The organism is Prevotella sp. CAG:255 (assembly GCF_000431195.1).
GTDB classification, from domain to species: Bacteria; Bacteroidota; Bacteroidia; order Bacteroidales; family Bacteroidaceae; genus Prevotella; species Prevotella rara.
Genome location: NZ_HF986861.1, coordinates 35,964 through 93,634, shown reverse-complemented (window position 1 = coordinate 93,634; position 57,671 = coordinate 35,964). Strand labels below are relative to the sequence as shown.

Below are 57,671 nucleotides of genomic sequence, written 5' to 3'. Positions count from 1 at the left end.
GTCTTAGTGTTTTGAATATCCTGCACGCCGTCTTCAGTCCTAACGTGTTGAGCATTAGCGATTTTATCATGCCGCTCATGCCTCCGTGTATATCGGCTGCAACCTTCTGGCTGTGCAGCATCAGTCTGCCCGTGGCGCGGTAGGCATACAGCTGCGCCGTGAACATGTCCATGTAGAGCTTGTGCCATTTCTTCTCTCTCGTGTCAATGCCGAGCATCTTCACCACTTCGAGCTGTGCCTCGAGCATGGTTACGAGTCCGCCGCAGGCAGCCTTGGCGGTCAGTCCGTCGCCGTTCCAGTGGTAGAGATACATGCCTTCGCCGGTGGTTGCCATTACAGGATGCCGGCTGATGATCTTGCCGAGGACGATGCCGTCCTCAAACATCCTTCTGTCTTCAGGAAACCTTACGCCGTCGAACATCTGCCTGCGGAACACCTTGTTCCACATCCAGCAGTGGCCGAAGCCGTGGTCGGAGAGCCATCCGATGGCGTCGGCATACACCCTGCTGCCCGGGTTCATCACGTGCATGTCCTTGCGTCCGGGCCGTTCCGTAGCCGGATATTCAAGTATGTCGTATTCAGGATGCTGCTCCATTATGGCCATTATCCTGCCGAGCGTGCCCGGTGTGAGCTCGTCGTCGCTGTCGGCAAAGGTTACATACTCTCCTCTGATGCGGTCGAGCGCACAGTTGCGTGCCGCCGAGGGGCCTCCGTTGGTCTTATGTATGACGGTAAGGCGGCTGTCGCCCTGCGCTATCTTGTCGGCCGTCAGACCGCTGCCGTCGGTAGAGCCGTCGTCAACGAGCAGCACCTCGAAGTCTTCATACGTCTGCGACAGTATGCTGTCCAGGCATCTGCCGAGCGTCTTTTCGGCGTTGTAAACGGGGATGATGATGCTGAGTTTCATACTTGCAAATTTAAAAAAATAAATAGCATTATTTGCAAATTATGCTGTTTATTGTGTTTTTTAAGGTACGTATATCGTACGCGCTTGGCGGCGCGGTCTAAAAACTGCGCCTTTTATTTTGTTTTGCCGCCGGCTTTCATTATATTTGCATAATATACGCTGGCCTGCAATTGCGTAACGGCACGGCAGCACCTTAAATATTCATATCTGTGCAAAACAAAATGATAAACGAATTGTCAATACTTATACCCGTCTATAACGACAGTGCCGTGGCGCTTGTCAGCGTGCTCCACTCGCAGGCTGAAGCCATAGACGGCCTTGAATATGAGATTCTCGCAATAGACGACGGAAGCACCAACGAGGCCGTGATAGCCGAAAACAGGGCGATAGACGGCCTTTCTCACTGCCGCTACGTTATTGACCGCCACCACGACTGCCGTGCAGCCATGCGCAACAATATGACGTCTAAGGGCAAATATGAGTGGCATCTGATGGTCGACGCGCGCCTCAGTCTGGTCTACGACGACTTTCTGCTGCGCTATCTCAGCAGCGGAGCGCAGCGCGGCGAGGCCGTGTGCGGCGGCGTGTGTGTTGACGGAGGGGCAGATTCGGCAAGACTATATAAGGAGAACCTGCGCTTCAGATATGAGAAATTTGAAGAGAAAAACCATTCGGTTGAGGTGAGAAACTGGCTGCCATACAATTCGTTCCGCACGACAAACTTCTTTTATCACCGCTCTGTTCTTGAGCGTGTGCCTTACGACGAAAGGATAAAGGGCTACGGATATGAGGACGTGATGCTTGGCCGTGCGTTCCGCAACAGCGGCATCGTGGTAAGACATATAGACAATCCTGTGGCTTATACGTGCTTTGAAGGCAATGCGGCTTATCTGAAGAAGATAGAGGAGGCCATGCTCACTCTGCATCAGTTTGCCGGCGAACTAAAAGACTATTCGCCGCTGCTCGGCATGGTAGGCAGGCTGAGGTCGATGCACATGCTGTGGCTTGTCAGGCTGTTCCACAGAATGTTCAGCGGCGCCGAACTGCGCAATCTGCGTGGCAATAAGCCGTCGTTGGCAGTATTCAAGCTCTACAAGCTGGGCTTCTTTGCCTGCATCTGACATGCTCCGAAGGCTGCCATGAGCGTGATGCAGAACGGCAGCGAGGCGTCGAGATAGGTTATGTCGTAGGCCGAATTGAATATGTCGGTCCAGTTGCCGTACACATACATATTGTGTCCGTATGCCAGCACGGGCACGAGGATAAGCATTATAGCCGAGAATAGCATAAGCATCTTGTTGTTTCCCTTCCATTTTAAAGCCATTATCACTGCAGCAGCGAGCAGCAGAAGCGAGTCGGCCGGGCGTCCCTGTCTCGACTGAAGCGAGAACGGATTGTTCTCGGCATAGAACAGTTCGTGCCAGTCCCACAATGCAAACGGCAGGAATGTAAGGCACAGCACGGCTGCGGCAATGAGCAGCGTGGACACCTTGCGGCCCGCAGAAAGCTTGAGCCAGAAGGGAAAGAACATGATGAAGAGAGGAAATGCCGTGCTTATTCTCGTTGACAGCCACAGGCCGGCTATAGCAGCGAGCATCAAAGGATATTTACTGAAGGTTATCTTCTTGCATATAAGAAGGTTTATAAATGATGCAAGAAGAAGAAAATTGGATATAAGATCGCTCCTCACTGCCGTTTCATACCATAGGTTAAGGCTTAGCGCAAGCAGCACGGTGGCCTTTATGCCTGCCTGAGAGCCGTAGGCGGCCTTGACGCTGATGACGAACAGCAGGGCGGTGAAAATCTCTGAAAGGCCTACGTTGCCGAGTGCCCAGAAAGGTATGTGGAACACCATCCACACCGGGAACGGCGAGGCATAGCCGCCTAAATGGGTCTGTGCCGAATAAGGAAACTGGCCGCTGAACATGGCAGTGAGCGGATTGGCTATGGCCGACCAGCGGTCAACCTGGTTCTGCATGGGGTCGAAATGATACTGCACGGCTGCCATTGCAACTGCCATTATCACTGCCATTGACCAGAATATTGCCTCAGAATGTCTGCTTATAATTGTCTTTCGGCGATTAAACAGCAGCGTGACGAGCGCCAGGATGACGGCATAGCTCATGCTGACGTATCCGAAATGTTCGGTGGCCCTCATGCTGTATTTGCATGCCATGATGTAGCATACGGCGATGTAGAGTATTGAGGTGAACACCGTGGTGAAGTTGTTCTTCAGCTCGTTGTTTATCCTGTTGAACACGGCGGCAATGACGGTAGACGCCGCCATGTATTTAATTATGGATAAAAAGTCGGTTACAAACGGCAAGACGAAGAAGTGAACTATGTATATCTCATAGCTTATCTTGCCGAACCATGATATAGGTCTGAGCCTCTTCAGCTGCGGTAATATGTATGGAGATGTGATTATGGCTACTGCCAGCGGCAGCTTGATGTTGAGCAGTATGATGTTGAAGGGCACGGTGCCGATGTATCCCCTTACGAACGGAATCTCCTTGATGAGCATGAACGCCGTGCCGTAGGCAAAGGCTGCCGCCGTGAATTTTATTATCCTGCCGCGGCTTGTCTGTCTTACCTTGTCATAATGCTGCGACACGATGTATCCGCAGAAGAACGAGAAGGCCTGCTCGCACATGAGCTGTTGGGCGAAGATGAAGGCCACTGAGAAGCCTGCAAGTATCTTGGTGGTGTGGCGCGGTGATAGTCTGCGCGCCAGCCAGTAGATGATATACCATCTTACGATATAGTCGACAAACCACAGTTCCGAGTCGGTGAAGAGCAGGTTGTGGACAAGCCTTGACAGGCTGAACTGCTCTTCAAACGGCAGCTTGAACAGAAAGACGAGCCAGCACGGTATTATTACGCGCACAATGCGTTTGTGCCAGTAGCCGGTCAGACCGCTTTTCTTGTAGCTTTCGTTTAGTCCGAAGCCTGATATGAACAGAAACGCAGCCACGCCTATGCTGCCTAATATGTTGACGATGCGGGGGTAACCTTCAATCTGCATTATGAAGTGCATCAGCATAACCATTATAGCCGATATGCCCTGCGTCCATAATGTGTTTTCGTGAGATAGGATGTCTGTATTTCGTGTCACGTGTTCCTGCTGAGATTTTTATGTCTGTTGTGATGTCAGTTTACTATGGCAATCTTGCACACGGTGCCCTTGTCGCCCGACGATGTTGCCGTCTCAACCATATACACGCCCGATGCCACACGCTTGCCGTTGAGGTCGCAGCCGTCCCATGTGTATGATCCGCCCGTGCTTCGGCCCTGGTTTACGAGTGCTCCGCTCGACGTTACTATCTTCACGTCGGCGTCATAGCTAAGGCCTGTGATGGTTATCAGGCCCGTGTAGTCGGGTCTTACGGGATTGGGATATGCGTATACGTTGTCCTTGGTCATCTCGTCTGTCGGCTCGGTTGCGTCGCTCTGATAAGAACATAAGCCCTTGTCTGTGGCGAAATACACACGTCCCGACGCACCGTCGATGGCTATGTCCTGCACAAGGTTTGACGGCAGAGGCGAGTTGTCTGTGGTGAAGTGGCTTATCTGCGTGTTGTTGTCGTCGCTGATGAGGAACACTCCGTTAGAGTTGGTGCCTATCCATTTGCGGTTGCCGCCGTCGATGGCTATGGCGCGCACGTCAATGCCCGATAGCAGATAGTCGGCATAGTTGGTGCCGTCGTTGCGCGGCACTTTGTGCTGCGTGAAGTAAGTTGAGCCGTTCTGTATGGCGCTTGCCGAGAGATAAACAGGTCCGGCGTTGGTGCCTACCCATACGTTTCCTTCCCTGTCTTCAACCGGACTGAATATGTAGTTTGCGCCGAGGCTTGTTCCGTCTTGGTTTATTATGCTCGGTCCGTATTTTGTCAGCACGTCGTTGGCATAGTCGTATGAGTAAAGTATGGTGTTGTTGTAGTTGTTGTTTACAAACCACATCTTGCCGTTGGTCTTGCTGATAAAGGCTTTCTCAAGGTCGTAGCTGTTGGTGCCCGACAGTTCTGAATGTTGATATGTAGTCCATTTTCCGTCGCTTTTCGAGAGGCACTTTATGCTGTTGCTTATCAGCGAGTTGAGCGCCCAGAGGTTTCCGGCAGCGTCGTATTTTACAGATGTAACGATGGTATAGTCTTTCGACGGCGGATTGAACGGCGACTCGAGCGCGCTGTTGTCCGTTGTGTAGTGCTTCACGAACTTGCCGTCCTGAAACTCATACATGCCGCTCTTGGCGCCCACCATGACGTGTCCGCTTATTGTTGGGTCGAAGTCGAGGCACAGCACGTCAACATAGCTGTGGCCTATCTTGTCTGTTGTAACCTTTTCAAACTCCGACCAGCTGTCGCCGTTCCACACGTGAACTTCGCCCGGGCGGTTGCCGTCGGTCTCCTGCGACCACAGGCCGCCCACGCCGTAGAGGCTTCCGTTGTTGATGTATATGCGGTAGAAGTTGTTGGATGCGGGTCCGTCGGGTGCAACGCCTTCGGTTACATACACGGGCACGTTGTCGCTGTTTATCTTATATCCTGTTAGCTTTCCGTCTTCGGTCTTGGTCCACCATGTGCCGTCGGTCTGGTCGTACACCTTTGTGCGGTCTATGTTCTGCGCCACATAGTCGCCCGTGCGGCTCCAGTTGCCTTTGTCGAGCAGGTTGTCCTGCATGTTGCCGCGGTAGATGCCCTGCGTGCTCGATGCAGCATAGATGTAGTTGCCCTCGATGTAGCAGTAGTCAACCTGAAATCCGAGCTGATACGAGTCGGCAATGCTTCCGTTGCTGACGTTCATCTTCACTATGCCGAAGGCTGTCGACAGATAGGCATATTGGTTATATATATAAATGTTGTTTATGGTCTTGTCGTAGGTAGCTTCCTTCATGTAGAGGTCGGGCACGTTGATCACGCTGCCGTTTCTTGAAAGCAGGTCGATGTTAGAGTTTGTGTAGGTAACGATAAGTCTGCCGGCCGATTTTGACCATGCTATGTGCGATATCTCGATGTCCGACAGCATATTTGTCTTGTCGTAGGTGGCAACAAGTCCGTCTGCGGGGTTATACGAAAACAGACTGTTGGATGCCAGCACGTACACCTCCTTGCCCGTGGGCTCTATTTCTGTTATGTTGCCGTAGCTTGGATAGAGGGTCCAGCCGTCTGTGCTGCCGTCGCTTATTGCATTGGCCGGCACTGATAATAGCAGAAAAAGGCACGGCAGACAGCATGACATGATATGTCTGAGGATATGGGTGTTTATTTTTCGCATAATTGTTTTGTTTACAGCTTGTGGCTTGTTGCTCAATGATATAACGCCGGCAGGTAAGATTTGTTTTATAAAATGCCAAAATTCTTCGTTCAGCGGCATTGCCGTTGCGTCGCCAGAGCGCTTTGCGCAGCGCTTGCCGGCGGCGGTGATGATAATATAAAGGCAGGCGGCTATCTGTTGCCGCTTGCCTGTTTAAGATATTCTACAAGTTTCTGCACGGCCCTGGCGCGGTGAGATATCTTGTTCTTTATCTCGTGGCCCAGTTCGGCAAATGTCTTGTCGTAGCCTTCGGGGCGGAATATTGGGTCGTAGCCGAAGCCCTCTCCTCCCCTCTTCTCGCGTATTATGTCGCCTTCTGCCACGCCTTCAAACAGCTTCACGCCGTCGTCGCCGCTGCCCGTTATCAGGGCTATCACCGTGCGGAAGCGCGCCTTGCGGTTGTCGTTGTCGCCGAGCTTCTGCATCAGCTTTGCCATGTTGGCCTCGCTGTCGTGACCTTCGCCGCCGGCATATCGTGCCGAGTAGACTCCCGGCTCTCCGCCCAGTGCGTCCACCTCGAGTCCGGTGTCGTCTGCAAAGCAGCTCATGCCGTATTTGTCAAACACGTAGCGGGCTTTCTGCAGGGCGTTTCCCTCCAGCGTGTCTGCCGTCTCGGGTATGTCCTCGTGGCAGTTGATGTCGGCCAGCGACATCACTTCTATCTTGTCGCCGAGCATGTCTCTTATCTCGGCCAGCTTGTTCTTGTTGTTTGTTGCGAAAACTATTTTCATCTTTTCTTTATTGTTTCTCTGTGCGCCCGTGGCAGCGGCCTTTTGCCGTCACTTGCCGTTTAGCGTATTGTCTTTCATCTTCTTGGGCACTTTCACCTTTATCTGGTCGAAGCCCTCGCCGTATACGCCTATCACGGAGCTCTGGCTCACAAAGGCGTTGGGGTCGATTACTTTTATCAGTCGGAATATCGTCACGCTCTCGTTCTTCTTTGCCAGCAGACAGAGCACCTTGGTCTCCTTGCCCGTATACCATCCGTGACCGTCGAGTATGGTTATCGTGTGGTCGGTGGTGGTGGCTATGGCGTTGGCTATCTCCTGATATTTCTTTGAGAATATCATGAACTGCACCGACTGGCGCTGCCAGTTCATCACGTAGTCGAGCATGGTGCACTCGATGAACATGGTGCAGAAGCCGAACACCACCTTCTGGCAGCGTAACTGCACGGGACCGAACGTGTCGATAAACAGACAGCTGCCTATGATGCATACGTCGATTAGCAGGATTACGCGGCCGAGCGATATGTTGCGGTACTTGTTGACCGAGGCCGCTATGATGTCGGTGCCGCCCGTAGAGCCGTTGTTGAGGAACACTATGGCCAGGGCCGTGCCGGTCATCATACATCCGATGACGAGCGACATGAAGTCGTTGCCGTCGCCCAGCAGCTTGTAGAACGTGCCGTCTGGCTGTATGACAACTCTCTGGGCCACGTCGAGCAGGAACGTCAGCATGAACGTGGCGTAGATGGTCTTCATCAGGAAGCGCCAGCCCAGTATCTTCAGCGCGGCCACGATGAGCACGGCGTTGATTATGAAGAATGTGTACTGAACGGGGAACTTCGTGGCGTAGAACACCACGGCGCCGATTCCCGCTATACCTCCCGTTACTATCTCGTAAGGCAAGAGGAACACCGTGAAGGCGAACGTGTAGAGCATCAGCCCGAGGGTGATGTTGAAGTAGTCTTTGGCTTCACGAATTAATATTTGCTTCTGCATGGCTTGTGATTTTTTAAGGTGAAAGTGTGTTTCTTTTTAATTCTGTTGACATAACGGTTTTATCATGAGCGCGTCGGCTCCTGTGAGTGAGTCAGGCCGGCTCAGTGGCCGGGCTCTGCTGTGTTGCCCGGCCTTTGCCGCCTGTGTGTGTCCTGTTATTTTGCTGTTTGCCTTAGTGATATGGGCGCGGCTGTTATTTAACAACCACGTTGACCATTCTCTTCGGCACGATGATAACCTTTACTATCTGCTTGCCGTCGATGTATTTTGCCGTTCTCTGGTCGGCCATCACAGCCTGCTCTATGGCTGCGTTGTCGGCGTCGGCTGCAAACTGCATCTCGAAGCGGCGCTTGCCGTTGAAGGCTATACCCATCTGAACGGTGCTCTCAACGAGGTATTTCTCGTTGTATTCGGGCCAGCATGCGTCGAATATGCTGCCGCTGTTGCCCAGTGCGTGCCACAGCTCTTCGGCTATGTGCGGAGCAAACGGAGCTATCAGGCCTACCACGTCGGTCAGCAATGCCTGGTTGTGGCATTTGAGCTGATGCAGCTCGTTGACGCAAATCATGAAGGCAGATATGCTGGTGTTGTAGCTGAACTGCTCGATGTCTTGCGTAACCTTCTTGATGAGCTTGTGGACAGACTTATACTGCTCCGGCGTAGGCTCGCTCTGGTCGGGCAGGAACTCGCCCGTGCGCTGATCGTAGAACAGTGCCCAGAACTTCTTCAGGAAGCGGTGGCAGCCGTCTATTCCGTTGGTGTCCCAAGGCTTGCTCTGCTCTACCGGACCGAGGAACATCTCGTAGAGACGCAGCGTGTCGGCTCCGTATTTGTCGACAATCATGTCGGGGTTGACAACGTTGAACATCGACTTTGACATCTTCTCTATAGCCCATCCGCACACATACTTGCCGTCTTCGAGGATGAATTCGGCGTCGTTGTATTCGGGGCGCCATGCCTTGAATGCCTCTGTGTCGAGTACGTCGCCGTGAACGATGTTTACGTCAACGTGTATAGGCGTTACGTCATACTGGTCTTTCAGTCCGAGACTAACGAAGAGCGGCTTCTTAGAGTGGTCGTCGCTGTTTACGCGGTAAACGAAGTTAGAGCGTCCCTGAATCATACCCTGGTTGACGAGCTTCTTGTAAGGCTCCTCCTGGCACGACACACCGAGGTCGAACAGGAACTTGTTCCAGAAGCGTGAGTATATCAGGTGGCCCGTGGCGTGCTCTGTTCCGCCCACATACAGGTCAACGTTCTGCCAGTAGTGGTCGGCCTCCTCGCCCACGAGGGCGTTGTCGTTGTGCGGATCCATGTAGCGCAGATAGTAGGCTGATGAGCCTGCAAAGCCCGGCATGGTGTTGAGCTCGAGCGGGAATATTGTCTTGTTGTCAATCAGACTCTTGTCCACAACCTCGTTCTTCTCTGTGTCCCAAGCCCATTTCTTAGCGTGTCCGAGCGGCGGCTCGCCTGTCTCTGTAGGCTTATACTGGTCTATCTCGGGCAGCTCGAGCGGCAGCTTGTCTTCTGAAATCATGTAAGGCATGCCGTCCTTATAGTAAACCGGGAACGGCTCGCCCCAGTAGCGCTGGCGTGAGAAGATGGCGTCGCGCAGACGGTAGTTCACCTTCACGCGGCCCATGTTGTGAGAAGTTACAAACTCCTTGGTCTTCTTTATTGCCTCTTTTACGCTCAGGCCGTTGAGCGAGAATCCGTCGAGAGTCTCCACTCCGCTCTTAGGCGAGTTGCACACGGTGCCCTCTTTGGCGTCGAAGCTCTCCTCGCTCACGTCGCATCCCTCTATGAGCGGACGTATCTCCAGTCCGAAATGCTTGGCAAAGGCATAGTCGCGCGAGTCGTGCGCAGGCACAGCCATGATGGCTCCTGTGCCGTATCCAGCCAGCACATAGTCAGAAATCCAGATAGGAATGTTCTCGCCCGTGAACGGATTGATGGCGTAAGAGCCTGAGAACACGCCCGTAACAGAGCGGTCGCTGATGCGCTCGCGCTCGGTGCGCTTCTTTGTGCGCTCTATATATGCGTCCACCTCAGCCTTCTGCTCAGGTGTGGTAAGTTTCTCTACGAGTTCGCTTTCAGGTGCCAGCACCATGAACGTTACGCCGAATATTGTGTCGGCACGTGTGGTGAAGATGGTGAAAGCCCAGTCTTGTCCTGCCACCTTAAACTGCATCTCTGTTCCTTCAGAACGGCCGATCCAGTTGCGCTGAGTCTCCTTCAGCGACTCAGTCCAGTCTACAGTGTCGAGTCCGTCGAGCAGGCGCTGTGCATAGGCACTTACGCGCAGACACCACTGCATCATCTTCTTCTGCACCACGGGATAACCGCCGCGCACGCTCACGCCGTCTACCACCTCATCGTTGGCAAGCACGGTGCCCAGTCCGGCACACCAGTTAACCATCGTCTCGCCCAGATAGGCTATGCGGTAGTTCATCAGCACTTGCTGCTGCTCCTTCTCGCTCATGGCGTTCCATTCGGCTGCCGTGAAGCTCATCTCCTCGCTCTGTGCCACGTCGAGTCCCTCGGTGCCCTTCTGGCTGAAGTGCTCTATGAGCTTCTCTATAGGCTGTGCCTTCTGGCAAGTGTTGCAGTAGAACGAGTTGAACATCTTCTGGAATGCCCACTGTGTCCATTTGTAATATTTAGGCTCGCAGGTGCGCACCTCGCGGTTCCAGTCGAACGAGAATCCTATCTTATCCAGCTGGCTGCGGTATCTGCTTATGTTTTCGGCCGTAGTTATGGCCGGATGCTGTCCTGTCTGTATGGCATACTGCTCGGCGGGCAGTCCGTAGGCGTCGTATCCCATGGGGTTGAGCACGTTATATCCCATCAGCCTCTTGTAGCGGGCGTAGATGTCGCTGGCTATGTATCCCAGCGGATGTCCCACGTGCAGTCCTGCTCCCGATGGATAAGGAAACATGTTGAGCACATAGAATTTCTCTCTGCTCTTGTCTTCAGTAACCTGGTAGGTCTTCATCTCGGCCCACTGTTTCTGCCATTTCTTCTCAATCTCTCTGAAATTGTATTCCATTGTTCCGTATCGTTGTTTTTTTATTCTTTGTGTTATTTATGCCGCTCTGTTGCAGCCCCGTCCCGTCCAGCCCTGTTCAAAACTCAAGGCCGTCATTGTCAGGCCGGAGGTTTGCTTTTTCGTAAGGCATGACACATAATTATAATATGCAAAGATAATGCAAAAATTCGATTGTACGAAATAAAATTGTTTTTATTATATTTTGTAAACTATGTTGCAAATTGAACATCATCCGCCCCATATCCTTCTCGTAAAGGGATATATGGGACGGATGATGTGTGTTCAGCCGCCGTTGCGTCCTGTAGTGTCTGCGGTGTGAGTGTTGCCTGCGGCGTCATTGTGCCGGCTGCGTGCCGTATAGAGTGTCTCCTGCGTCGCCTGCCGTAATCACCACTTTGAAGGTTCTTTCCTTTCCTGTATTGTTTGGTTGTGCCGTTACATACAGATTTTCGCCGTCGCGCTTCACGGTCAGCCATTCGTAAGTTTTTTCAAATTTGCCCGTGTCTGCGCAGTTTTCTTTTTCATCCAATGTGGCATAATAGATATTATCGTTAATGTAAGTGCAGTGTATTATCCATGCAATGTCTTTGTCTGTCGTGCATGTCTGTGTGCCGCCTTCTGCCGGTATCGTAACTTGTTTTGGCTTTAGGTTTATGGGGGTGCCTCCTCCCGTCATCAGCTCTTCCTGCGTGCCGTCTATGCAGTCGTGGTAGTCGCCTGCCTGAAGATAAATCTTGAAGGTCCTGCCAGCTCCGTAGTTCATGTCTGCCGATATGTTCAGCGTCCAGTCGTCCACGCTTACGTTGAGCCAGTCGCACTTTTTGTTGAACTTGCCCGTCTGATACATGTTTCTGTTCTCTGTGTTGTCGTAGTAGGAATTATACAGCGTCTCTCCGTCAACCTCTATTGATGTTATCCACCAGTGTTTTCCTTCGGTAGTTACAGTAGCAGGGTCTCCTGCCCCGTTGAGCGTTACGGTCTTGGTCGACAGGCCTATGATGTCGTCCCACCAGCCTGTAATCATTTCTTCCTGCACGCCCGTGATGGTGGCCGTGCTGTCGGCTGTGGCAAGGATAATCTTGAATGTGCGTTCTTTATATACGTTATCGTCTACAGCCACTTCGATGCTGCTGCCGTTGCGTTTCACGCTGACCCACTGGCATCGTGCTTCATACGCTCCGCCTCCTGCCATCAGCTGCTTCTCCTCGGCAGTAGGTTTCAGAGTGTCTTCCTCTGTCGTAATCTCTTCTATCCACCAGCCTTCGCTGCTGCCTATGTTTACAGTTGCAGTGTCTGCATTCAGTTCAAATGTCAGGGTGGTATCGTTCAGCTCCACGGCTTTTGGCTGTTCCGGATTAATAGGCTTTTGGGGGTCGTTGTCGTCGTTTGAGCATGCCGTGAAACAGATTACTGCCATGAGCATAAATATCAGTTTCTTCATAAGCGATAAGTTTAACAGGTTAATTTTGTGTAATGATTTTGGTCTCTTAGATTTTGGCGTCCATCATTTTCCCATAGGCATCAAGGTTTATGTGTAATATGTTTGAGCTTAATTTGCCAAATATAGCGATTTATTTTTACATTATGTGGCTTTTATGATAAAAAGTACACATATTTTATGTATATATATTGAATAAACATAAAAATCCGGCAGACTGAAATGCCTGCCGGACCGGTTGGTTGATTTTGATTAACTGCATCATTTTCAGATTGCCGCGTTCACTCCGAACACGCCCAGGATGGCTGTTGCCACTGCCACTATCACCTTCAGAATTATCGAAATGTTGTTCTTGTCTTTTGTTCCCATTGTCTGTTTTGTTTTTGTAAGTTTTTTAATCAAAATCGGTCATCAGACCGCATATTACTTTATCAATTTTGTGCATTGATGCTTTCAGTCTGTCTTTTTGTTTCTATTGGCGTCTTTTTGTCAGATTTTTCTTGACATAGCCCGCTATGCCTGCTAAAAATCTAACGAAAATCTGCTCAATATAAAGCTAAATCCCGACTGAATCCTAATGACCGTTTTGGGGTTAATTTATGTGTGTTACGTTCATCGTCTGCATTCATTCATGCCCTGCTGCTACACGGCTTCCACGTCGTCGAGGGTGTCGCTGACAGCGTTCTTGGGCAGCTCCTGCACCTTGCAGCCCGTAAGCAGTGCGCGGGTGCGGGTCTTGTTCTTGTCAATCTTGGTCTCGGGCTGAAATAGCACGTGCACCGACTTGACGTTGCCGCTTGCCGTAAAGTCCTTCACGGTGTCGGCCGGACTGGTGTGCATGCCTATCTTGAATGTGCCGAGGCGGTCGAGCTTCACGCGGTGCGACATCTGCAGATGCTTCTGCATCGTCTCCACCAGCTCGCTCAGTACGGCCACGATGTCGGCCCTCTTCACCGTACAGTTGGCCTGCATCTCGTCTGCCAGGTCGTCTATTGTAACTGTGCCCGTGTGCACGGCGCGTGCATACCACTTGCCCTTGTTTGCCGAACCTTCTCTGTTTTCCTGATACAACTTATAAAAAACTGCCATAATCTTTTTTCCTTTCTTTTTTAATGGTTAATAATCTGTGTGTGTTTCTCTCTGCATTCAGAAGCTTCTTTGTGTCAGTTGTGTCTTTCATGCTGCCCGGCGCCGTTTCGGCGGCTGATGGTTGCCGGCTGTCCATGCTGTCTTTTGAGGTGCCTGCGGCTTCATGTCGTTCACGTTTGCAAAGATACACTTTCTGATCAGCGATGTCAAGTTTTACCACGATAGACTGTATGCTCAACTGCTGTTAGTATGTTTTCATGATCAGTTCTGATGTTTCGTTTCGTGCTGACTGTCAGGCGCTTACGCCCGCATGGCTCTTTTCCGTGCTTATGATGCTTTCGGCGCGCCGGGCTGTTTGTGCCTTGGCTGACTGCCGTCGTAGGCCGTGCTTTGTGCTACAGCTTGTGTTGATGCTTGCTGTTTGGTTAAAATAAGTTTTCGGGATATGCGTATATTGAAAAATACATTAAAAAAACAGTTTCCCGATAGGTGGTTTTCAGCATTTCCGTGTGATATCTTTGCCGGTTTATGCCATCGGCCATGACATTGCTTGACACACCGGAAAAATTAACGAAATGATGAAAAGTAAAGAAACGTTCAACTTCAGGATCATCCTCATTATGCTGCTGCTCTGTGCTGCTTCAGGCGTCAGTGCTGCCGACAGCCTTAGCTGCGATGTGCAGCGGCGTTGCGCCTTCGACGACGGCCACAGGCTCAGGGCTGTCGACATAGTGGTGCCTGCCGCCCTCGTAGGCGTGTCGGCGCTGTATATCGAGAACGGATGGATGGTCAGGCAGAAGCGCGCCGTGAGATACGCCCTCGTGCCGAAGGACAGGCGCAAGATGCATGCTGACGACTATGTGCAGTATTCGCCCGTGGTGGCTGTCTACGGACTCAACCTTGCAGGCGTGCGCGGCCGCCACTCGTTCAAGGACCGCACCATCATGCTTGCCATGTCGTATGCCACGATGGGCATCATCGTCAACACCATGAAGCTGGCCATAAGCGAGCGACGCCCCGACGTAAGCACGCGCAACTCTTTTCCGTCGGGACACACAGCCACGGCCTTCATGGGCGCGCAGTTTCTTTATGAAGAATACAAGTCGGTGTCGCCCCTTATAGCCTGGTCGGGCTTTGTGGTGGCTCCGCTCACGGCCTATCTGCGCGTCTACAACGACCGCCACTGGATAAACGACGTTGTGGCTGGTGCGTGCATAGGCATCGTCAGCACCAAACTGGCCTACAGGCTCTATCCCCTGCTGTTCCGCAAGTCGTCCTGCCGCCGCTCCACGGCTCTTGCCGCCCTGCCCTACTACGACGGCCGCAGCGTTGGCGTGAGCATGAACATGACGTTTTAGTTTCATACCTATCCGGCCGCATTACGTTCATGGCATTTGCGGTGTTTTTCCTTTCTGTTTCCCGTGTTTGCCATGTTCGTTTTGCGGCATATATTTGCCTCGTATGCGTATGTTGATTATAATAACATGGTCATGTATACAGGCAGATAGTTGATGCCGTTTTCCCGGCGGTAATCCTTGGTGTATTTCACACATAGATGCCCGCAATTCCGCCTTCCACCAAATTTTTTCAGTGCGAAATGTCGGTATCCACCAAATCTTTTCTATGCGAAGTGTCGGTATCCACCAAATCTTTTCAGTGCAAAGTGTCGGTATCCACCAAATCTTTTATAAATATACGCTATGCCGTGCATAACAGGAAGGCCGCCTTTCGGAGCGTGAAAGACGGCCTTTTGCAGGGTGAAAGATAACTTTTTGCAGCACGAAAGGCTGCCTTTTGCAATATACTGGGTGTCAGCGCGTTGCGTGGCCTTATGCCGCCTTGTAGAAAGGTATGGCCTGGCGGCGGTTTTGGCCCTTGCCGGCCTTGTAGGATACGTGCAGCCAGCATGCCCCGTTGCTCATCGAGTGTTCAAAGAGCAGCTGGTCGAAGTCGAGGTTGGCGGTTATGTAGGCATACATCTTGCGCCCCGTCTCCATGCTTGATATGTGTATGTCGGCAGCCTCGCCCCTCATGTGCTGCGAGGTGTTAGCCCCGCCCACTATGGCGTTGAGCCGCTCGGAGCGGAATCCGCTCGTTATGCGTATCACGCCGAAGCGCCTGCGCAGCGGTTCCAGCACGTTCAGGCAGAGCTGCCTGAGGCGTTCGGTCTGTTCTCTGTCGGGCGTGTTGTCTATGCGGTGTCTTACTGCCGCGCCCGAGCGGCACATCTCCTCCAGCGTGAAGTGTTCCGACAGTCTTGTCTGTGTGTTCTTGTCCATTGTCTTGTGTTTTATGGTCTGTTAATGTTTTTCATGGTTACCTTGCCGTTGCGTTGTCTGTTCAGCGCATGCATCTTATCATGGCGTAGAGCGGGTTGCGCGAGTGCCTGCAGTACATCAGCCAGCAGTAGCGGCTGAAGAACGACTTCTGCTTCACGCCCTTCCTCTCCCTTGCGTTATACACCATGGCGTAGGGATTCTTCGGCATGGGCACGTGCAGCACGGTGCATGCCCTGCGCGCCATCTCGCTGAAGCTGTAGGGGCGGCCCAGCCTGTCAACGGGGCTTTCGGCCATGTAGACGTCGTAGACCAGCTCCATCAGGTCGGTCTTGCTCTCCGTCCAGTACAGGTTTTCGGCCGGGTTGCGTGTCAGCAGCTGGCCCAGCTGCTGCGCCATTATGCGCCTTGCGCTTTCGCGCTGTTCCTTGCTCAGCATGTCGGCAAAGTCTTTCTGTCTCTCTTCGTTCAGGTTAATACTTACAATCATTTCTAAAATCAGTTTTAAAGGTCTGTTGTATTTGTGCCCTCTGCCCTGCCCCGCGGTAGCTTGCGTGGCGGCGCCGGGCCGTGTTATCTCATGAAACAATCTCTCCTTGTCGGGCTAAGGTCCTGTTCCGGGGGCAAAATTATGCCGCTTTTGTGCAATATATGTTCGCAATGCGATATAAAAACATTAAAAAAAGTTTTATTTCCTGCCCCCTCTGCCCTGCCCTTCAGCCACGGCAGTCATGCCCGTCTGTGTTGTGTGCGGGGGCAAATCCCGCTGAATTGTAGGGAAAATCCGATGCTGTTGTAGGGTAAACTGCTTGCACTTTAGCCCAAATTTCACTATCTTTGCTCTCAGAACATTTGTTTGATACTGCTGATTGTCTAACATTTTAAAAATTGACGGTTATGAAACGATTACTTACATCCTTCATCATAATGATGATAACCACGGTTACGTTGCAGGCAATGACATATACGCAGGCCCGTGAGGAGGCCCTGTTCCTGACAGACAAGATGGCATACGAACTGGGACTTTATGAGAGCCAGTATGACGCCGTGTATGAAATAAACCTCGACTATCTCATGGCGCTCAACTATCAGGACGACCTTTACTCTACGTGCTGGACGCGCCGCAACCTCGACCTGAGCTATGTGCTCACCGCGGCACAGTATAACCTGTATATGTCAAGGACATATTTCTACCGTCCGGTCTACTGGAGCTCGGGCTTCAGATACAGCATCTACACGCGCTACACCGACCGCTCTTACTATTATTACAGCCGCCCCAGCGTCTACACCACCTACCGCGGAGGCCACAGCTGGCGCAGCAACGGCGGCAAGAGCTGGTATAAGGGCCGCACATACAGCAGCGCTCACAAGCTGACGCCGGTAAGGACGGGCACTACAAACCACTCGGGCCACAGCGTGACGACAACCCCGAAGCCCTCTAAACCGACAAATCAGGGCCACACGGTTACGGCCCCCAAGCCTTCTACGGGCACCGCGTCGCACGGCCGTCCCACCACTAACAAGAAGCCTACAACCTCAGCCGGCAAGCCCGCTACGAGCCGTCCGTCGAGAGGTACGGGCACATCGGGCAGCACAACTGTAAGGCCTTCAGGCTCGTTCAGCGGTACAAAGCCCGTAAGAAGCACAGGAAGCAAGCCATCGACAACTACGCAGAAAACCACTCCGACAAAGGGCTTCAGCGGAAAAAGATGACAACAAACTTATAAGAAATAGAAAATTGGGATTTGAAAACTGGGAATTGGAAGAGATTAAGAACAGCCGCTTAATTGTCTTTCAATTCTCAGTTTTCAGCTGTTTTTCCTTTTCTGTCAGTCAGAAATTGGAAAAAAATTAGTAAGTTTGCAGCTTGAAAATAACCCATAGTGCCTGACTTACAGACCAGAACAGGCAGGCTATCCACAACAGATCATGGCAAAGAAAGACAACGAACTAACCCCGATGATGAAGCAGTTTATGTCGCTGAAGGCAAAGCACCCCGACGCGCTGCTGCTGTTTCGTTGCGGAGACTTTTATGAGACATACCTTCAGGACGCCGTAGACGCCAGCAAGATACTGGGCATAACGCTCACCAGGCGCAACAACGGAGGCTCGAAAGACCCTACGGAGATGGCCGGATTTCCGCATCATGCGCTCGACACATATCTGCCAAAGCTCGTAAGGGCGGGCAGGAGAGTGGCCATCTGCGACCAGCTGGAGGACCCCAAGCTCACCAAGAAGCTCGTTAAGCGAGGCATAACCGAACTGGTTACGCCCGGAGTGGCCATGACCGACAATGTGCTTAACTACAAGGAAAACAACTTCCTGGCCGCCGTCAACTTCGGCAAGACGGCCTGCGGAGTGGCGTTTCTCGACATATCTACCGGCGAATTCCTCACGGGCGAAGGCTCCTACGACTATGTAGAGAAGCTGCTCGTCAACTTCTCGCCTAAGGAAGTGCTCTTTGAGCGCGGCCGCAGGGCAGAGTTTGAGCGCTGGTTCGGCAACAAGTTCTTCACCTTCGAGCTCGACGACTGGGTTTTCACCGAGCAGTCGGCCAACCAGAAGCTGCTGAGCCACTTCGACGTAAAGTCGCTCAAGGGCTTCGGCGTGGAGCATCTAAGGAGTGGAGTGGTGGCGAGCGGAGCCATACTTCAGTATCTCGAGATGACGCAGCACACGCACATTGGCCACATAACGTCGCTCTCGCGCATTGAAGAAGAGCGCTACGTAAGACTCGACAAGTTCACCATACGCTCTCTGGAGCTGCTGCACCCCATGCAGGACGACGGCTCGTCGCTGCTCGACGTCATTGACCGCACCGTGTCGCCGATGGGCGCCCGCATGCTGAAGCGCTGGGTGGTGTTCCCCCTGAGAGATGCCCGCGTGATAGAAGACAGGCTCGACGTGGTTGAATATTTCTTCCGCCATCCCGAATTTAAAGACCTTCTCGACAGTCAGCTCCACCGCATAGGCGACCTGGAGCGCATCATATCAAAGGTTGCCGTGGGCCGTGTGTCGCCGCGTGAGGTGGTGCAGCTCAAGACAGCCCTGCAGGCCCTGGTGCCCGTAAGGCGTGCATGTCTCGAGGCAGACAACGCCGTGCTGCGTCGCATTGGCGACCAGATGGCGCTGTGCGAGGGCCTGCGCGACCGCATTGAGCGCGAGGTGAACGAAGATTCGCCGCAGCTTGTGAGCAAGGGCGGCGTGATAAAGAACGGCGTAAGCAGCGAGCTCGACGAACTGCGCAACATAGCCTACAGCGGCAAAGACTATCTGCTGAAGATACAGGAGCGCGAAACCGAGCTTACGGGCATATCGTCGCTGAAGATAGGCTACAACAACGTGTTCGGCTATTACCTCGAAGTGCGCAACATCTACAAGGACAAGGTGCCGGAGGAGTGGGTGAGAAAGCAGACTCTTGCCAACGCCGAGCGCTATATAACGCAGGAGCTGAAGGAATATGAGGAGAAGATTCTGGGCGCCGAAGACAAGATATTGCAGCTGGAGAGCAAGCTGTTCTCCGAGCTGGTGCTGTCGATGCAGGAGTATATCCCCGCCATACAGACCGACGCCTCGCTCATAGCCCGTATCGACTGTCTGCTGTCTTTCGCAAAGACTGCCGCCGAGCACGGCTACATCCGACCTGCCATTGATGCCGACAACATTGTGCTCGACATACATCAGGGACGCCACCCGGTGATAGAGACGCAGCTGCCCGTGGGCGAGAGCTATGTGCCCAACGACATATACCTCGACGACAAGAAGCAGCAGATAATAATAATCACAGGTCCGAACATGGCCGGAAAGTCGGCTCTGCTGCGTCAGACTGCGCTGATAGTGCTGCTGGCCCAGATAGGATGCTTCGTGCCGGCAGAGAGCGCCAGAATAGGTCTGGTTGACAAGATATTCACACGTGTGGGAGCGTCGGACAACATATCGCTGGGCGAGTCGACCTTCATGGTTGAGATGACCGAGGCCGCCAACATTTTGAACAACGTTACTCCGCGCTCGCTGGTGCTCTTCGACGAGCTTGGCCGAGGCACGTCTACATACGACGGAATAAGCATAGCGTGGGCCATTGTGGAGTATCTGCACGAGCATCCCAAGGCTCAGGCGCGCACGCTCTTTGCCACTCACTATCACGAGCTCAACGAGATGGAGAAAAACTTTGCCCGCATAAAGAACTTCAACGTAAGCGTAAGAGAGTCGGGCGGCAAGGTTATCTTCCTGAGAAAGCTCGAGCCGGGCGGCTCTGAGCACTCGTTCGGTATACACGTGGCGCAGATAGCCGGCATGCCAAAGAGCATCGTGAAGAGGGCAGAGACCATACTGAAGGAGCTTGAGGCCGACAACGCCCAGGTGGGCGGAGTGGGCAAGCCGTCGGCAGATAAGATAAACATGAGCCGGCAGGGCATGCAGCTCAGCTTCTTCCAGCTAGACGACCCAGTGCTGTGCCAGGTGCGCGACGAGATATTGGGGCTCGACATCAACAACCTGACGCCCGTGGAGGCGCTCAACAAGCTGAACGACATAAAGCGCATAGTTACAGGCAAATAGGGCAGGGCTGCCGCCGTGGCGCGGCGCACGCTGTCGTGGCGGCAGAAAACTAACCCCCAACAGGTCATCATACAGCACATGGTTTTATCACTTTTGTGCATTCAGGCTTTCATACCGAATCATAATAGCCGATTTGGGTTAAAGACAAGGCGCCGCATGGCAGCCCCTCAGACATTTTAAGTCTATGACTGTCGGCATGAATGAATGTCGTAAGTCATCAACATATACGCACACTGATAATAAGTTCTGCGCCGTGATTTAAATCAGAACACAATACAAAGGAGAACATTTCTCCGTGGAGAATAAAGACAAAAGAAAGGATAGCATAATCAGAAAGGAGAACAGAATAGTTGCAGGGGACAGTATTACAGCCGTAAAAGACAAAATATGCCGGCAGAAGACATAATAAATTGGTTACAGCGGACAAAATACACCGGCCACAGAACACCCGACACACCGGCAATAGGCTCAACATCCGGCATCCCAATACCCCTCAAGTCAAATCATAATTATCCATTCTCCATTCTCAATTCTCCATTAGAACAGATTTGTTTTCAAGTCAAAATATTATGCAGAAAAAGACAATATTTCTAACAAGGCGTTACATCCTTTTTATTATTTCGGTGTTTATCAACGCCTACGGCATTGCCTTTATCACAAAGGCTCTGCTGGGCACGTCGCCCATAACGAGCGTCAACTACGTGCTGAGTATGTTCACGCCCCTTACCATGGGCCAGTGGACCATTATCGTAAACCTTCTTTTCGTGGCCACAGAGCCGCTCATGATGAGCCGCTCACAGCTGCGCGCCGATCTCCGCATGTATCTCATACAGATACCCGTTACGCTCTGTTTCGGCACGTTTATCGACATATCCATGTCGTCGCTGTCGTGGCTTCAGCCCGAGGCATATCCCATGCAGCTGCTCAGCATGCTCGCCGGATGCGTCATTCTGGCGTGCGGCATAACGCTCGAGGTTAAGGCCGACGTGGCAATGGTGGCGGGCGAGTTCTTCGTCAGGGTGCTGGCAAGGCGCATAGGCGGCGACTTCGGCTACGTCAAACTGGGCTTCGACGTGGGCAACGTCATCCTTGCCTGCGTGTTCTCTATGCTCTTCATAGGCGGCATACACGGCGTGCGCGAGGGCACGGTGGCTGCGGCGCTGCTCGTGGGGCCGATAGTTCACTTCCTCACACCGTTCTGCCGCGTGCTCAACGGCGTGCTTGGCTACTCTAAGCAGACCGAAGGCAAGGCAGCCGCAGCGCCTGCCGACGTGGTGGTTACCATAGCCCGCGAGTTTGGCAGCGGCGGCCACATGCTGGGCGAGATGCTGGCGTCGAGACTCGGCGTAAGGCTCTACGACCGCGAATTTATAAAGATGGCGGCAAAGAGCAGCGGCATCAACGAAGACTACATAAGGCGCAACGAGCAGACCATACCGTCGTTCTGGCTGAAGTGCATACTGTCGCAGGGCTACGGCACGCAGGCGGGCAGGGGACTGTCTGACGACGACGTGCTCTTCCTTGCCGAGAGCAAGATAGTGCAGCAGCTGGCCGACAAGGAGCCGTGCGTCATCGTGGGGCGCTGTGCCGACTTTGTGCTGAAGGGCCGTCCGGGCGTTGTGCGCGTGTTCTGCTATTGCGACCGTGACACGGCCATCGACCGATGCACGTCTGAATACGGCCTGGACAAGGTTAAGGCGGAGGCTGAGATAAAGAGGCTCAATAAGGCCCGCGGCACTCACTATGAATATTACACGGGTCAGCGCTGGGACGATCCGCGCAACTACGACCTGATGATAAACACAGGCTCGATGACGTTAGACCAGGCGTGCGACATCATCGTGCGCATGTATGCCAACGCCAAGGCAGGCATGAAGGCAGCCGGGGCCGGCCGTACTGAGGCCTGACGCTGCCGTGGCTCATACCCTATGGCGTGCCCTACGGCGGCATGGTATGCATCAGTCTGCCGCCGACGCTGGCGTGCATCGCCCTATATTGTATAACGCATTGAATTTCAGTGTATTATAAAAGGCCGCCTTTCGGCCTCTGATATGTGCTCTTTTGCCGTGCAGAAGATATGCTTTTGCCGTGCGAAAGGGCACATATCGTTTTTTGGCGGTTCGTTGCAGGTGTTTTATTTCCGCAAAATATCCCCAAAACCTGCCGCCGGCATTAAGGGTGGGTTGATGCCATACAAGGCGTTGGTCGACACAAAATGCTGTTTTTTCGGGCAGGGCCTTTCGGTTTGTTGTTTTTTTCTTATTTTTGCACGGAGAAACAATCGGCTATTTTTACAAATAAAACAAGTGAACACATACATTTCTTGAACATTAAAAAAACTATTTATGAAGAAAATTATCCTTACATGTCTGGCGGCGGCGATGACCCTGGCAGGCAGCGCACAGGAGACGGCTACAATCGACGGAATAACTTATCTGCTCGACGGCGGAAAGGCATCGGTGATGCAGCAGAAGGGACTTACGGGCGACATCGTGATACCTGAGACCGTGAGATACGGCGGAGATGACTATACGGTTACCACCGTGCAGAACAATGCCTTCAGCGGAAACGACATTACGGGAGTTGTGCTTCCCAACACTGTTACCGTGATGGGCTCGTCGTGCTTCTCGTCGTGTTCTAAGCTTGTATCGGCAGACCTGCCCGACAACATAACTTCGCTGGGTGGCAACAGTTTCTCTTTCTGTTACTCTCTTAAGTCGGTAGACCTGCCCGAAGCTCTCGTATCGCTCGGTGATATGTGCTTTGAGCGTTGCTACATGCTTGAGACGATTGAGCTGCCGGCAGGAGTTACATCGCTTGGCAGCGCATGTTTCTCAGGCTGCGACAAGCTTAAGGCAATCAGTCTGCCCAAGGGCATCACGGAGCTTGGCTATCAGTGCTTCTACGCCTGCAAGAGCCTCACGTCGGTAACTCTGCCGGCAAGTCTGACCACTATGGGCGAGAGCTGCTTCCACGGCTGCTCGTCGCTTGGATCGGTGAAGTTTGAGGGAAGCCTGACGGAGCTGAAGAAGAGATGCTTCTATCATTGCACTTCGCTCGAGTCGATAGACATCCCGCAGGGTGTGAGGGAGCTTGGCGAGGAGTGTTTCTCGGGCTGCACTTCGCTCACGTCGGTCAGTCTGCCCGACGGCATCACCGACTTAAGGAGCAGTTGCTTCTCAGGCTGCACCGCACTTCAGGCAATAACATTGCCCAACAGCATAGACAACATAGAGAGCAGATGCTTCGAGAGCTGCTCCGCTTTAGAGTCGATAGTCGTGCCGAGCGGCGTAACGAGGCTCTACGAAGAATGTTTCAGCTACTGCTCAAAGCTGGCTTCGGTAACCCTGCCGGAGAGTATCGAGAAGCTGTATGATGACTGCTTCAGCAACTGCATCTCGCTCAGCGGAATAGCTCTGCCTGCCGGACTGAAGAACATTGGCGCCGGATGCTTCCGCAATTGCAGCGGACTGACCTCGATACTGCTGCCAAGGAGTGTAGAGACGCTGGGCAGCGGCAGTTTCTCAGACTGCACTTATCTTGCCGACGTAACCTGCCAGTGGGACGACCCTGACGAGGTGAGCACGAGCAATTTCGTGTTCGGCGACATATACACAGAGTGCCGCCTGCATGTGCCTACAGGCACCACGGCGCTCTATAAGGTCAAGGAGCCGTGGAGCGGGTTTAAGTTTATCATAGAGGAAGACGGACAGGTGGTTGACCCCGTTAGGTGCGCCACGCCGACAATAGCCTATGCCGATAACTCGCTGACGTTCGGATGCGCCACCGAAGGGGCAGAATATCACTACACGATAAGCGCGTCTGACGCCGTTGAAGGAGCCTACTCGGCCGACGGCAATGTGGCTCTCGGCGCGGCATACGACATAACCGTGTATGCATCGGCACACGGCTATCTTAACAGCGAGGAGGCAAAGGCCGTGCTGTGCTTCATCGACGCCACGCTGAACACTTCCGGAATAAACCTTGACGAGCGCCGCGGCGTAGTGGTAAGCTCGCATGGCGGCAGCATCACCGTAAGCGGACTTGCCGACGGCGAGCAGGTTGCGCTCTACAGCGTGGGCGGCATGATGCTCTCGGCAGGAAAGGCGTCGGCAGGCAGCATAACGCTCAGCGCAGGCCGCACGGACGGCGTCGTGCTGGTGAAGATAGCCGACCGCAGCATTAAGATCAGCGTGAACAGACAGTAAAGCCATGTCAGGCCTGGTACGGCCTGTGCCCGGATTATTCATACTGCAATCGAGGTCAGGCGCATGTCAGGCGTCAGGCTTCGATTGTGTTGCATGTATGCAAGGGCGCCTGCGGCATCTGTCAGCGCATGGCAGGCCGCGGCACGTAGAGGATAAAGAGATAAAGCAAACATAAATTATACAGAAATGATACGTTACGTTGAGGAAAAAGACATTCAGGAGATAACCGCGCTCTACAACAGATACATCGTAGAGGGCGTTGAGACATTTGAGACCGAGACGCTCACCGAAGAGCAGATGGCCGAAAGGGTGGGGCACATATCGGCAAGCTGCCCTTATCTCGTGGCTGAAGAAGACGGCCGCGTGGCAGGAATATGCTATGCCCATCCGTGGAAGGAGCGCGCCGCCTACTGCAACACTTACGAGACGACGATATATCTCTCGCCCGACTTCACCCGCCGCGGCCTCGGCACCGCACTGATGCACCGCCTGATAGACGAGTGCCGCCGGCGCGGATACAAGGTGCTGATAGCCTGCATAACGGGCTGCAACGAGGCGAGCATAGAGCTTCACCGCAAGCTGGGCTTCAGTCAGGCTTCGCATTTTCACGATGTAGGCTACAAGCTCGGGCGCTGGCTCGACGTGGTGGACTTCGAGCTGAAGCTTGATTAATCCTTGTCTGTTTATATGCTCTATATGTCAGCATGGCATCATTGTTGCGCGTAAGCATCATGAAGTCATGCTGACATTCTTTTATAATGGCATTTTAAGCCCGCGTGAGCCGTTTTCTCATGCACAGCCCTACATCTTCACGCCGAACACAAGAAAACGCGTCAGAACGGATTTTATGTCCGGCAGAAAATCCCTTTTGTTATGTTTCTTGGCTTGAATGTAATGGGCAATAAAAAAGAAATTAGGGGAAATTTTCCGCAAATTTCCCCTAATTTCCCTTGTTTTACTTTATATTTCCCTTACTTAATTCATTTATTCTCTCCTCAAAGTTGTCGGCTCTGACATATCCCGTCATTCTGTTGTTGAGCTTAATCTCGCTCATTATTCCCATTTGTACAAGAGCCTGAAGGTCTGTTCTTGCCGTCTTGTCGGTTACGGCAAACTGCGTTGCTATCTCCTTGGCGGTTATTATGTTGTCGCCGTTTTTATACAGCTCCTTTATTATTCTTGCCTGTCTTAGATTTATGCCGTTCATGCCGCTTAGGGCAGTCATGCTTTCGCGCTCGCTTATCTTGCGCTGCAGGTAGAGTTTAAGTTCCTCGTATGCTTTCTTCATCGTTATCAGATTATACTGTATGAAGTAAGACAGGTCGTTGTCGTCGGCCTCGGTGTATAGGAACGCCTTTTCGTATTGCGCCTTGTTGCGGTAGATAATTCTCGATATTGAGAGATACTCCGTGAGCCAGTAGCCCTTCTTCATCATGTACCAGTAGACCAGCGAGCGCGCCGTGCGCCCGTTGCCGTCTACAAAGGGATGTATGAAGGCAAGCATGAAGTGGATTATTATTCCCTTGATAATCGGATGTATAAAGTTGTCGGGGTCGTCAGTGTTGGCAAAGTCGCACAGCTCCCTCAGCATGCCTTCCACCTCGTTGTGCGGCGGCGGTGTGTGGGCTATCTCGCCCGTTATGCCGTTCATCACCACTATGTCGTCGGTCTGCCTAAGGCTTCCTTCATATCCGCCGTTGTCGAGAGTGTCGGCAGATATGTATCTGTGTATCTCGAGAATCCTTTCGAGCGAGAAGTCGTCGTGCCTGTGTTCGGCAAGATAGTTTATCGTGGCATAGTTGTTGGCAATCATCTTCTGACTCTTGTCGCGCGGTTTCTGCTTCTTCCGCAGCATCTCTTTCGCCACCTTGCGTGTGGTCGACGCTCCCTCCATCTGGCTCGACGCTATTGCCTCTTCCATAACGGAGCTTACGAGATAGAAGTTCTTGTCGCTCTCGGGTATTATGCTGTCGGTGCCGAGGTTGCCGCCTATGTTCATGTCAAACTCGTGCATCATGGCGAGCATGTGTTCTGTAACGGTGAAGCTGAACGTGTAGCGTCCGAAGCTTATCTGCTTTGAGTTGAGCATCCGTTGCAGTTTAACGGCATGCCACAGCGCCTTGCTGCTGATGCCTTTTGGCGCGAGATATTTCACCTTGTCCCAATAATCATACCCGTTGCTGATCTTTTTCAGCAGCGGCATGTGGCTCTTGTCGGTAAACAGTTTCAGGGCTTCCAACTGTTCATCTTCGTTAATTTCGGGTGTTTTCTCAATCATTTGCGTCGTTATCTTTTGCGCAAATATATGATTAATTTCGCATAAATACATAAAAATAGGGGAAATTTTCCGCAAATTTCCCCTATTTCCCTCTATTTGTTTCCTTTCCGGCCGTTAAGCCGTAGGATATTGGTCTATTTCTCAATGCCCAGTTTCTGCATCCATTTTCCGCCCTTCATGCAGAGCAGTCCGACGATTACGAACGGGATGCTGAGCAGCTGTCCCATGTTGAGCAGCATTGAAGCCTCAAACTCTTCCTGTATGTCCTTTGTGAACTCGATGAAGAATCGTGCCGTGAAGATGAGCGTTATGCAGAGTCCGAAGAAGAATCCTGTGCCCACGCGCTGCGGCTTTTTGCGGTAGAAATACCAGCCTATGACGAAGAATATGGCGTAGGCTATAGCCTCGTAGAGCTGTCCCGGATGGCGCGGAGTCATGTCAACGCGCTCGAAGATGAACGCCCAGGGCACGTCGGTTGCCTTGCCTATGATTTCAGAGTTCATGAGGTTGCCCAGTCGGATAAAGCATGCCGTTACGGGCGTTGCTATCGCCACGTTGTCGAGCACGCGCCAGATGTTGACCTTTGTGCGGCGCACGTATAGCCAGAGGGCGATGATTAGTCCGATGGTGCCGCCGTGGCTTGCCAGTCCTTCATATCCGGTGAACTTCCACGAGCCGTCGGCCATGAAGTGTATTGGCAGTATCATCTCCACTATATGCTTGCCGCTCGACAGGAAATAGTCGGGCTCATAGAACAGGCAGTGACCCAGACGGGCGCCTATCAGTATGCCCACGAAGCAGTAGATGAACAGCGGATCGAACAGCTCCGGCTTTATCTTCTGCTCCTTGTAGAGCCTCTTCACGATGAAATATGCCGACGCAAGGCCCAGGAGCCAGCACAGCGAATACCAGCGTATGGACATCGGCCCGAGATGAAATGCCACCAGGTTGGGGTTCCACAGGATGTATAATAATTCGGAAATCATGATAGGTAATATTTATGTAGTTAGAGTAGTTAAAGGAGTTATCGCAGGCTTTGGCCTGCCGGTAGTTAAAGTCATTAGCCTTGCCTGTTGAGCAGAGCCTGTGCAGTTAACGTTTTTATGGTGCGCAGGTTTAAAGGCATTTGACTTTAACTCCTGAGCGACCATAGGGAGCGGTAACTACTTTGACTCCTTTAACTACTCTTTCAAGCCTCTTTTGCTCTTAAAATTTATACATTAAACCTGAAGTGCATGATGTCGCCGTCCTGCACAACATAGTCTTTGCCCTCGATGCCCAGTTTGCCGGCTTCGCGCACTGCGGCCTCAGAGCCGTATTTGATGTAGTCGTCATACTTTATCACCTCGGCGCGGATAAAGCCCTTCTCGAAGTCGGTGTGGATTACACCGGCACACTGAGGAGCCTTCCAGCCCTTGTGATATGTCCATGCCTTAACCTCCATCTCGCCTGCGGTGATGAATGTCTCGAGGTTAAGCAGGGCGTAGGCTTTCTTTATCAGACGGTTTACGCCGCTCTCTTCAAGGCCAAGCTCGTCGAGGAACATCTGCTTGTCTTCGTATGTCTCAAGGCTTGCTATGTCTTCCTCTGTCTTGCCTGCTATCACGAGCACCTCGGCGCCTTCGGCCTTTGCCACCTCCTCAACGCGGCGGCTGTAGTCGTTGCCGGTCTTGGCTGATGCCTCGTCGACGTTGCAAACATACAGTACGGGCTTAGCCGTCAGCAGGAACAGGTTGCGTGCGGCGTCCTGCTCTTCCTTGCTGTCAAACTCAACCACGCGTGCGTTCTTGCCCTGTTCGAGCACTTCTTTGTATGCCTCGAGCACCCCTACTTCTATTTTTGCCTCCTTGTTTCCGGCGGCTGCCACCTTCTGCTGCCTGGTCAGGCGTCCCTCGATGGTCTCGAGGTCCTTCAGCTGCAGCTCGGTGTCGATGATTTCCTTGTCGCGTATAGGGTCTATGCTGCCGTCAACGTGAGTGATGTTGTCGTCGTCGAAGCAGCGCAGCACGTGTATGATGGCGTCGGTTTCGCGTATGTTTCCGAGGAACTTGTTGCCCAGACCTTCGCCCTTGCTGGCACCCTTTACGAGTCCGGCAATGTCCACAATCTCGCAGGTTGCGGGCACGATGCGTCCCGGATGAACTATCTCGGCGAGCTTTGTGAGGCGTTCGTCGGGCACGGTTATCACGCCGACGTTAGGTTCGATGGTGCAAAAAGGAAAGTTGGCTGCCTGTGCCTTCGCGCTCGACAGGCAGTTGAAAATCGTAGACTTGCCCACATTAGGCAGTCCTACTATACCACATTTTAATGACATGTCTTATAAACGTTTATATTCCGGGCGCAAAGTTATAACAAAAAAGTGATATAACTGTCATTGTGGCGGCATAATTAATGTTATGATTTGTTGCGTGGCTGTCTGCCTCCGGCTTTATGTTGCCGCCGTTCTGGCTGCATTATCTCCGGCATGGCCCGCCGCACAGGCTGAAAAAGCATATGCCGTACGACGCAATGTCATACGTCGTTAAGGCCTTGTTCAGGCGGCAGGATAGGGCTTAATTTACGGCAAAAAGACAAAAATAGCGGATAAAGTGGCCACGTTTTGATTAATAATTCGTACCTTTGAGACCGGCCTTGTCTGATATTATGTTTTGAGTATAGCGGCTCTCTATGCATACAAGTCTTACGCCACGGCCTGCCGTCATGCAGCGTGATGCTGACATGGGCGGTATTTCTGAGTGATGTTTTGCCGCTGAAATTAATTTTATCTGTTATGCGCTTGATGTATACCCAATACGGCAGACCTGCCTTATGTCTGTCTTTCCTTTTCGCCTGTGTCATTGAATGTTGCGCTGCGGCATGCCGCGGTGTGCGCTGCGTGGCTCTACGCGCCGCTGTGGCAGCATTGCTGTTGTCGTGTGTGTGTCCTGCGGTGGCAGGCCGGGCAGAAAAGAATGCGCTGAAGGAGCGGTGGACGGCATATCTGAAGGAGTATGTGCAGAATACTCCATCCAGCAAATTTTATATGAACGAGATCAACAAGATTAACCGCAGCAACGCTGACTCGCTGAAGCCTGCGCAGCTGGCAGCAAGCTATTATCCCATGTGCAAGATGTTCACCGAGAAGGGCGACTTCCTGTCTGAGGTGCTCTTTGCCAGGATGGTGTTCAACGAGGTGAAGAAGACGGCTTCAAAGAAGACCGACTTCCTGATAATGGCAAAGTATGCCAACTCGGCCGGAATAGGCTACACGATGCTCGGATTTCATGATGAAGGCCGCAAGATGTTTGACAGGGGTTCTGCCATAGCCCGTAAGTACGGTTTTAGGAATCTATTGTCGCAGATATATACTAATCAGGCACAATTATATTATGATACGGGTGACTATGCCAAGGCTCTGAGGATGCTGATAAGTCTGAAGAGCCTGGCAGGGGCAAGCAGCATATTGTATAACAACATGGCGCTGGTCTACTGCGGACAGAAGGACATGCCCACGGCCATTGCCTGCCTCGACAGTGCGCTGCAGTGTGCCGCCGGCAACAGAGATTTGCTGTCGCGCGTTTATATCAACAAGGGCGGACTGCTCACCGAGATGGGCAAATATAAAGAGGCAGAGAGGGCTCTTGTGATGGCAGAGAAGACGCTGCCGGGCGAAAAATTTATGGTGTCAGAGCTGATGATAAGGCTCAACTTCGTACAGCTTTACATAGCCATGGGGCAGAAGCATAAGGCTCTCAGCGAGATTGAGTATATCGAGGAGAAGGTGATACCGAAGCAGTCGGACGCCATAAAGGGCAAGTATCTCAAGGAGATAGCCACTCTCTATATGAAGCTCAACTATTACGAAAGGGCGTCGAGATGCCTGCAGGAGAGCATGAAGCTCAACGACTCGCTCAACTTTGACAACCAAAAGAGGCAACTCTTCCAGATGATGACATGGTATGACATAGCACAGCTGCGCAACGACAACATGGAGCTGAAGATGAAGTATGATTTTGCCAACATAAAGCTGCGCAACAGTATGATAATAGTTGTGGCCACCATACTCGTGGCCGTGCTGCTGTCGGTGCTCGTGGTTGTCAGCATAAAGAAGCGCAAGAACGAGCAGAGGCAGAGCGCTATAATACTCGAGCAGGAAAAGAAGCTGAGGATGCTCGAGCAGAAAGAGCACGAATGGGAGAAAAAGAGAATGGAGAGCGAAATAGGAAAGAAGAGCCGCGAGCTGACAACATTCTCGATAGACCTTTCGTCGATAGACAATCTGCACAAGAACATCTGCGAGGAGCTGGCCGAGCTGAGCAAGGACATAGCCGAGGAAGACACGCGCAAGCGCGTCAACGGCATATCGCTGAAGCTGCGCCAGCAGACCGCCAATAGGCTCAACGAGGGTTTCAAGACATACTTCAACGAGGTGTCGCCGCTCTTCGACGCCAAGCTCAAGGAGGCTCACCCTAACCTTACGCAGAACGACTGCCGCCTGTGTGCCTACATATACATGGGACTGACCTCGAAGGAGATATCGCAGATAACGTTCCGCGAGGTTGAGTCGGTAGAGAAGAGCCGCAACAGGCTCCGTAAGAAGATTAGCCTCGGCAGCGACGTGTCGATACGCGGATATCTGCAGTCGATAATTGACGACGGGCAGGACAGTGCGTCATGATATATATGGGCAATAGACTGCCTGATATATATTTATCCTTATTCTTTACCCGACCCCGGCATCATCATACCAACAGCCGCCACGCGTCACTCCGATGTGCATGCTGCCGGCTGCCGGTGTATTTATGTGTGATTGTAGGTATGGCAGAAGTGTCCGGCAAATATATTCCCGGTGTGGCGTATGAGGTTAAACATTCAGGGGTAAATGCCTTGCCGGGGATAGCTGCCTGCGGGCTGTGCATCTTTGTGGCGGTGACGGCTGTTAAGATAATATTTTTTATGCTATGAAGCCGTGTCATAAAAAGACGGGGCGCCGGCCTTAATGTTTCACAACAGTTATGTCATGCCGGCGCCCCATTCAATATGCCGTGCCCATACGTGATTCAGATTAAGCACGGCATGCTAATCAGTGAGTGATGTGCATTTTTCTTACTGTCTTGTTCTTTCCGTTATCTACCACGAGGATATACATGCCCTCGGGCACGTCGGTTACGTTCATCGTGGCTGTTGTGCCGCTCTCTGCAGCTGTTTTGACCACGTTGCCCGTCAGTCCGTAGAGGCTAATCTTCACGTTCTCTGCCGAGTTGAGGTCGATGTGTATCATGTCTGATACCGGGTTAGGATATATCCTCACGCTGTTGTCGGCTGCTGTCTCGCCGAGGCTGATGTCTGTGCCTTCAGCATTAAGGTCGATGACACAAGCGCCGAAATCATAGTCCTTGCGGATATAACAAAGCAGATATTGTCCGTTATCAGATAAATCTGAAACTCCGTAAATTCTATACCCCTCTAAGTCTGTGTTATATTTCTCTGTTATCCAGTCGTTGAGGTCGCGCATGCCGTCTTCTTTGGTCCAGATGAACGGCACACCCCATATCTCTATGCCGGGCATTGTGGTCTGGAACGTACCGAAGGCCATCGATCCGTCGTTAGATATGCTGCTTACATAACCATAATAACCCTCTTTAGCCGGTGTGTTTTCGAGTATACCTAATCTCATCACGCCTGTTTCTTCGCTCCAGATATAAGGTTCTGCCATTTTTTGATCTTCAGCTGTCTCGTAATATGAAGCATCATTGCCATATCCGCCAACCCATTTGCCGTTGGGAGAAACGCATGAGCACATCTGCATTATGTTCTTGTAGTCAGCAAGGCCGACTTCCTTGTCTTTGAACAATATAATGCCGTCACCCCAAACTCCGTTTTCCTTCTTCCATACAGATGATGTCCACATGCCGTCAATGTCCTGATAGCCTACGGCTACTGTGCCGTCTGCGTTCAGTGCATCAACACGTGCGTTTGATGCTTTTTCCTGATATAGTCCGGGCAATTCAATCAGTTTGCCGTCTTCTTCGTTCCATACTGCAGCGGCTGCTACGTTTTTGAATTTGAACGAGTCAGCATTTCTTATTACGTAAGCGTTTCCTCCAACACTTTTTCCGTCTCCAGATACACAATAGCCACTACTTCCACTTTCACCCATTGGTGAGAAATAACCGAGAGGAGTCCATTCGTCGGCGTTTCTGTCATAGCGTGCCATTTCGCGGATTTGTGTTTCCGTAGCCTCTGACTGACGGAAATAGAATGTGCTCGAAGTACCGCATGTATATAATTCTTTACCGTTATATATGATGCTGTTTACTGTTCCTTCAGTGTCGGCCAGGTCAGTGTTTATCTGCTCCCATGTCTTGCCGTTGTCGGCTGAATATATTATGGCCTCGCCCTTGCCTGCCACATAAACATCGTCGCCGTTCCATACGGCAGAGAGCCATGTGCCGCTTATTTCAGACTCAATTTCAGTCCATGTCGTTCCACCGTCTGTGGTTATAGCTATAAAGTTGTCGCCTACTACTATTCCTTTCTCCGTGTCAGCGAAACTTACAGCCTTTAGCGCCTTGCCAAGGTCGCCGCACTGTGTCCATTCGCCTGCGCCTTCAGATGTGTATATGCGTCCCTCCTCGGTAACCATGTAGAACTTCTTGTCTGATGCATGGCATATAGCTGTGGGATGTCCTTCCCAGCCTGTAGCCGCGCTCCACGTCTCTGCGCCATTCTCCGAATAGTAAAGCGCGCCGCTGCCGTCAGCCAGAACTGCTGCTGCTGCACCATAGAACTCGCCGCTGAAGTCTACAGCCACAAACTTGTCTACATCGTCGTCCTTGCCCGGATGCTCATATTCATCAGCCCACCATGAGCCAGAGCTAATAGTAGTTTGATAAAATCCGTTGTCACCTGCAATTATTCCAACATAATCGTTAAGGAAACATATTGTATTTATAGGTGAATCCATATTAGTAGGATTCCATCTTGTATTGAATCCTGTGTTTCTGATGACAATACCCTTATTGTCTTCGGTTTTGCCAACGGCAATGTATCCTCCGTTTATGTTTACGATATCCGTAAATGTGTATTTATCTACATATGACTTTCGTTGAAGTTCTGTTATAGGTTTTATAGTTGTTCTGACTATACCGGAAACATAATTTCCGTCAGCAGATATTATTCCGTTTCCTGATGATCCGGGGCCGTTTGAAGTACTACCGATCTCAGTCATGTTTCCGTCCTGTGATGACCATAAATAATATGGCATGGCCTGTCCGTAGGTTCCGCTTACTGTTCCGTCGTTGGAAATGCTTAACGGTGTGAAGTTGTTTTTTTGCATTTTAATCTGAGCAAACGACGGGGCAGAAGCTAATAATGTTGCAACTGCAGCGAAAAGTACTTGCTTTTTCATAGTTCGTAATTATTAAAGGGTTAATACTCTTCTTGTTTAATACATATGTTAAATCATGATTTACACCGCAAAATTATCGAAATCAAGCATAAATGTCAAGTTTTTCTACCCTGACAAAGCCCTGACAACTTATGATTTTTTCTTATTTTAGGCTGTTTTTATGTTTAAATGTGGCTTTTTTATAGAAAAACATGTGTTTTTGTTATTTTTTGATTCTCTTTGCTGCTTATCTATCTATGAGGAGTCATTTATGCTTGGTTTTATGTAGAATATTTTGGATTTGCGGGTTTTGTGCCATTCTTCTCCTGTTTTATGGTGTGTTATTGGCTATGTCTGTTCCTATGGAAGGATATCTGATGATTTGTATTAACATCAAAAATAGTTTTACTCTGTGAATTTGGAGAAAGTTGGTCAGCGTATGATTTAATTTAGAAAGAAGATTTTTGTTTTCGTCAGTTTATATGTTTTCTATTATTTTTTGTTATGATTGTATAAAGGGCTATACGTTCAATATAAATGAATCCTAACGTGGCTTGGGATAGAGCATCGTACCTTTTGATATCTTGTTAGAGTGAAGACGTACAGAAAGCGCCTCCCGTAGCTGCTGAAGGCCGTCTGCGTGCTGCGGCAAGACTCATGATCTGATGCCTGCATTATGCAGTCTGACGGCTCTGCTGACGCTATTATATGACAAAGCCCCTATGCGCCGCGTTGTGCGCATAGGGGGCTTTGCTGTGTTATGGCGGCAGCTGCCTGAGGCTTTTGTCCCGTCAGCTGCCTGATGTGCTTTTGAAGAAAATTACTTCACGATAACTTTTATTGTTCTGCCGTCAGACATCTTTACGATGTTCAGGCCCTTCACAGGCTTGCTTATCTTGCGGCCGTCTACTGTGTAGCGCTCAACCTCTACGCCAGTGCCCTTGTCTGTTATCGGGGCTTCGATGCCGGCTGTGATGCTTTCGCCAAGCTTACATGTCTCGGCGTTGTTGATCCATACGTCGCTCATGGCTGAATTATCTGTTACCGGACGGTTGATGAATGCCACTACGTGCATGTTTTCGGGCTTCCATGAGCTGTCGAGAGTGATAGTGTACTTGTTGCTGTATGTGTTGCCGTCCCAGTTGATGGCGCTGCCGAATGCATCTGACAGGGCCTTGCGCATAACGTTGTCGTGTATTTCGTCTCTGCTGCCGCCTGTCTGGGCTGCCTGTATGCCGTCTTCTGTGAGGAACACTGACAGAGCTGCGTCTTCGCCTACGTAGTCTTTAAACTCGCTGACGCCACTACCGTAAACCTCAACGCTCAGTTCTCTTGTGCTTTCGTTGTATTCTGTCTTGATGTTGATGTTTGCGAATGCCGGCACGCTGTTAGAGTTTTCAACCACCTGATTGAGCATCTCGGCAGCCAGGTCTACATACTGTGAGTTGTATCCGAGTCCGAGAGTCAGTGTCTGATCAGCGTTCAGCTCCATGCTGGGCTCATAGTATCTGTTGAACATTCCTGACGGGTTGCCGCTCATGTTGAACATGTCTGATATGGCAAGTGCATCGTCGCAGATCATCGGGTCGCCGGCTGCCGGTATCTTGTTGTGGTGTGCCACGATGATGATGTCGCCGCGCATGTCTGAAAGCTTCTGGAGAACGGGGTCTGCCAGCGGGCAGTATGTACATTTTGTTGAAGTGAACTGCTCAACGAGGTTCTTCTGTCTCAGCATGCTTTCGGCATATACGCTGACGTCCATGCCGGCAATGTCGTCCTCGGTGTACTCTGTAGGAGCCTGTCCGTTTATCTTTGTCACCTTAACGGCCAGTGTGTGCTTGCCTGATGCAGCGTCTGCAGGTATTGTGGCGTTGCCGTTCACGGTCTGCGGGCTGTTGGTCAGGGCAACGGGTGTTTCGGCTGTAGCTATCACGTTGTTGTCAAGCATCACGTCGATGGTGTATGCAGACGGGATGTTGTTTCCGTTGTTCTTTATTCTGTAGCTGTAGGCTATATTCTGTCCTGCCTGTACGAATTTTGATGATGTGAATGAGCTTATGGTGATGTCTTCGTCGGGGAAGCTTCCGCCCTTAACAACGGCTTGTATGCAGAAGTTGCCGTACTGTGTGCCGAAGTTGTACCATCCTTCGCCGCCCTCTCCGAGGTTTCAGTACATGAGGCAGCCGCCGTCAACAGCTCCGCCCGGGTTTACGTCCTGGTCTACTACCAGCGGATATTTTCCAGGCACTGATGTGAAGTCGTAGCAGATGAGATAGTCCACACCGTCTTCTACGGCTACAGGTGTCGTGAGCGTAACGTCGTTCCATCCCTTCTGGGTGCTGGCTACGGCCTCTTCCGACATGAGTGTCATCTCACCGCTTTCGAGCGCAACCTTGTAGACGCTTACTTTAGATGCTCCGATGAGCTCGCCGAGAGCGAAGCGCACTTTGGTTATCTGTCCGCCAACGAAGTGGCCTATCTGTGCCTTGGTGAACTCAACGCCGGCTTTAAACTGGCCGCTGCCGTTCAGTCCGAGGGCATTCTCGCCCATTTCGTCTGAGTCATAGTAGCCCATTATTCTCTCGTCTGCGTCCATCGCTATGCGGTTGGGACCCATTGCCGGAGCCATGTGCTTGTTAATTACGGCTGTGTGTTGTCTTGTTACTGTGATGCTTCCGTCTGGTGTGAGCATCTGTGCGTTGACTGTCGTGAGCGACAGCAGCAGTGCAATCAGTGTAAAAAATGTTTTTCTCATAACGTGATGATTATGGTTAATGATTTTGATAATTTGCCGTTTCAGACTTCCAAAGATAGCATTCTTTATTGACTTTTGGTGCATAAAATAGGGGATAAAAAGGTGGACAATGGTGTTAAATAATGTTTATCCCCTGATAATCAGATGTTTACAGACATGCACCGCAGCTATGATTTTGCTGCGGCGCATGCTCTTCTACTCTCATTTTACTACAACCTTTCGGCCGTTGATAATATATATACCCCTTTTCAGATTGTTTCTTACCTCGTTGTATTCGCCTTCAGCCACGATGCGTCCCTGCAGGTCGTATGCCTTAACGTGGCTGTTGCCATCCTGCTCAATGCCGGTTATGCCTGTAGGCGTTCCGTCGAGCTTGATCAACCAACTGTCGTATATGCCTGCCGCACCAAAATATCCTGATATTACACGACCGTCGCCACTGCATATAGCTATACCAGTTTCTTTGTCAGATAGCCAGTCGGCAGCTTCTGTTTCACCTTTGGACCTAAGCCAGTCAATTAGAGTAACTTTTTCTTTGCTGTTGGCAGGATAGACATATGCCGTGCCAGCGTCGGATACGAAGAAGTCTCCGTCATTGGTTACACAGTAGCCTGACAAACCGTCTTTATAGTCATATAGTTCAGAAGTTTTGCCAACTGTCAGCAGTGCTGCGTCTCCAATAGTCCCTTCCCATCCTTTCTTACAAGTCGTGGCATAATATTTTCCGTTTGTTGACAGCCATACACCATTCATTGTGTAGAAGTTAGGTGTTACATGTTCGTAGTAGAAGCTTCGGAAGTTCATGAGTTTTTGTGAATATTCATCGCTAAGTGTCAAATAGCTATCCCATGCTTCGTTATACATATTAAGGTTTTCTTCTGTCATGTAATATTTTGGGTCGGGATAATATGTCGGCCTTTGGGTTGATTCGCCAATGGTGTAGGCCCACAACGAGTCGGCGTATTCTGTTGAGTCCTGTTTGTATGCTCCGGCTTCTTCTTGGCTCAAATAATCGTAATAACTTGGTACGATAGGTTCTTCTGTCGGAAACTCAGGAAATTCTGTACCCTCTTCGCATAAGCCTTTGTCATACACTTCATAGGTCCATGTGCCGTCTTCAGCTTTTTTGTATATCATCGGCAGACATTCGTTGTCTTGTCTTACAAGCTGCGCACCGATTACAGTGCCGTCTTCTGAAATGCAGTTTGGCAGAATGTATTGTGGTGCAACTCCAGTGAAGTCTTTCTCCGGATAAGGCAATTTTTCGTAATCTGCATATGTACCGTCGCTGTTCATTGTCCATATAACGGGTTCAATAGTAGTATTTCCGAATCCGTTGCTGTTGCCAATGTATCCCACTATATATTTCCGTGAGTTTGTTATGGCGTTGGCTGATGAATATGTGTCGCCTTTTTTTACAGGTAGCTGTTTCCATTCTTTTTTCTCAATGTCTAATATTGAAGGCGCGCCGTCAATATTACCAACTAAAAATCCGTCATTGGTTACCATGTTGCCCATTCCGAGGGTTGTTACTCCGTCGCAGTATTCCTGCAGTTCGTCGGTCTCAGTATTTAGTATTCCTATGTAGCCATTATCTACGGATAACATCCATTTGCCGTTCTCGCTCATTGCGTGATAGCGTAATCCTGGAATTTCCTTCATTATCTGTGCTGACATGAAACATGTGCTCAGCATCGTCATTGCTAGGAATAATAATTTCTTCATAATCGTTCTTTTTTTAAGGTTCATGTAGGTTTGTTACTGATTTTTACCCTATCCGGACTATGGGTGTTTTTTTGTATAAATTTCATTGTTTTGTTGTGTTGCCCGATTTTGATTCAGGCGTTATTCACATCGCAAAATTATTTAATTCACATATCACTTCCAAGCTTTTCTACCCTGACAAAGCCCTGACAATCCTCGATTTTTCTTGATTTATGCCTGTTTTTATGTCTAAAATCATGTTTTTAGCCTGAATCATGCATGATGTGGGTGATAAAATTCATATTGTCGCGCTGATGTTTTTACTGGCAGCGCCAGCTGTTACGCGTGCGCTTTTTGCCGGTTGCTGCCGGCATGGAAAAGCCGCGCGACGGATTAATGTCAAAAATCTGTAAGCGAAACGCCCTGCTTTGCTTAACGTGCAGTCTCGGTATGGCATCGTGCGACATAAACCGTAAGTAAAACCATGTCTGCTGCTTTCAGACTGTTAACCTATCGTTTTCGAGTCGTAAACGGGCCACTTTTGCATCGAAAGTGGCCCGTTTTTTATCGGCAAACAGCAGGTTAATAGTTTGAATTAAGAAGGAATGTTTTTCGGATCACAGATCCTTATATTCTATGCTGTCGGATAGCATATCCGACAGAACAATAGCCTTGTTGTTTCCGGTCACCTTGTTGGCGCTGACTCAGCCATCCAATGTCTCCACCTTTAGCAACCAACGATATAAATCTACAATGCAAATGTGCCGGCGGATCTGCGCTCCGCCGGAAATGAGTATCAGGATTTTTCAATCCGCTATCTTCCTTTTTATTATTCAACGATAGCATGATGCAGATTGATTTATGGAAAGAATATGAATGTATTTCGGATCACAAATTAGCTGCGCTGACCTTCGGTTCTGATATTTTATGCTGTCGGATATGCTATCCGACAGAACAATAGTCTTGTAGTTCCGGCCAACTTGTTGGCGCTGACTGCTTTAACTCCTTTAATTTCTCGATATACGTTATCCTGTTTTTACTCTTTTTGATTTAAATTCTTTAACTTTAAAAAATAAAGTATGTTAATTGTATGTTACTTTTACACTTATTCTCCGTCTAATATCGGAAATACTTGAAAATTTAATTAGGTTTAAACACGTTATATATGAAAAAATCATTGGCAATTATGGCCGCTGTGACAGGACTGTGCGCACAGCAGGCTATGGCTCAGTATCCTCAGATTACGCCTGAAGCAAAGGCTAAGTTTGAGGCACAGCGTGCCGAGTGGGAGGCTCATTCAGACTCTGCTTGGCAGGTAGCGTTCCCCATCGTAAAGAAAGAGGCCATGGAAGGTCGCCCCTATGTGCCATGGGCATGGCGTCCTTACGACCTGAAGCAGGCCAAGATACCTGCATTCCCCGGTGCTGAGGGCGGCGGTATGTACACTGCCGGCGGACGCGGCGGCAAGGTGCTCGTCGTAACCAACCTCAACGACGACGGTCCCGGCTCATTCCGCTGGGCTTGCGAGCAGGGCGGTGCGCGCATCATCGTGTTCAACGTGTGCGGTATCATCAACCTGAAGACTCCTATCATTCTGCGCGCTCCTTACGTTACCATAGCAGGACAGACAGCTCCAGGCGACGGTGTGTGCATTGCAGGCGAGTCGTTCCAGGTGAACACTCACGACGTTATCGTGCGCCACATGCGCTTCCGCCGCGGCAACACACACGTGTGGAACCGTGAAGACTCTTTCGGCGGCAACCCCGTAGGAAACATCATGATAGACCACTGCTCTTGCGAGTGGGGACTTGACGAGAACATCTCTTTCTACCGCCACATGTTCGACATGGGCGACGGCAAGCCTTCGCGCAAGGAACCTACAGTGAACGTTACAATACAGAACACTATCTCGGCTAAGGCGCTCGACACATACAACCACGCCTTCGGCTCTACCATCGGCGGCGAGAACACCACATTCATGCGTAACCTCTGGGCCGACAACACGGGCCGTAACCCGTCAATAGGATGGGGCGGTGTGTTCAACTTCGTGAACAACATCGTATACAACTGGGTTCACCGTACTGCCGACGGAGGCGAGTTCTCTACAATGAGCAACTTTATCAACAACTACTATAAGCCCGGACCTCTCACTCCGAAAGATTCGCCTATAGGCTACCGTATCGTCAAGGCAGAGAGCCGCAGCAAGAACCTCTTCCCGTATCAGCAGTTTGGCCGCGTGTATGCCATCGGCAACATCATGGAAGGCAACGAGGCTGTTACAAAAGACAACTGGGATGGCGGTATACAGATTGCCGACAAGGACCTGAAGGGCGAGGGCGGCGTGCCTGAGGACGTACTGGCCCTGATGAAGTCTAACGAGCCGTTCCCTATGGCTCACATGACCATCATTCCGTCTGAAAAGACATTCGACTACGTGCTCGAGAACGTAGGTGCAACGCTGCCTATACGCGACATCGTTGACCAGCGCATCATCGAGGAGGTTCGCACAGGCAAGGCTTACTATGTGAAGAAGCTGCCGAAGGAGAATCCTTATGGCGACATGTGGGGACTGAGCGACAAGTCGAAGAACGAGGACGGCTTCTTCAAGTATCGCCGTCTGGACAAAGACTCTTACAAGTACGGCATCATAACAGACCCGGCTCAGATGGGCGGATATCCCGAATATAAGGGTGAGCCCCGCGTTGACACCGACGGCGACGGTATGCCCGACGAGTGGGAGATTGCCAACGGCCTTAACCCCAACGACCCGAGCGACGCCAACGGCGACTGCACAGGCGACGGATATACCAACATCGAGAAGTATATCAACGGCATCAGCACCAAGGTTAAGGTTGACTGGACTGACCTGAAGAACAACCACGACACTCTGGCCGGAAAGACAAAGCTGTTCTAATAAAAAGTAGTTAAAGAAGTTAGAGGAGTTAAAGTAGTTAAAGTCAAATGTCTTGCGGCTGTTTACGATGTCGTCAAGGCTTTATTTAAAGACTTTTAGCTACGTTAGCTCCTCTAATTTTTGTTTATGACAATGCTTCTTGCATAATCATAAGAAATAAGATAAATCTTTGTTGTATATCTTATTTTCTATTCAATTTATTTGATATTTTTAATCGGCACTTTCCTTTTTAGTGCATTTGGCTTTAATTCCTTTAAATCCTACGAAGAAAAGCATTTGGCTTTAACTACTTTAACTACTCTAACTCCTTTAACTCCTAACATAGTGCGGCATCTCCTCCGGTATCACCATCGAAATCTCTACCAGACCGGCCACTTTGCCGTCGCGTTTCCACGTTGTCTGATATATCATTTTCTTCACTCCGTTCTTCTGTATCGTGTACGAGTTAGTGCCGTCTGTGGCCATCAGTTCGCGTATCTTGGCCTGCGACTGCGGGCTGTGACATTCGAACATGTTGTGCCCAATCAGGTCGCCGTGGCTGGCAAACGTGGCTCGCGATTTCTCGTTCATATACAGTATTTTTCCCTCTGTGTCGCACACTGTTACGGCACAGTGCATCTGCTCGGCCCATTCGTCGTCGTAGAACGGCTCAAAGAGGTCGAGGCTCTCGTCGTCAATTTCTTCTTCCATTATAAATTTCAGATTTTTAAGTTCTATGTTAATTACGTCAAGATCAAGTTTGTAGTCTTCAATGCGCTCACCCTTTTTCAGCCCCAGTTCAGCCCTTATGCGGCGCGCTTCTGCGCTGTTAGGCTTCGTCTCGAGCGTTTCTTTCAGCATCTCGTAGCCCATCGGTCCGCCGCAGTTTTCGGGCGGGCAGCAGCCCTTTCCGGCGGTGCATACAGGGTGGGGATAAATCACGGTCAGAATGTCCTCGAGCACTATCTCATGCACCCAGTCGTCGCCGAAGTCGTAGACATACAGCAGCTTTTGGTGGTCAGTGCCGAACACGTCGCACAGCTTAGTTTCCTGCTCATCAAGGCTTTTTCTGTACATATTGCTGTCTACGTTGCTTAACATGTCGTCATCGTAGCATCTTGAGCTTATCTCAAAGCAGCCTCCGTAGGGCTTATCGCTGAATTTGTGCAGATGTTCGTTGTCCCATCCGAAGCTTATCTGTATTGTGTGGTGAAATTCTTCAAAAGTGCAGTTCTCTGGTATGATGACTCTTCGCCATACAGGCGGTTTCTTCACGTTCAGCAGTTTAATCTTAAATTGGTATGCCATAGGTTAGATGAAATTAGGTATTATTGTATGGCAAATATAGTGTTTTTTGGCGAATAATTAAGTGTTGAGGTATTTAGTTTTCCATACTTTTTTGTTTTCGCCCTCTCATACCGCTTTTTAGTGTGATGTTGCATTCTAATATTACCTTTTTGTGTCGGTATTTGTCGGCAAAACAATATGCATTCAAGCGTTTTTTGTGTATAAATATTGTATAGAATAATGATGGTCGTTTTATAAAAAAATAGGGATTGTACAGCTTATGTGTACAACCCCATTTTTTACTTTTTATAGTGCAAATAAGACGACAAAGTTCTTATCGGCACTCTATGCTAATGCAAAATTAGCAATATTTTTCCTAATATGTACTTCAATTTAAATAATTATTTATCCCTGTAGATTTTTTTAACGTTTCGTGTATAGCCTTATATTTTGCATATTTTTTTAATAATGAGTTTATCTCATTTTTCATGTCATTTTCTCTATTTTTTGAAACACATCCAAGCATATAGCGAATTATTTTTATGGCTCCGTTGAGGTTGTGATAGTCTTCTGGTTCCATCTTTCCAACCGGGCCTTTTCTTATGGAAGTCGGTAACGATAAGTCATACAGTACGTTACCATGGGCACATTGGTTTCTGATCTTTCTTACCAGATTGATGTAGCTGTTGAATACAACGACTTTATTTATTCCATAATGTTTACATATTTCAGTCTTTGTCTTTTCGTCTTTAATGGCATTGAATAAGTTTATAACTGCTCCGAGCGTCATGAATTCTATCGTTTTCCATGCCGGCGCATATTTATCATTTATGTGTTTTGTATGATGTGTTTTTATTATCGGATTCTTTTTGAAGTTTTCATTATATACGTTTATGTTGAAGCTTTGTATATAATCCTGTTTTACAATAGACGGATCTACGAACCATGTAGGCGAGTCGACGTATTTGTTTGATACATGGTAAGTTAGATATGTCCTGAAATTTATTTCTATTCTGTTGATATATTTCATCAGAATGTTTCTTAGATTGAAGTCGAAATAATATAGTTTTACAATGTTGTCAAAATCTGTGTTTTTCTTAAAACAATGATTTCGTTTTAATTTGTTTGGATATGTTATTTCATACGGAAACCAGTAGAATCCAAGTCTGTAATATCCGATATCAAGTAATACTTCTTTTGCTTTCTCAATGTCGGTTATTGTCATTCCTCTATCTTTTAGGAGGTTGATTTGTTTCTCAACTGTAGTTGCTTTTTCTCCCATAGTTTTTTATGTTGTTTGATAGTTCTTTTTCTTGTTTTAAACGTGCTGCAGTTAATACCTGCAGCACGTTATATTTATCCGTTTGATTGTTCATTAGTGTGCTTCAAGCCAGTTGGCACCCCAGCCGCAGTCGGCAACTAATGGTACGTTGAGCTTGTATGCGCCCTGCATTTCTTCGAGCACTATGCGTTCAACGGTCTCTTTCTCCTCAGGCACAACGCTGAAGTTTAGTTCGTCGTGCACCTGAAGAATCATCTTGGAGCGCAGATTTTCGTCCTTGAAGCGCTTGTAGATGCGCACCATGGCCACCTTTATTATGTCGGCGGCAGAGCCTTGTATAGGGGCGTTGATGGCGTTGCGCTCGGCAAAGCCGCGCACCGTGCCGTTGTGCGAATTGATGTCGGGCAGATAGCGGCGGCGACGGAAGAATGTCTCTACGTAGCCATGTTCGCGCGCCGTCTGCTTGGCCTTCTCCATGTATTCGTGCACCTTCGGGAAGGTGATGAAGTAGCCGTCTATCAGCTGCGACGCCTCCTGCCGGCTGATGTCCAGACGCTCTGCCAGACCGAACACCGTGATGCCGTATATTATGCCGAAGTTGGCGCGCTTGGCCTTGGTGCGCTGGTCGCGCGTAACGTCGGCAATGTCCTCTTTGTATATCTTTGCTGCCGTTGCGGCGTGTATGTCGTGGCCAGAACGGAAGGCCTCTATCATGTTCTCGTCGCCGCTCAGATGAGCCATCACGCGCAGCTCAATCTGACTGTAGTCGGCCGAGAAGAACAGGCAGCCTTCCTCTGGTATGAACGCCTTGCGTATCTCCTTGCCGTCCTCGCCGCGCACGGGTATGTTCTGCAGGTTAGGGTCAGACGAAGAGAGTCGGCCGGTGGCAGTGGCGGTCTGGTTGAACGATGTGTGTATGTGCCCAGTCCGCGGGTTTATCAGCTTTGGCAGCGCATCGACGTATGTGCCTAACAGCTTCTTTAATCCTCTGTGTTCCAGTATCTTACCCACAATCTCGTGCTTTCCGCTGAGCTGTTGCAGCACCTCTTCCGACGTAACATATTGTCCCGTCTTTGTCTTCTTGGGCTTCTCCACAATCTTCAGCTTGCCGAACAATATTTCGCCAACCTGCTTGGGCGATGCTATGTTAAACTCTTCGCCAGCCAGCTCGTATATGCGCTTCTCTATGTCACTGAGCCTCTTTGTCAGAATCTCCGACGTCTCTGCCAGCGCCGCCGTGTCTATCCTCACTCCGTTTAGCTCCATCTCTGCGAGCACTCGCACTAACGGCATCTCTATTTCGTAGAAGAGTTGGGTTACGCCCACCTCCTCGAGTTTCGGTTCGAGATAGTTTTTCAGTCGCAGCGTTACGTCGGCGTCCTCGGCAGCATAGTCGACAATCTGCTCGGGCGGCAGGTCTCTCATCGACTTCTGCTTCTTTCCCTTCGGTCCGATCAGCTCCTCTATGTGTATGGTCTGATATCCGAGACACGTCTCAGCCATGTAGTCCATGTTGTGGCGAAGCTCCGGCTGGATGAGGTAGTGGGCTATCATCGTGTCGAACAGCTGACCTGCCACGCACACGCCGTAGCTTGCCAGCACCTCCATGTCGTACTTGATGTTTTGTCCTACTTTGACGATTTCAGGGTTTTCGTATAGCGGTTTAAATATGTTAACTATCTTTTGCGCTTCTTCACGATTGGCAGGAACGGGCACGTAGAAGGCCTCAAATTCCTTCACAGAGAAGCTCAAACCGACCAGTTCGGCATCGATTGCGCTCGTTGAAGTGGTTTCTGTGTCTAGACTGAGAATTTTTTTTGTCATGAAAAAATCACAGATTTTCTTCATTTCTTCCTCATTATCAATGAGTCTGTATGTATGAGGCAGTTCGTTTAACGCTCTCAGACTAGCGTTTTTTGAAAAAACTTGGCCGTCGGTCGGATTTTCTGCGAATAAATCGAGTTGAATTTGAACGCTTTTTTTATTATTTTCAGCTTTGTTAAGAAACTTGTCTGCGAGCGTCTTAAACTCCAGTTCGGTGAAGATTTTGCGAAGTTCGTCGGCGTCGGGCTCGCTCACCTTCAGTTCGTCGAGGTTGAGCTCAACCGGCACGTCGGTTTTTATCGTTGCGAGGAATTTCGAGAATTTTATCTGCTCGGCATTCTCTTCAACTTTTTTCTTCAGTGCACCCTTCAGCTTGTCGGTCTGCTCGAGCAGCTGCTCCACGCTGCCAAACTCGTTGATAAGTTTCACGGCAGTCTTCTCGCCGACGCCCGGACATCCCGGAATGTTGTCGGCCGAGTCGCCCATCAGTCCCAAAAGGTCGATCACCTGACTTGTGTTTGCAATGCCATACTTGGCGCACACCTTCTCGGCGTCGAGAGTTTCATATCCTCCGCCGTGGCGCGGACGGTACATCATGACGTTCTCTCTTACCAGCTGTCCGTAGTCCTTGTCGGGCGTAAGCATATATGTCATCACGCCTTCAGCCCCGGCCTTGAGCGCCAGTGTGCCTATTACGTCGTCGGCCTCGTATCCGTCGGCCTCGAGCACCGGTATGCGCATGGCCTTGAGCAGGCTCTTTATGATGGGCACCGCGCGGCGTATGTCTTCGGGCGTCTCCTCTCTCTGCGCCTTATATTCGGCGTAGGCCTCGGTGCGGAAGGTAGGGCCGTGGGGGTCGAAGGCCACTCCCAGATATGTGGGTTTTTCTTTCGTGAGCACTTCGTGCAGCGTGTTGCAGAAGCCCATCACGGCCGACGTGTTGAGCCCTTTAGAGTTGATACGGGGGTTCTTTATAAATGCGTAATACGAGCGGTATATCAGCGCGTAGGCGTCAAAAAGGAACAGCTTATCCATGTAATATGAGTTTTTTACGTGTAAAATTACTAATTTTTTAGCATTAATCCGATAAAATAATTACTTTTGTATTAAAATTGCAGCATGATGGATTATTTATCTCTTATTAAGGAGCCCATAAAAGCAGAACTCGATGACTTCATCAGTCTGTTCAACAAGTCGCTCACACATACGGACAACCTGCAGGAAGAAATCTTCAGGCGTATACGCCAGCGCGCCGGAAAGCGCATGCGCCCCATGCTAATACTGCTCATGGCCAAGAATTATGGCTCTGTGAGCAGCGCCACACTGCACGCCGCAGTGGGCCTGGAGCTGCTGCATACGGCCAGCTTGGTGCACGACGACGTGGTTGACGAAAGCACCGAGAGGCGCGGTCAGGCATCGGTCAACGCCCTGTATGACAACAAGGTGGCAGTGCTCATTGGCGACTATATCCTTTCTACGGCGCTGCTGCATGTGGCTGAGACACACAACGAACTGATAATCAAATATTTGGCTGAACTGGGAAGGACGCTGTCTAACGGCGAGATACTGCAGCTTACGAGCATATCAAACGAGCAGATTTCAGAAGAAATCTACTATAATGTGATACGTCAGAAGACCGCCGCACTCTTTGAGGCATGCTGCGCAATGGGTGCGATATCTGCCGGAATGCCTGAAAGCGAGATAGGCAAGGCCATGAAATTCGGTCAGACACTGGGCATAATCTTCCAGATAAGAGACGACATCTTCGACTATTACGACTCGTCGGAAATAGGCAAGCCTACGGGCAACGACATGGCTGAGGGCAAGCTGACGCTGCCTGCCATTTATGCCGTGAACAACTCGGCGCCCGACAGCATACGCAAGCTGGCTTACAAGGTGAAGGAGCGCACGATAACTCAGGACGAAATAGCCATCCTGGTGGACTATACCAAGGAGCACGGGGGCATTGAATATGCCGAGAAACGCATGGAGGAAATGCGCCGTGAGGCAATGGAGTTTATCGAAACTGAGGTTACTGACGACGCGCTTCGCCGCAGTCTCGAGGCCTATCTGAGCTTTGTCATTGAGAGGACAAAGTAAAGTAGGGTAGAGAGCGATAGAGAGATTCTTGGGGGATGATGTCCTCTGATGGGAGCGATGAGAACTGTTATGGGGGTAATGGAACTTATTCGACCTGTAAGTTGTTGAAAATCAGAGATATCAGATAGGGCGCAGAGCTTGCTGAAAGGGCAGGTTCTGCGTTTTTTGTTGGCTTATTATTGGTTCTGTCTGCTCCATTCTTTGCGTGCGGCATACATCTCTTCTTTTATTCCTCCGTGTGTCAGAAACTCGGTTTTCAGATGATCTATGAGCTTTCTCGGCAGCGAGTCGGTCTGATGAATAAGAGTTATCGCTATGTTGGCTATTGTCTCGTCCGGCCTTACCGTTATGGCCTTGCGGAAATAGGCGCTGTCAGTATGATTCTTGCAAGCCATCCTTGTCTGCATGGCCTTAATGCTGTTGACGCTCCATTGTTCAAGATTTCTTACTCTCAGATATTCCTCATAATCAATTAAAAACTCCTGCAGACTGGCTTTTGCAGCGTTTGTAAGCTTCAGTTCGGTCTCTCTCCAGGTGTTGCTTGCTGCGCTTCCCTCGGCAATATTCTGCTTGCCCGAGCGTGCAGCCTGAATCATCTGGTTGATGGTTCTGTCGGCCTTGTCGAGATATTTATGCGCAAAATAAAAAGTGATGTAATAAATGCATTCAGCCTTCTGATAAACAATAAGTTATCTGTAGTGTCCGCGCTGCTGAATACAGTTGTTTTCCGTGTGTTTTTGTTGCAGGTTAAATGCCGCGTTTTGCGGCTTGTTGTTAAGGTTAAAAATGACTTATGAGGCTGTAAAACATGGTTAATCAGCTGTCAATTAGCCTCTTATGCTCATGTTGTATCAGCCCCATAAGTCTTATAGGTCCCATCATCTCCGGGCCCTCACAATCTTTCTTTTAGAAGAATTTTGTCTCTTCGCCGAGCAGTTCGCTTAGCAGCATGTTGGCCAGACGGCTTGTGCCGAGGCGGAACCACTTGTTGGTGAGCCATTTTTCGCCCAGAACCTCTTTAACGATGGTGTAGTAGATAAGTGCGTCCATCACCGAATTGATGCCTCCTGCGGGCTTAAAACCAATCTGTATGCCTGTCTCGTCGTAGTATTCCTTGATGGCCTGGCACATCACGTAGGCAGCCTCCGGCGTAGCGGCAGGCTCAAGCTTGCCCGTAGACGTCTTGATATAGTCGGCACCGGCATACATTGCTATTATCGAAGCCTTCTTGATGTTAGAGGCTGTCTTGAGGCATCCTGTTTCGAGGATAACCTTCATAGGAGCTTCGCCGCATGCCTGTTTCAGCTCATTGATGTCGTCGGCCACGCCCTCATAGTCGCCGCTGAGGAACTTGCCCACGGGCATAACGATGTCAATCTCCGTTGCACCGTCCTTAACGGCAAGCGCTGTCTCGGCCACCTTGACCTCGATAACGGCCTGTGAAGACGGGAAACTGCCTGAAACGCAGGCTATCTCAACGCCGTCGATTTCGAGCGACTCGCTCACCGTCTTGGCAAAGCATGGATATACGCAGATTGTTGCCACGTGGGGCAGGTCGGGGTAGGTGGCGTCAAACTCGTTCACCTTCTCCGTGAAGGCCAGTATGCTTTCCTCCGAGTCGGTGGTCTTGAGCGATGTCAGTTCGATGCTTCCGAAGAGGAATTTCTTTATCTCCGGCGTGTCGTTCTCGTGCACCTTCTCGGCTATAATCTTCTTCACTGCCTCGCGCACTTGAGCGTCGTCTATCTCGGTGTTATATTTGCTCAGAGCCTCGTCGTATTTGCTCATTTTCGGAAACTCTGTCTCGTGCTTGTGCTCGTGTGAGCATTCGTGCTTCTTGTTGTCGTTTTCTGTTGCCATAATGATATAATTTTTAATTTTTACTTTTTAATTTTTCATTGTTTATATGCCTCGTCTTGTCGCGGCTGGTCTTCTTTTCGAGGTTCTTTCTTAGTGCCTCCGTGAGGTCAACTCCCGTCTGGTTGGCAAGGCACATCAGCACCCACAGCACGTCGGCCATCTCGTCTGCCGGGTCTTGTTCTTCGCCCTGCTTGAAGCTCTGGTCGCCATACTTGCGTGCCATGATGCGTGCCAGCTCGCCCACCTCCTCGGTGAGGCATGCCATGTTGGTCAGTTCGCTGAAGTAGCGCACGCCGTACTGCCTTATCCATTGGTCTACGAGCTGCTGTGCCTCGCGTATTGTTATGTCGTTGTCCATATATTTATGCGTTTATTTTGCCTGTAAGGCGTTTTCTCTCCTTTTGTCTATAACTATGCCGCCGGTGCTGTTTTGTGGCCTCAGAGGGGCTTAAATGCGCTCTGTCGTGCTTTCAGCTGCCGTCTTGGCCTGCCTGATGCACCGGGCGTGGCGGCTATTCCTTATGTCTGGTGTCCATGCAGATGGTTACGGGACCGTCGTTCACCAGCTCAACCTTCATGTCGGCTCCAAACTCGCCCGTGCCTACCTGGCGGCCTATTTCGCGGCTCAGCTTGTCGCAGAACTCGTTGTATAGCGGAATAGAAACTTCATGTTTGGCGGCATGAATCCATGATGGGCGGTTGCCCTTCTTATAGGATGCCAGCAGGGTAAACTGGCTGATGACGAGTATCTCGCCGTTGATGGCTGTTATAGGTATGTTCATCACGCCCTGCTCGTCGTCGAAGACGCGTAGCGATGCCACCTTCTTTACCAGCCAGTCGACGTCTTCCGACGTGTCGCCTTCTGCCACTCCGAGCAGTATCATGTAGCCCTTGCCGATGGCCGACTTTACCTGTCCGTCAATCGTTACCGACGCGCGGCTTACGCGCTGTATTACTATCTTCATATCTCTTCTTTCTTTTTTTGTTCCAGGTTATTCCCAGTTATATTTGTATATTTCGTGTGAACCGAGATTGTCGCCTAATTTGTGAAGGATGCTGTACATGCATTCTTTTGTAGATGAGTCAAGACCGATATATCCGATATAGTTCTTGTTTATGTCGCTTAAAGTTATAAAGCTGATATTCTTTTTTGTAAGACGTGAGTTGACATATTTCAGCTTACTCCAGATATTCCATGTGCCATTGTTTATCTCGTCGATTCGGTTGCTTTCTTGTGTTTGACTTAAGATGAGGTAGATGGCGTGGTAAGGAATTTTTGCATCTTCCTTGTAAGCGTACATCATAAGGCATGTAAACTCTTCTTCATCATCGAACATTATAGTAGCATAGCCAATCATGTCGTATTTGGATTCATGCTTTTGTGATAAGCTCTTCATCTTTTGCAGTACGTCGTTGTTTGATTCGCTTCCGTCGTTGCTTGAGAGGTTCAGTGTCAACACTGTGTGCATTGTTTTTTCGTCGTAGCTGTACTGCGGTAATATGATTAGTTGGCTGTCATAGCTGCCGGTGCTGTCTGTTGATGCATTGAGAAATTTTTTGTACATTATTGATGTCTTTTTGATGTCCAGGACATCGCTTTCGTCATCGTAGGCTGTATTGTGTTCTTTACTGCTTGCACCTTCTTTTGGGCTTTGTATTGTCGTGCTTTTTGATGATGAAATGTTGTTGGCTGTTATGCCGTTTGACACGGACGGCAAAGGTTGGATTAGTGACAGCAGGACAGCGCAGATTGTTATTATTTTGTTCTTTATCATAAGGCTTTGTTTTGTTGCATTCTAAATCACAAATATACTTTTTTGAGTGCGAATATCATCGTATTATATAGTTAAAGAATGTCAATGTGTATAGGCTTTTATACGCATTATGTTGTTCTTTGTATGATATTTGGTCCTTATTTTTATGTGTTTTCAAAGTGTTCAGCAATTATTTTTGCCTTAGAAGGCCCTATAATCGCTGCTATTTCTTCAATGCTTGCCTCCTTTATGCGCTTCACGGTCTTCAGTTCCTTCAGCAGCAGGTCTTTTGTCTTGGGTCCGATGCCCTTAATGTCGTCCAGTTCCGAGTGCAGCGCATGCTTGCTGCGCTTGTCGCGGTGGAAGGTTATGGCAAAGCGGTGCACCTCGTCCTGCATGTGCGTTAGCAGGTGGAAAAGCTCGCTGTCGGTCTTCATTCCGACCACTACGGGCGGCCATCCGTAGAGCAGTTCGTTGGTGCGGTGGCGGTCGTCTTTGGCAAGTCCGGCTATAGGAATGTCGAGGTGAAGTTCGCCCTCTACAACCTCTCTCACAACGCTCATCTGTCCTTGTCCGCCGTCGGTTATGATGAGGTCGGGCAGGGGCTGTCCTTCGTCGCGCAGACGGGTGTAGCGGCGCCTTACAACCTCCTGCATCGAGGCATAGTCGTCGGGGCCTGTAACCGTCTTTATTATGTATTTCCGGTAGTCTTTCTTGCTCGGTTTCATCTTCTTGAACACCACGCAGGCCGCCACGGCGTCGGTTCCGCTGATGTTAGAGTTGTCGAACATCTCTATCTGATAAGGCATCTTGGGCAGCTTCAGGGCGTTCTGAATTTCCTTCATCAGGCGCACTGATTTCTGCTCCGGATTGAGCTTTTCGGCCTGTTTCAGGCGGTCGAAACGATACTGTTTGCCGTTCATCACCGACAGGTCGAGCAGCGTTTTCTTGTCGCCTCGCTGCGGCACGGTGAACGTAACGCCTTCGAGCGTCATGTCGGGGATAAAGGGCACTATTATTTCGCGCGACGTACTGCCCACTTTCTCGCGTATTTGCAGTATTCCGAGCTGCAGAATCTCGTCTTCGCTCTCGTTCAGCTTCTTCTTCATCTCGAACGTGAAGGCCTGGTTTATGCTGCCGTTCATCACGTGGATATAGTTCACATAGGCCGTTTTTTCGTCGTCTGTTACCGAGAAAACGTCTACATTATTGATCGTGTGGCTCACCACTTCGCTCTTTGAACAGAAGTTTTCGAGCAGCAGATACTTCTGTTTTATGGCTTCTGCCTCCTCAAAACGCAGCTCTTCGGCCAGTTTCTGCATCTGCGTGAAGAGCATTTTCGACAGCTCGCGCGTGTTTCCTTTCAGTATTTCGCGCGCCTGGGCGATGCTCTCCTGATACTCCTCGTAGCTCTGCTTGCCTATGCACGGCGCGCCGCAGTTCTTGATGTGATACTCCAGGCAGGGCTTATATTTGCCCTGTTCGATGCCTTCGCGCGTTATCGGAAAGCGGCAGGTGCGCGGCTTATACAGCTTTTTTATCAGGTCGAGCACGGCATACATCGAAGGCAGATGGCTGTAAGGACCGTAATAAGAGCCCCATTTCTTGTTTATTGTACGCGTCTTGAATATGCGCGGCAGATATTCTTTAGTTACGCAGATAGAGGGGTAAGTCTTGCCGTCTTTGAGCAGAATGTTGTATTTGGGCTGATATTTCTTTATCAGACTGTTCTCGAGCAGCAGCGCGTCTTCTTCGCTGTTCACCACGGTATATGTTATGTCGTGAATCTTGCTTACAAGCACCTTGGTCTTGTATCTGTCCACTTCCTTATGAAAGTAGGACGACACGCGGTTCTTCAGGTTCTTGGCCTTGCCAACATATATTATGGTGCCGCTTTCGTCATAGTATTGATAGCTGCCCGGCTTGTCGGGCAGGTTGCTCACAATGGCCTTCAGCCGTGCCAGCCTCTTCTCGTTTTCTTCTTTAGTCATGCCGCGTAAGTGCCTTATTTAAAATGGTTTTGAAAAATTTTGTTTCACGTGAAACTTTAAATAGAGGAGTTAAAGGAGTTATGGTAGTTAGAGTAGTTAAAGCCATTTGCCTTGCCGGTTGAATACGCCTTGCCTATGTGTCCTTATTCTGTATGTAGTGAGCTTTGGCTTGATGAATATTATAGCATTATGTCTGTAGCGTTTCGGAATGCTATAATGTGTCGGCATACGTAATGGTAGCTTCTATAAGGTATCAGTCTTATATCTCTGAATACTCTTTTAAAGATATAAATAATGCCTGTTATTTTGCTCTTGCAACATAAGAAGTTTTGTAATAAAGCGCGGGCTAATGGCTTTAACTCCTTAGCCCGCGCAGTGGGCGATAACTACTCTAACTCCTTTAACTCCTAAATAATTATACCTGCAGCAGGCTTGTTATGTCTGTGCCTTCTTCGAAGTTGCTGCGGCCGTTGAGGTCTTCGTGTATAAGTTCGATGAGGAAGTTTACGTATACTTTCTTCGGATTAAACTTCTTCACAAGGTCGTACGCAGCCTTCATGGTGCCGCCTGTAGCCAGCAGGTCGTCGTGCAGCAGCACGATGTCGTCCTCGGTGATGGCGTCCTTATGAATCTCGATAGTGTCGGTGCCGTACTCCTTCGAGTAGCTCTCCTGTACGGTTTCGCCGGGCAGCTTGCCGGGCTTACGGCACAAAACAACGCCGGCGTTGAGCTTTATGGCCAGTGCAGAGGCCATGACGAAGCCGCGGCTCTCTATGCCCACAATCTTGGTTACGCCCTTGTCTTTGTACATCTCGTAAAGCTCGTCTTCCATTATCTGGAGACATTTCGGATTCTTAAACAGTGTTGTTACGTCTCTGAAATTTACTCCTTTCTGCGGAAAATCAGGAATACATCTCAGATTCTCCAATAGTGTTTTGTTGTTCATCTTTTCTTTTTAGTTACGTACTTTATACTAATATTATCTCTTGTTCGCTGTTTTCGGCGCGTTGTGCGCTATATATATTATATGTGTGCGGCATGGCGTTGCGGATGCCTTGTTTTTCGGCTGTTCTGCCGCATGGTTTTTCCGCCTGCGGCGTTTTTCTGCCTTTCCGGCGCATATTCTTGCCGTGGGGCTTTTTCGTCCGTGCTTCCGCCTTTTTCGCCCGCTGTGTTGCGTTTTGTCGCTGCGGGCAGATGCTGTCGCGGCTTATGCTGTTCTGGCTTTTTGCCGTCAGATATTTCTGCCGAAATCATGGCCGCATTCTTCGGCGGCAGACTGCTGCCGTTGCAAAGGGCAGTTTTTCGTGGCTTTCCAAAAGACCGTCTTTTGGCTTGCAAAAGGTGGTCTTTTGCAGCCCGAAAGGATTCCTTTTGCACGCTGAAAGGCCACCTTTTAGAAAGTGGCTTTTCGGTGCCTCGTGCATCGCCTCACGGCAGCCGTCGGGGCAGGGCAGAGCCGTGCCTCGACAGGGACACCCGGAGGGCATAATAAGAGGAGTCAGACAGTCTGAAATATTGCTCCTTTTTATCGTGAGGAACATCAAATTTTGCCTTAAAGTAAATTTGTGTCCCGATTTTGTATCTTACTATCTTTCAGTCGGTTCCAACGTTTTCGCTTAACAAAAAATGCTCATTTTGTTTCACGTGAAACATACGGCTGTTTTACCTGTTCATCAGCACCAGCATGATGTTGATGTCGCTCGGCGAGACACCCGGAATTCTGCTTGCCTGAGCCAGCGTGTCGGGGTTGATTTTTGCAAGCTTTTGACGGGCCTCGGTCGAGAGCTGTTCCATCTCGAGATAGTTGAAATGGCCCTTTATTTTGATGTTCTCCAGGCGGTGCATTTTGTCGGCCACAATCCGCTCGCGTTCGATGTAACCCTTGTATTTCATTTTTATCTCTGCAGCCTCTGCCGTTTCATCGTTGCGGTTGGGCAGCGAGGCTATGAGCTGCTTCAGTTCGGGCACAAGTTCGGAAAGATTCTGCAGGTTGATCTGCGGACGGGCCACGAGGTCGATCAGCTTGCATCCTTCGCGCAGCGGGGTGGTGCCGAGCGACTCGAGCGCCGCGTTGATGTCCTTCGGCTTGACGTGAGTAGTGGCGCAGAAGTTTATGATGCTTTCCGTCGCTTCCTTCTTCTGCATCCACCAGTCGTATCTGTCGCGCTTTGCCAGACCGAGGTTGTAGGCCTTCTCGGTCAGTCGGGCGTCGGCGTCGTCCTGTCGGAGCAGTATTCTATATTCGGCGCGGCTTGTGAACATCCGGTAAGGTTCGTCGACGCCTTTCGTCACGAGGTCGTCAATGAGCACACCGATGTATGCCTCGTCGCGGTGAAGGATGAACGGCTCGCCGCCGCCGCATCTTATCGCCGCATTTATTCCGGCAATGGTTCCCTGGCCGCCTGCCTCCTCGTATCCTGTGGTTCCGTTCACCTGTCCGGCAAGGAACAGACCTTTTATTATCTTAGACTCGAGCGAGTGGTCGAGCTGGGTAGGGTCGAAGAAGTCGTACTCGATGGCGTAGCCCGGACGGTAGACCTTGGCGTCGCGCAGCGCCGGAATTTTTCTCAGTGCTGCAATCTGCACCTCCATCGGCATGCTCGACGAGAATCCGTTGAGATACATCTCGTTGGTGGTTTCGCCTTCAGGCTCGAGGAAGAGCGGGTGCTGCTCCTTGTCGGGGAAGGTTACCAGCTTTGTTTCTATCGAGGGGCAGTAGCGCGGCCCTATGCTCTGTATCTGTCCGTTGTAGAGCGGCGAGTCGGCCAGTCCGCTTCTCAGCGTGTCGTGCACCTCCTTGTTTGTATAGCATGTCCAGCACGGCAGCTGCCTGAGCTGTCGGTGGGGAGCCATGAAGCTGAACTGGTGGAAGTCGTTTTCGCCCTCCTGTATCTCCATGTCCTCAAAGTGCACCGACCTCATGTCTATGCGCACCGGCGTGCCGGTCTTCATTCTTGCGCTTCTTATTCCGTGGCGTGTTATGCTTTCGGTCAGGTCTTTCACGGCCGGCTCGGCTATGCGTCCGCCTGGCAGCTGCTTGCGTCCTATGTGCAGCAGTCCGTTCAGGAAGGTTCCCGCCGTTATCACCACGCTCTTGGCTCTCAGCTCAACGCCCCACACGGTCTTCACTCCCGCGGCCTCGCCGTTCTCTACTATGAGCTCGCAGGCCTCGTCCTGCCAGATGTCGAGGTTGGGCGTCGTGTCGAGCACCTCGCGCCATTTCCATATAAACTTGCCTCTGTCGCATTGTGCCCTCGGGCTCCACACGGCCGGGCCTTTTGAGCGGTTGAGCATCCTGAACTGTATGGCTGTGGCGTCGGTCACTATTGCCGTCTGTCCGCCCAGCGCGTCGATTTCCCTGACAATCTGTCCCTTTGCTATTCCGCCGATGGCCGGGTTGCAGCTCATCTGCGCAATTTTGTTCATGTCCATCGTCACAAGGCAGGTGCTTGCGCCCATGTTGGCCGAGGCCGTGGCAGCCTCGCAGCCGGCGTGTCCGCCGCCTATCACGATGACGTCATATTTAAGAAGCATATTATCCTTATAATTTTTAGAGCAATATCAATTTGGCGCAAAAGTAAGAAATTAAATTGAATTTTTGATGAAATAGTTTGATTTATCGCTAAAATAGAGTATATTTGCATCCTCATAATAAACGCTAAAATACCTAAAAGAAGGTATTGCGGCGGGGCTGACCTTGGGTTATGCAGTACACTTAAATGTAGAGAAACATTATTAATTAATACAGTTAAATACTTAAATTTCAATCATTTATGTGGTTATGTAATTCATCTATTGGAAGGAAAGTCGTGATGTCCGTAACAGGTATTGCGCTTATCCTGTTCTTGACGTTCCACATGTCAATGAACGTAGTAGCTCTTTTCTCAGGAGATGCTTACAACATGGTTTGTGAGTTCCTCGGAGCCAACTGGTATGCACTTGTTGCAACTCTGGCTCTTGCGGCTCTTGCGGGGATTCACATCGTATATTCGTTCCTGCTGACAATGCAG

The 57,671-nt window shown here is 50.2% G+C and carries 40 protein-coding genes and 2 pseudogenes (2 of these 42 cut by a window edge); 11 read left to right on the top strand and 31 right to left on the bottom strand.

The genetic code is table 11. The features are described 5' to 3' along the window. A protein-coding gene (locus QVO66_RS12470; protein ID WP_021855825.1) for a glycosyltransferase family 2 protein crosses the window boundary here: on the bottom strand, positions 1-907 show its 5' portion. The gene continues 5 nt to the left of window position 1, outside the view; only the first 907 of its 912 coding nucleotides appear in the window; its start codon is at positions 905-907; its stop codon lies off the left edge, out of view. Between the two features lie 221 nt (positions 908-1,128). On the opposite strand from QVO66_RS12470, the gene QVO66_RS12465 reads away from it, so the two are divergent. Beyond that, positions 1,129-2,028 carry a glycosyltransferase gene (locus QVO66_RS12465; RefSeq protein WP_021855824.1) on the top strand — a complete coding sequence of 300 codons (900 nt, stop codon included), beginning with the start codon at positions 1,129-1,131 and terminating at the stop codon, positions 2,026-2,028. On the opposite strand, the gene QVO66_RS12460 is transcribed toward QVO66_RS12465, so the two are convergent. From QVO66_RS12460 to QVO66_RS12420, 9 genes are all read right to left on the bottom strand, one after another. Beyond that, positions 1,998-4,022, bottom strand: coding sequence for an acyltransferase family protein (locus QVO66_RS12460; protein ID WP_021855823.1), 2,025 nt, complete (start codon positions 4,020-4,022; stop codon positions 1,998-2,000). The two genes, QVO66_RS12465 and QVO66_RS12460, sit on opposite strands and share 31 nt — an antisense overlap. A gap of 35 nt (positions 4,023-4,057) precedes the next feature. Then, a complete protein-coding gene (gene porZ / locus QVO66_RS12455; protein ID WP_021855822.1) occupies positions 4,058-6,181 on the bottom strand; it encodes a type IX secretion system anionic LPS delivery protein PorZ in 2,124 nt (707 codons plus the stop codon). Positions 6,182-6,351: 170 nt separating this feature from the next. Further along, entirely contained in the window at positions 6,352-6,951 is a 600-nt protein-coding gene (locus QVO66_RS12450) for a non-canonical purine NTP diphosphatase (RefSeq protein ID WP_021855821.1), read from the bottom strand. A 48-nt stretch (positions 6,952-6,999) separates the two neighbouring features. Beyond that, positions 7,000-7,944 carry a YitT family protein gene (locus QVO66_RS12445; RefSeq protein WP_021855820.1) on the bottom strand — a complete coding sequence of 315 codons (945 nt, stop codon included), beginning with the start codon at positions 7,942-7,944 and terminating at the stop codon, positions 7,000-7,002. A 193-nt stretch (positions 7,945-8,137) separates the two neighbouring features. Next, the gene (gene leuS / locus QVO66_RS12440) at positions 8,138-10,993 is read right to left on the bottom strand and encodes a leucine--tRNA ligase (RefSeq protein WP_021855819.1); all 2,856 of its coding nucleotides are present in this window, start codon (positions 10,991-10,993) and stop codon (positions 8,138-8,140) included. Positions 10,994-11,327: 334 nt separating this feature from the next. Continuing rightward, positions 11,328-12,434, bottom strand: coding sequence for a BACON domain-containing protein (locus QVO66_RS12435; RefSeq protein WP_021855818.1), 1,107 nt, complete (start codon positions 12,432-12,434; stop codon positions 11,328-11,330). A 264-nt stretch (positions 12,435-12,698) separates the two neighbouring features. Further along, positions 12,699-12,800 (bottom strand): smalltalk protein, encoded by a 102-nt coding sequence (locus tag QVO66_RS12430; RefSeq protein ID WP_021855817.1) that lies wholly within the window; start codon positions 12,798-12,800, stop codon positions 12,699-12,701. 273 nt (positions 12,801-13,073) lie between these two features. Further along, positions 13,074-13,520: an HU family DNA-binding protein gene (locus QVO66_RS12425; protein ID WP_021855816.1), complete on the bottom strand. Its 447-nt coding sequence runs from the start codon at positions 13,518-13,520 to the stop codon at positions 13,074-13,076. Further along, entirely contained in the window at positions 13,504-13,740 is a 237-nt protein-coding gene (locus QVO66_RS12420) for a hypothetical protein (RefSeq protein WP_288172872.1), read from the bottom strand. The genes QVO66_RS12425 and QVO66_RS12420 overlap by 17 nt, the downstream gene beginning before the upstream one ends. Before the next feature lie 355 nt (positions 13,741-14,095). On the opposite strand from QVO66_RS12420, the gene QVO66_RS12415 reads away from it, so the two are divergent. Next, entirely contained in the window at positions 14,096-14,878 is a 783-nt protein-coding gene (locus tag QVO66_RS12415; protein WP_288172871.1) for a phosphatase PAP2 family protein, read from the top strand. Between the two features lie 471 nt (positions 14,879-15,349). Here the strand turns inward: QVO66_RS12415 and QVO66_RS12410 are convergent, their stop codons facing one another. Further along, a complete protein-coding gene (locus tag QVO66_RS12410) occupies positions 15,350-15,799 on the bottom strand; it encodes a D-Ala-D-Ala carboxypeptidase family metallohydrolase (protein ID WP_021855814.1) in 450 nt (149 codons plus the stop codon). A gap of 61 nt (positions 15,800-15,860) precedes the next feature. Next, positions 15,861-16,286 (bottom strand): lipoprotein, encoded by a 426-nt coding sequence (locus QVO66_RS12405; protein ID WP_021855813.1) that lies wholly within the window; start codon positions 16,284-16,286, stop codon positions 15,861-15,863. Positions 16,287-16,693: 407 nt separating this feature from the next. Here QVO66_RS12405 and QVO66_RS12400 point away from each other — a divergent pair, with 407 nt between their 5' ends. The 5 genes from QVO66_RS12400 (at position 16,694) to QVO66_RS12380 (ending at position 25,233) form a co-directional block, all read left to right on the top strand. Continuing rightward, entirely contained in the window at positions 16,694-17,509 is an 816-nt protein-coding gene (locus tag QVO66_RS12400; RefSeq protein WP_021855812.1) for a hypothetical protein, read from the top strand. 216 nt (positions 17,510-17,725) lie between these two features. Then, a complete protein-coding gene (gene mutS, locus QVO66_RS12395; protein WP_288172870.1) occupies positions 17,726-20,353 on the top strand; it encodes a DNA mismatch repair protein MutS in 2,628 nt (875 codons plus the stop codon). A 569-nt stretch (positions 20,354-20,922) separates the two neighbouring features. Then, the gene (locus QVO66_RS12390; RefSeq protein WP_021855809.1) at positions 20,923-22,260 is read left to right on the top strand and encodes a cytidylate kinase family protein; all 1,338 of its coding nucleotides are present in this window, start codon (positions 20,923-20,925) and stop codon (positions 22,258-22,260) included. A 438-nt stretch (positions 22,261-22,698) separates the two neighbouring features. Beyond that, positions 22,699-24,561, top strand: a complete 1,863-nt coding sequence (locus QVO66_RS12385) for a leucine-rich repeat domain-containing protein (protein ID WP_021855808.1) — start codon at positions 22,699-22,701, stop codon at positions 24,559-24,561. 186 nt (positions 24,562-24,747) lie between these two features. Further along, positions 24,748-25,233, top strand: a complete 486-nt coding sequence (locus tag QVO66_RS12380) for a GNAT family N-acetyltransferase (RefSeq protein ID WP_021855807.1) — start codon at positions 24,748-24,750, stop codon at positions 25,231-25,233. 283 nt (positions 25,234-25,516) lie between these two features. Here QVO66_RS12380 and QVO66_RS12375 read toward each other — a convergent pair whose 3' ends face one another. The 3 genes from QVO66_RS12375 to ychF form a co-directional block, all read right to left on the bottom strand. Next, positions 25,517-26,839: a Fic family protein gene (locus tag QVO66_RS12375; protein ID WP_021855806.1), complete on the bottom strand. Its 1,323-nt coding sequence runs from the start codon at positions 26,837-26,839 to the stop codon at positions 25,517-25,519. A 134-nt stretch (positions 26,840-26,973) separates the two neighbouring features. Next, on the bottom strand, positions 26,974-27,825 hold the full coding sequence (gene lgt, locus QVO66_RS12370; protein ID WP_021855805.1) for a prolipoprotein diacylglyceryl transferase: 852 nt from the start codon (positions 27,823-27,825) through the stop codon (positions 26,974-26,976). A gap of 227 nt (positions 27,826-28,052) precedes the next feature. Next, positions 28,053-29,153, bottom strand: coding sequence for a redox-regulated ATPase YchF (ychF, locus tag QVO66_RS12365; protein WP_021855804.1), 1,101 nt, complete (start codon positions 29,151-29,153; stop codon positions 28,053-28,055). A gap of 561 nt (positions 29,154-29,714) precedes the next feature. Here ychF and QVO66_RS12360 point away from each other — a divergent pair. Further along, the gene (locus tag QVO66_RS12360; RefSeq protein ID WP_288172869.1) at positions 29,715-31,496 is read left to right on the top strand and encodes a tetratricopeptide repeat protein; all 1,782 of its coding nucleotides are present in this window, start codon (positions 29,715-29,717) and stop codon (positions 31,494-31,496) included. A gap of 405 nt (positions 31,497-31,901) precedes the next feature. On the opposite strand, the gene QVO66_RS12355 is transcribed toward QVO66_RS12360, so the two are convergent. The 4 genes from QVO66_RS12355 to QVO66_RS12340 form a co-directional block, all read right to left on the bottom strand. Beyond that, a complete protein-coding gene (locus QVO66_RS12355; protein WP_021855802.1) occupies positions 31,902-34,229 on the bottom strand; it encodes a T9SS type A sorting domain-containing protein in 2,328 nt (775 codons plus the stop codon). A 799-nt stretch (positions 34,230-35,028) separates the two neighbouring features. Beyond that, on the bottom strand, positions 35,029-36,156 hold the full coding sequence (locus QVO66_RS12350; protein WP_021855801.1) for an Omp28-related outer membrane protein: 1,128 nt from the start codon (positions 36,154-36,156) through the stop codon (positions 35,029-35,031). A gap of 219 nt (positions 36,157-36,375) precedes the next feature. Beyond that, positions 36,376-36,963, bottom strand: a complete 588-nt coding sequence (locus QVO66_RS12345) for a DUF4082 domain-containing protein (RefSeq protein WP_021855800.1) — start codon at positions 36,961-36,963, stop codon at positions 36,376-36,378. 201 nt (positions 36,964-37,164) lie between these two features. Then, positions 37,165-38,688 carry a hypothetical protein gene (locus tag QVO66_RS12340; protein WP_021855799.1) on the bottom strand — a complete coding sequence of 508 codons (1,524 nt, stop codon included), beginning with the start codon at positions 38,686-38,688 and terminating at the stop codon, positions 37,165-37,167. Between the two features lie 1,144 nt (positions 38,689-39,832). On the opposite strand from QVO66_RS12340, the gene QVO66_RS12335 reads away from it, so the two are divergent. Next, positions 39,833-41,581 (top strand): polysaccharide lyase, encoded by a 1,749-nt coding sequence (locus QVO66_RS12335; RefSeq protein WP_125105641.1) that lies wholly within the window; start codon positions 39,833-39,835, stop codon positions 41,579-41,581. A gap of 309 nt (positions 41,582-41,890) precedes the next feature. Here the strand turns inward: QVO66_RS12335 and QVO66_RS12330 are convergent, their stop codons facing one another. The 4 genes and pseudogenes from QVO66_RS12330 to polA form a co-directional block, all read right to left on the bottom strand. Continuing rightward, entirely contained in the window at positions 41,891-42,271 is a 381-nt protein-coding gene (locus QVO66_RS12330) for a PAS domain-containing protein (protein WP_053397859.1), read from the bottom strand. A 93-nt stretch (positions 42,272-42,364) separates the two neighbouring features. Next, a pseudogene (locus tag QVO66_RS12325) lies at positions 42,365-42,868 on the bottom strand (plasmid pRiA4b ORF-3 family protein); the annotation flags it as partial. 367 nt (positions 42,869-43,235) lie between these two features. Then, complete coding sequence (locus QVO66_RS12320) at positions 43,236-44,129, bottom strand: Abi family protein (RefSeq protein WP_021855796.1); 894 nt, start codon at positions 44,127-44,129, stop codon at positions 43,236-43,238. A 93-nt stretch (positions 44,130-44,222) separates the two neighbouring features. Beyond that, the gene (gene polA / locus QVO66_RS12315) at positions 44,223-46,988 is read right to left on the bottom strand and encodes a DNA polymerase I (protein ID WP_021855795.1); all 2,766 of its coding nucleotides are present in this window, start codon (positions 46,986-46,988) and stop codon (positions 44,223-44,225) included. Between the two features lie 87 nt (positions 46,989-47,075). Between polA and QVO66_RS12310 the strand changes: the two genes are divergently transcribed. Then, positions 47,076-48,053, top strand: coding sequence for a polyprenyl synthetase family protein (locus QVO66_RS12310; RefSeq protein WP_021855794.1), 978 nt, complete (start codon positions 47,076-47,078; stop codon positions 48,051-48,053). Between the two features lie 176 nt (positions 48,054-48,229). On the opposite strand, the gene QVO66_RS12305 is transcribed toward QVO66_RS12310, so the two are convergent. The 8 genes from QVO66_RS12305 to mnmG form a co-directional block, all read right to left on the bottom strand. Continuing rightward, on the bottom strand, positions 48,230-48,649 hold the full coding sequence (locus QVO66_RS12305) for a four helix bundle suffix domain-containing protein (RefSeq protein ID WP_021855793.1): 420 nt from the start codon (positions 48,647-48,649) through the stop codon (positions 48,230-48,232). A gap of 310 nt (positions 48,650-48,959) precedes the next feature. Beyond that, positions 48,960-49,913: a deoxyribose-phosphate aldolase gene (gene deoC, locus QVO66_RS12300; protein ID WP_021855792.1), complete on the bottom strand. Its 954-nt coding sequence runs from the start codon at positions 49,911-49,913 to the stop codon at positions 48,960-48,962. A 13-nt stretch (positions 49,914-49,926) separates the two neighbouring features. After that, a complete protein-coding gene (locus tag QVO66_RS12295) occupies positions 49,927-50,259 on the bottom strand; it encodes a nucleotide pyrophosphohydrolase (RefSeq protein ID WP_125105643.1) in 333 nt (110 codons plus the stop codon). Between the two features lie 166 nt (positions 50,260-50,425). Further along, positions 50,426-50,878, bottom strand: a complete 453-nt coding sequence (gene dtd / locus QVO66_RS12290; RefSeq protein WP_021855790.1) for a D-aminoacyl-tRNA deacylase — start codon at positions 50,876-50,878, stop codon at positions 50,426-50,428. A 27-nt stretch (positions 50,879-50,905) separates the two neighbouring features. Further along, positions 50,906-51,688 (bottom strand): hypothetical protein, encoded by a 783-nt coding sequence (locus QVO66_RS12285; RefSeq protein ID WP_021855789.1) that lies wholly within the window; start codon positions 51,686-51,688, stop codon positions 50,906-50,908. 143 nt (positions 51,689-51,831) lie between these two features. Next, on the bottom strand, positions 51,832-53,658 hold the full coding sequence (gene uvrC, locus QVO66_RS12280; RefSeq protein ID WP_021855788.1) for an excinuclease ABC subunit UvrC: 1,827 nt from the start codon (positions 53,656-53,658) through the stop codon (positions 51,832-51,834). A 415-nt stretch (positions 53,659-54,073) separates the two neighbouring features. Continuing rightward, complete coding sequence (locus tag QVO66_RS12275) at positions 54,074-54,604, bottom strand: adenine phosphoribosyltransferase (RefSeq protein WP_021855787.1); 531 nt, start codon at positions 54,602-54,604, stop codon at positions 54,074-54,076. A 719-nt stretch (positions 54,605-55,323) separates the two neighbouring features. Continuing rightward, the gene (mnmG, locus tag QVO66_RS12270) at positions 55,324-57,195 is read right to left on the bottom strand and encodes a tRNA uridine-5-carboxymethylaminomethyl(34) synthesis enzyme MnmG (RefSeq protein ID WP_021855786.1); all 1,872 of its coding nucleotides are present in this window, start codon (positions 57,193-57,195) and stop codon (positions 55,324-55,326) included. A gap of 239 nt (positions 57,196-57,434) precedes the next feature. Between mnmG and QVO66_RS12265 the strand changes: the two are divergent. After that, positions 57,435-57,671: pseudogene (locus QVO66_RS12265) on the top strand (succinate dehydrogenase/fumarate reductase cytochrome b subunit) (it continues 469 nt past the right edge of the window).

Bases quoted from the DNA above. Each gene is read 5' to 3' on its own strand.
- QVO66_RS12390 (WP_021855809.1), top strand. From the start codon at position 20,923: ATGCAGAAAAAGACAATATTTCTAACAAGGCGTTACATCCTTTTTATT.
- QVO66_RS12450 (WP_021855821.1), bottom strand. From the start codon at position 6,951: ATGAAAATAGTTTTCGCAACAAACAACAAGAACAAGCTGGCCGAGATA.
- QVO66_RS12385 (WP_021855808.1), top strand. From the start codon at position 22,699: ATGAAGAAAATTATCCTTACATGTCTGGCGGCGGCGATGACCCTGGCA.
- leuS (WP_021855819.1), bottom strand. From the start codon at position 10,993: ATGGAATACAATTTCAGAGAGATTGAGAAGAAATGGCAGAAACAGTGG.
- mutS (WP_288172870.1), top strand. From the start codon at position 17,726: ATGGCAAAGAAAGACAACGAACTAACCCCGATGATGAAGCAGTTTATG.
- QVO66_RS12340 (WP_021855799.1), bottom strand. From the start codon at position 38,688: ATGAAGAAATTATTATTCCTAGCAATGACGATGCTGAGCACATGTTTC.
- QVO66_RS12350 (WP_021855801.1), bottom strand. From the start codon at position 36,156: ATGCTTGACAACAACGTGATAGCTACAGCCGAAACACCCGTTGCCCTG.
- porZ (WP_021855822.1), bottom strand. From the start codon at position 6,181: ATGCGAAAAATAAACACCCATATCCTCAGACATATCATGTCATGCTGT.
- QVO66_RS12335 (WP_125105641.1), top strand. From the start codon at position 39,833: ATGAAAAAATCATTGGCAATTATGGCCGCTGTGACAGGACTGTGCGCA.
- QVO66_RS12380 (WP_021855807.1), top strand. From the start codon at position 24,748: ATGATACGTTACGTTGAGGAAAAAGACATTCAGGAGATAACCGCGCTC.
- QVO66_RS12285 (WP_021855789.1), bottom strand. From the start codon at position 51,688: ATGATAAAGAACAAAATAATAACAATCTGCGCTGTCCTGCTGTCACTA.
- QVO66_RS12435 (WP_021855818.1), bottom strand. From the start codon at position 12,434: ATGAAGAAACTGATATTTATGCTCATGGCAGTAATCTGTTTCACGGCA.
- QVO66_RS12430 (WP_021855817.1), bottom strand. From the start codon at position 12,800: ATGGGAACAAAAGACAAGAACAACATTTCGATAATTCTGAAGGTGATA.
- QVO66_RS12410 (WP_021855814.1), bottom strand. From the start codon at position 15,799: ATGGACAAGAACACACAGACAAGACTGTCGGAACACTTCACGCTGGAG.
- QVO66_RS12330 (WP_053397859.1), bottom strand. From the start codon at position 42,271: ATGGAAGAAGAAATTGACGACGAGAGCCTCGACCTCTTTGAGCCGTTC.
- QVO66_RS12275 (WP_021855787.1), bottom strand. From the start codon at position 54,604: ATGAACAACAAAACACTATTGGAGAATCTGAGATGTATTCCTGATTTT.
- mnmG (WP_021855786.1), bottom strand. From the start codon at position 57,195: ATGCTTCTTAAATATGACGTCATCGTGATAGGCGGCGGACACGCCGGC.
- QVO66_RS12445 (WP_021855820.1), bottom strand. From the start codon at position 7,944: ATGCAGAAGCAAATATTAATTCGTGAAGCCAAAGACTACTTCAACATC.
- lgt (WP_021855805.1), bottom strand. From the start codon at position 27,825: ATGATTTCCGAATTATTATACATCCTGTGGAACCCCAACCTGGTGGCA.
- QVO66_RS12310 (WP_021855794.1), top strand. From the start codon at position 47,076: ATGGATTATTTATCTCTTATTAAGGAGCCCATAAAAGCAGAACTCGAT.
- polA (WP_021855795.1), bottom strand. From the start codon at position 46,988: ATGGATAAGCTGTTCCTTTTTGACGCCTACGCGCTGATATACCGCTCG.
- QVO66_RS12305 (WP_021855793.1), bottom strand. From the start codon at position 48,649: ATGATTCAGGCTGCACGCTCGGGCAAGCAGAATATTGCCGAGGGAAGC.
- QVO66_RS12465 (WP_021855824.1), top strand. From the start codon at position 1,129: ATGATAAACGAATTGTCAATACTTATACCCGTCTATAACGACAGTGCC.
- QVO66_RS12355 (WP_021855802.1), bottom strand. From the start codon at position 34,229: ATGAAAAAGCAAGTACTTTTCGCTGCAGTTGCAACATTATTAGCTTCT.
- ychF (WP_021855804.1), bottom strand. From the start codon at position 29,153: ATGTCATTAAAATGTGGTATAGTAGGACTGCCTAATGTGGGCAAGTCT.
- deoC (WP_021855792.1), bottom strand. From the start codon at position 49,913: ATGGCAACAGAAAACGACAACAAGAAGCACGAATGCTCACACGAGCAC.
- QVO66_RS12405 (WP_021855813.1), bottom strand. From the start codon at position 16,286: ATGATTGTAAGTATTAACCTGAACGAAGAGAGACAGAAAGACTTTGCC.
- QVO66_RS12375 (WP_021855806.1), bottom strand. From the start codon at position 26,839: ATGATTGAGAAAACACCCGAAATTAACGAAGATGAACAGTTGGAAGCC.
- QVO66_RS12400 (WP_021855812.1), top strand. From the start codon at position 16,694: ATGAAACGATTACTTACATCCTTCATCATAATGATGATAACCACGGTT.
- dtd (WP_021855790.1), bottom strand. From the start codon at position 50,878: ATGAAGATAGTAATACAGCGCGTAAGCCGCGCGTCGGTAACGATTGAC.
- uvrC (WP_021855788.1), bottom strand. From the start codon at position 53,658: ATGACTAAAGAAGAAAACGAGAAGAGGCTGGCACGGCTGAAGGCCATT.
- QVO66_RS12415 (WP_288172871.1), top strand. From the start codon at position 14,096: ATGATGAAAAGTAAAGAAACGTTCAACTTCAGGATCATCCTCATTATG.
- QVO66_RS12320 (WP_021855796.1), bottom strand. From the start codon at position 44,129: ATGGGAGAAAAAGCAACTACAGTTGAGAAACAAATCAACCTCCTAAAA.
- QVO66_RS12425 (WP_021855816.1), bottom strand. From the start codon at position 13,520: ATGGCAGTTTTTTATAAGTTGTATCAGGAAAACAGAGAAGGTTCGGCA.
- QVO66_RS12345 (WP_021855800.1), bottom strand. From the start codon at position 36,963: ATGAGAAAAACATTTTTTACACTGATTGCACTGCTGCTGTCGCTCACG.